The organism is Streptomyces sp. cmx-18-6, from assembly GCF_046548915.1.
GTDB lineage: Bacteria > Actinomycetota > Actinomycetes > Streptomycetales > Streptomycetaceae > Streptomyces.
Map to the genome: position 1 here is coordinate 286811 of NZ_JAEBEP010000005.1, position 56762 is coordinate 343572.

The 56762-nt window shown below is 72.2% G+C and carries 54 protein-coding genes and 2 pseudogenes (2 of these 56 running past the window's edge); 29 read left to right on the forward strand and 27 right to left on the reverse strand.

Going from position 1 to position 56762, the window contains the following annotated elements; all coding sequences use genetic code 11:
* Together treY and glgX are read right to left on the reverse strand one after the other, a co-directional pair.
* Positions 1-341, reverse strand: partial view of a malto-oligosyltrehalose synthase gene (treY, locus tag ACLJPL_RS14375; protein ID WP_411081201.1) — the 5' end (the start) only. 2059 nt of this gene lie to the left of the window's left edge; the window shows 341 of its 2400 coding nt (coding positions 1-341); it begins with the start codon at positions 339-341; the stop codon falls past the left edge of the window.
* 106 nt (positions 342-447) lie between these two features.
* Positions 448-2577, reverse strand: a complete 2130-nt coding sequence (gene glgX, locus ACLJPL_RS14380) for a glycogen debranching protein GlgX (protein ID WP_411081202.1) — start codon at positions 2575-2577, stop codon at positions 448-450.
* A gap of 395 nt (positions 2578-2972) precedes the next feature.
* Here glgX and ACLJPL_RS14385 point away from each other — a divergent pair, with 395 nt between their 5' ends.
* Both ACLJPL_RS14385 and ACLJPL_RS14390 read left to right on the forward strand, forming a co-directional pair.
* The gene (locus ACLJPL_RS14385; protein ID WP_411081203.1) at positions 2973-4208 is read left to right on the forward strand and encodes an SAV2148 family HEPN domain-containing protein; all 1236 of its coding nucleotides are present in this window, start codon (positions 2973-2975) and stop codon (positions 4206-4208) included.
* A gap of 216 nt (positions 4209-4424) precedes the next feature.
* Positions 4425-5138 (forward strand): 3'-5' exonuclease, encoded by a 714-nt coding sequence (locus tag ACLJPL_RS14390; RefSeq protein ID WP_411081204.1) that lies wholly within the window; start codon positions 4425-4427, stop codon positions 5136-5138.
* Positions 5139-5167: 29 nt separating this feature from the next.
* On the opposite strand, the gene ACLJPL_RS14395 is transcribed toward ACLJPL_RS14390, so the two are convergent.
* Together ACLJPL_RS14395 and ACLJPL_RS14400 are read right to left on the reverse strand one after the other, a co-directional pair.
* A complete protein-coding gene (locus ACLJPL_RS14395) occupies positions 5168-5521 on the reverse strand; it encodes a DUF4333 domain-containing protein (protein ID WP_411081205.1) in 354 nt (117 codons plus the stop codon).
* 99 nt (positions 5522-5620) lie between these two features.
* Positions 5621-6487 (reverse strand): phosphotransferase enzyme family protein, encoded by an 867-nt coding sequence (locus tag ACLJPL_RS14400; protein WP_411081206.1) that lies wholly within the window; start codon positions 6485-6487, stop codon positions 5621-5623.
* Between the two features lie 125 nt (positions 6488-6612).
* Here ACLJPL_RS14400 and ACLJPL_RS14405 point away from each other — a divergent pair, with 125 nt between their 5' ends.
* The 13 genes and pseudogenes from ACLJPL_RS14405 (at position 6613) to ACLJPL_RS14465 (ending at position 21957) form a co-directional block, all read left to right on the forward strand.
* Positions 6613-7611 carry a carbohydrate ABC transporter permease gene (locus ACLJPL_RS14405; RefSeq protein WP_411081207.1) on the forward strand — a complete coding sequence of 333 codons (999 nt, stop codon included), beginning with the start codon at positions 6613-6615 and terminating at the stop codon, positions 7609-7611.
* A 145-nt stretch (positions 7612-7756) separates the two neighbouring features.
* Positions 7757-8596, forward strand: coding sequence for a carbohydrate ABC transporter permease (locus tag ACLJPL_RS14410; protein ID WP_411081208.1), 840 nt, complete (start codon positions 7757-7759; stop codon positions 8594-8596).
* A complete protein-coding gene (locus ACLJPL_RS14415) occupies positions 8596-9894 on the forward strand; it encodes an ABC transporter substrate-binding protein (RefSeq protein WP_411081209.1) in 1299 nt (432 codons plus the stop codon). The genes ACLJPL_RS14410 and ACLJPL_RS14415 overlap by 1 nt, the downstream gene beginning before the upstream one ends.
* A 16-nt stretch (positions 9895-9910) precedes the next feature.
* Positions 9911-11147, forward strand: a pseudogene (gene mgt, locus ACLJPL_RS14420) (macrolide-inactivating glycosyltransferase); the annotation flags it as partial.
* Between the two features lie 537 nt (positions 11148-11684).
* Entirely contained in the window at positions 11685-12887 is a 1203-nt protein-coding gene (locus ACLJPL_RS14425) for a S8 family peptidase (RefSeq protein ID WP_411081210.1), read from the forward strand.
* 204 nt (positions 12888-13091) lie between these two features.
* Complete coding sequence (locus tag ACLJPL_RS14430) at positions 13092-13640, forward strand: DUF1697 domain-containing protein (RefSeq protein ID WP_411081211.1); 549 nt, start codon at positions 13092-13094, stop codon at positions 13638-13640.
* Positions 13633-14016, forward strand: coding sequence for a DUF4440 domain-containing protein (locus tag ACLJPL_RS14435; RefSeq protein ID WP_411081212.1), 384 nt, complete (start codon positions 13633-13635; stop codon positions 14014-14016). Before ACLJPL_RS14430 ends, ACLJPL_RS14435 begins: the two co-directional genes overlap by 8 nt.
* A gap of 156 nt (positions 14017-14172) precedes the next feature.
* The gene (locus ACLJPL_RS14440; RefSeq protein WP_411081213.1) at positions 14173-15864 is read left to right on the forward strand and encodes an ABC transporter ATP-binding protein; all 1692 of its coding nucleotides are present in this window, start codon (positions 14173-14175) and stop codon (positions 15862-15864) included.
* A complete protein-coding gene (locus ACLJPL_RS14445) occupies positions 15861-17693 on the forward strand; it encodes an ABC transporter ATP-binding protein (protein WP_411081214.1) in 1833 nt (610 codons plus the stop codon). Before ACLJPL_RS14440 ends, ACLJPL_RS14445 begins: the two co-directional genes overlap by 4 nt.
* A 172-nt stretch (positions 17694-17865) precedes the next feature.
* Positions 17866-18927 carry an iron-siderophore ABC transporter substrate-binding protein gene (locus ACLJPL_RS14450; RefSeq protein WP_411081215.1) on the forward strand — a complete coding sequence of 354 codons (1062 nt, stop codon included), beginning with the start codon at positions 17866-17868 and terminating at the stop codon, positions 18925-18927.
* Positions 18928-19024: 97 nt separating this feature from the next.
* Positions 19025-20050, forward strand: a complete 1026-nt coding sequence (locus tag ACLJPL_RS14455) for a FecCD family ABC transporter permease (RefSeq protein WP_411081216.1) — start codon at positions 19025-19027, stop codon at positions 20048-20050.
* Positions 20047-21120, forward strand: a complete 1074-nt coding sequence (locus ACLJPL_RS14460; RefSeq protein ID WP_411081217.1) for a FecCD family ABC transporter permease — start codon at positions 20047-20049, stop codon at positions 21118-21120. Before ACLJPL_RS14455 ends, ACLJPL_RS14460 begins: the two co-directional genes overlap by 4 nt.
* Before the next feature lie 3 nt (positions 21121-21123).
* Positions 21124-21957, forward strand: coding sequence for an ABC transporter ATP-binding protein (locus ACLJPL_RS14465; RefSeq protein WP_411081218.1), 834 nt, complete (start codon positions 21124-21126; stop codon positions 21955-21957).
* A 130-nt stretch (positions 21958-22087) separates the two neighbouring features.
* Here ACLJPL_RS14465 and ACLJPL_RS14470 read toward each other — a convergent pair whose 3' ends face one another.
* The 17 genes and pseudogenes from ACLJPL_RS14470 to ACLJPL_RS14550 all read right to left on the reverse strand — a co-directional run bounded on the left by ACLJPL_RS14470 (position 22088) and on the right by ACLJPL_RS14550 (position 38254).
* Positions 22088-22870: a class I SAM-dependent methyltransferase gene (locus ACLJPL_RS14470; protein WP_411081219.1), complete on the reverse strand. Its 783-nt coding sequence runs from the start codon at positions 22868-22870 to the stop codon at positions 22088-22090.
* A 13-nt stretch (positions 22871-22883) separates the two neighbouring features.
* Complete coding sequence (locus ACLJPL_RS14475) at positions 22884-23858, reverse strand: hypothetical protein (RefSeq protein ID WP_411081220.1); 975 nt, start codon at positions 23856-23858, stop codon at positions 22884-22886.
* 186 nt (positions 23859-24044) lie between these two features.
* Entirely contained in the window at positions 24045-24506 is a 462-nt protein-coding gene (locus tag ACLJPL_RS14480; RefSeq protein ID WP_411081221.1) for a hypothetical protein, read from the reverse strand.
* A gap of 192 nt (positions 24507-24698) precedes the next feature.
* A complete protein-coding gene (locus ACLJPL_RS14485) occupies positions 24699-25442 on the reverse strand; it encodes a sirohydrochlorin chelatase (RefSeq protein WP_411081222.1) in 744 nt (247 codons plus the stop codon).
* Positions 25443-25449: 7 nt separating this feature from the next.
* A complete protein-coding gene (locus ACLJPL_RS14490; protein ID WP_411081223.1) occupies positions 25450-26376 on the reverse strand; it encodes an ABC transporter permease in 927 nt (308 codons plus the stop codon).
* Positions 26363-27154 (reverse strand): ABC transporter ATP-binding protein, encoded by a 792-nt coding sequence (locus ACLJPL_RS14495; protein WP_164622018.1) that lies wholly within the window; start codon positions 27152-27154, stop codon positions 26363-26365. Before ACLJPL_RS14495 ends, ACLJPL_RS14490 begins: the two co-directional genes overlap by 14 nt.
* A gap of 57 nt (positions 27155-27211) precedes the next feature.
* Positions 27212-28327, reverse strand: coding sequence for an aliphatic sulfonate ABC transporter substrate-binding protein (locus tag ACLJPL_RS14500; RefSeq protein ID WP_411081224.1), 1116 nt, complete (start codon positions 28325-28327; stop codon positions 27212-27214).
* Positions 28328-28563: 236 nt separating this feature from the next.
* Positions 28564-29895 (reverse strand): sulfate adenylyltransferase subunit 1, encoded by a 1332-nt coding sequence (locus ACLJPL_RS14505; protein ID WP_411081225.1) that lies wholly within the window; start codon positions 29893-29895, stop codon positions 28564-28566.
* Entirely contained in the window at positions 29896-30831 is a 936-nt protein-coding gene (gene cysD / locus ACLJPL_RS14510) for a sulfate adenylyltransferase subunit CysD (protein ID WP_411081226.1), read from the reverse strand. It lies immediately after the preceding gene.
* The gene (gene cysC / locus ACLJPL_RS14515; RefSeq protein WP_411081227.1) at positions 30828-31397 is read right to left on the reverse strand and encodes an adenylyl-sulfate kinase; all 570 of its coding nucleotides are present in this window, start codon (positions 31395-31397) and stop codon (positions 30828-30830) included. The genes cysD and cysC overlap by 4 nt, the downstream gene beginning before the upstream one ends.
* Positions 31397-32113 (reverse strand): phosphoadenylyl-sulfate reductase, encoded by a 717-nt coding sequence (locus ACLJPL_RS14520; RefSeq protein WP_411081228.1) that lies wholly within the window; start codon positions 32111-32113, stop codon positions 31397-31399. Before ACLJPL_RS14520 ends, cysC begins: the two co-directional genes overlap by 1 nt.
* Positions 32110-32289, reverse strand: a complete 180-nt coding sequence (locus ACLJPL_RS14525; RefSeq protein WP_109162981.1) for a hypothetical protein — start codon at positions 32287-32289, stop codon at positions 32110-32112. The genes ACLJPL_RS14520 and ACLJPL_RS14525 overlap by 4 nt, the downstream gene beginning before the upstream one ends.
* Positions 32286-33983 (reverse strand): nitrite/sulfite reductase, encoded by a 1698-nt coding sequence (locus ACLJPL_RS14530; RefSeq protein ID WP_411081229.1) that lies wholly within the window; start codon positions 33981-33983, stop codon positions 32286-32288. The genes ACLJPL_RS14525 and ACLJPL_RS14530 overlap by 4 nt, the downstream gene beginning before the upstream one ends.
* A gap of 114 nt (positions 33984-34097) precedes the next feature.
* A pseudogene (locus tag ACLJPL_RS14535) lies at positions 34098-34169 on the reverse strand (putative leader peptide); the annotation flags it as partial.
* Between the two features lie 163 nt (positions 34170-34332).
* The gene (locus ACLJPL_RS14540; protein ID WP_411081230.1) at positions 34333-35001 is read right to left on the reverse strand and encodes a GNAT family N-acetyltransferase; all 669 of its coding nucleotides are present in this window, start codon (positions 34999-35001) and stop codon (positions 34333-34335) included.
* A 61-nt stretch (positions 35002-35062) separates the two neighbouring features.
* Positions 35063-36355, reverse strand: coding sequence for a GAF domain-containing protein (locus tag ACLJPL_RS14545; RefSeq protein ID WP_411081231.1), 1293 nt, complete (start codon positions 36353-36355; stop codon positions 35063-35065).
* 261 nt (positions 36356-36616) lie between these two features.
* Entirely contained in the window at positions 36617-38254 is a 1638-nt protein-coding gene (locus ACLJPL_RS14550; RefSeq protein WP_411081232.1) for an acyl-CoA dehydrogenase family protein, read from the reverse strand.
* Between the two features lie 17 nt (positions 38255-38271).
* Here ACLJPL_RS14550 and ACLJPL_RS14555 point away from each other — a divergent pair, with 17 nt between their 5' ends.
* Both ACLJPL_RS14555 and ACLJPL_RS14560 read left to right on the forward strand, forming a co-directional pair.
* Entirely contained in the window at positions 38272-39543 is a 1272-nt protein-coding gene (locus ACLJPL_RS14555; RefSeq protein ID WP_411081233.1) for a YihY/virulence factor BrkB family protein, read from the forward strand.
* Between the two features lie 31 nt (positions 39544-39574).
* A complete protein-coding gene (locus tag ACLJPL_RS14560; RefSeq protein ID WP_411081234.1) occupies positions 39575-40345 on the forward strand; it encodes a DUF6597 domain-containing transcriptional factor in 771 nt (256 codons plus the stop codon).
* On the opposite strand, the gene ACLJPL_RS14565 is transcribed toward ACLJPL_RS14560, so the two are convergent.
* Complete coding sequence (locus ACLJPL_RS14565) at positions 40273-40677, reverse strand: VOC family protein (protein WP_411081235.1); 405 nt, start codon at positions 40675-40677, stop codon at positions 40273-40275. The genes ACLJPL_RS14560 and ACLJPL_RS14565 overlap by 73 nt on opposite strands.
* 182 nt (positions 40678-40859) lie before the next feature.
* On the reverse strand, positions 40860-42407 hold the full coding sequence (locus ACLJPL_RS14570) for a 3-hydroxyacyl-CoA dehydrogenase (RefSeq protein WP_411081236.1): 1548 nt from the start codon (positions 42405-42407) through the stop codon (positions 40860-40862).
* A gap of 115 nt (positions 42408-42522) precedes the next feature.
* Between ACLJPL_RS14570 and ACLJPL_RS14575 the strand changes: the two genes are divergently transcribed.
* Positions 42523-43428, forward strand: coding sequence for a LysR substrate-binding domain-containing protein (locus tag ACLJPL_RS14575; RefSeq protein WP_411081237.1), 906 nt, complete (start codon positions 42523-42525; stop codon positions 43426-43428).
* Positions 43429-43596: 168 nt separating this feature from the next.
* Positions 43597-44817 carry an acetyl-CoA C-acetyltransferase gene (locus ACLJPL_RS14580; protein WP_411081238.1) on the forward strand — a complete coding sequence of 407 codons (1221 nt, stop codon included), beginning with the start codon at positions 43597-43599 and terminating at the stop codon, positions 44815-44817.
* Between the two features lie 119 nt (positions 44818-44936).
* On the opposite strand, the gene ACLJPL_RS14585 is transcribed toward ACLJPL_RS14580, so the two are convergent.
* On the reverse strand, positions 44937-45653 hold the full coding sequence (locus tag ACLJPL_RS14585; protein ID WP_411081239.1) for a chaplin family protein: 717 nt from the start codon (positions 45651-45653) through the stop codon (positions 44937-44939).
* Positions 45654-46239: 586 nt separating this feature from the next.
* On the opposite strand from ACLJPL_RS14585, the gene ACLJPL_RS14590 reads away from it, so the two are divergent.
* The 6 genes from ACLJPL_RS14590 (at position 46240) to ACLJPL_RS14615 (ending at position 49389) form a co-directional block, all read left to right on the forward strand.
* Complete coding sequence (locus ACLJPL_RS14590) at positions 46240-46641, forward strand: rodlin (RefSeq protein ID WP_411081240.1); 402 nt, start codon at positions 46240-46242, stop codon at positions 46639-46641.
* Positions 46642-46955: 314 nt separating this feature from the next.
* Complete coding sequence (locus ACLJPL_RS14595) at positions 46956-47189, forward strand: chaplin (RefSeq protein ID WP_411081241.1); 234 nt, start codon at positions 46956-46958, stop codon at positions 47187-47189.
* 249 nt (positions 47190-47438) lie between these two features.
* A complete protein-coding gene (locus tag ACLJPL_RS14600) occupies positions 47439-47729 on the forward strand; it encodes a hypothetical protein (RefSeq protein ID WP_411081418.1) in 291 nt (96 codons plus the stop codon).
* 238 nt (positions 47730-47967) lie between these two features.
* Positions 47968-48378: a rodlin gene (locus ACLJPL_RS14605; protein ID WP_411081242.1), complete on the forward strand. Its 411-nt coding sequence runs from the start codon at positions 47968-47970 to the stop codon at positions 48376-48378.
* Between the two features lie 249 nt (positions 48379-48627).
* Positions 48628-48834 carry a hypothetical protein gene (locus ACLJPL_RS14610; protein WP_411081243.1) on the forward strand — a complete coding sequence of 69 codons (207 nt, stop codon included), beginning with the start codon at positions 48628-48630 and terminating at the stop codon, positions 48832-48834.
* 147 nt (positions 48835-48981) lie between these two features.
* Positions 48982-49389 carry a rodlin gene (locus ACLJPL_RS14615; RefSeq protein ID WP_411081244.1) on the forward strand — a complete coding sequence of 136 codons (408 nt, stop codon included), beginning with the start codon at positions 48982-48984 and terminating at the stop codon, positions 49387-49389.
* 208 nt (positions 49390-49597) lie between these two features.
* Here ACLJPL_RS14615 and ACLJPL_RS14620 read toward each other — a convergent pair whose 3' ends face one another.
* Complete coding sequence (locus ACLJPL_RS14620; RefSeq protein ID WP_411081245.1) at positions 49598-50098, reverse strand: DUF5949 family protein; 501 nt, start codon at positions 50096-50098, stop codon at positions 49598-49600.
* A gap of 372 nt (positions 50099-50470) precedes the next feature.
* On the opposite strand from ACLJPL_RS14620, the gene rsgA reads away from it, so the two are divergent.
* Entirely contained in the window at positions 50471-51625 is a 1155-nt protein-coding gene (gene rsgA / locus ACLJPL_RS14625; RefSeq protein ID WP_411081246.1) for a ribosome small subunit-dependent GTPase A, read from the forward strand.
* A gap of 72 nt (positions 51626-51697) precedes the next feature.
* Positions 51698-53080 carry a DNA-3-methyladenine glycosylase 2 family protein gene (locus ACLJPL_RS14630; protein WP_411081247.1) on the forward strand — a complete coding sequence of 461 codons (1383 nt, stop codon included), beginning with the start codon at positions 51698-51700 and terminating at the stop codon, positions 53078-53080.
* Positions 53081-53121: 41 nt separating this feature from the next.
* Here ACLJPL_RS14630 and ACLJPL_RS14635 read toward each other — a convergent pair whose 3' ends face one another.
* Positions 53122-53604 carry a DUF456 domain-containing protein gene (locus tag ACLJPL_RS14635; protein ID WP_411081248.1) on the reverse strand — a complete coding sequence of 161 codons (483 nt, stop codon included), beginning with the start codon at positions 53602-53604 and terminating at the stop codon, positions 53122-53124.
* 71 nt (positions 53605-53675) lie between these two features.
* Entirely contained in the window at positions 53676-54668 is a 993-nt protein-coding gene (locus ACLJPL_RS14640) for a helix-turn-helix domain-containing protein (protein ID WP_411081249.1), read from the reverse strand.
* Between the two features lie 352 nt (positions 54669-55020).
* Between ACLJPL_RS14640 and ACLJPL_RS14645 the strand changes: the two genes are divergently transcribed.
* Entirely contained in the window at positions 55021-56625 is a 1605-nt protein-coding gene (locus ACLJPL_RS14645; RefSeq protein ID WP_411081250.1) for a protein phosphatase 2C domain-containing protein, read from the forward strand.
* A gap of 117 nt (positions 56626-56742) precedes the next feature.
* A protein-coding gene (locus tag ACLJPL_RS14650; RefSeq protein WP_411081251.1) for a pyruvate dehydrogenase crosses the window boundary here: on the forward strand, positions 56743-56762 show its 5' end (the start). The gene runs 1723 nt beyond the window's last position; only the first 20 of its 1743 coding nucleotides appear in the window; the start codon lies at positions 56743-56745; the stop codon falls past the right edge of the window.

Sequence of the window (56762 nt, forward strand, 5' to 3'; positions counted from 1 at the left end):
AACGGGGAGGCCCGGCCCTCGCGCAGCACCTCCCAGAGCTGCCGGTTGTGCCGGGGCACGGCGGCCATGTGGTTGGGCACGATGTCGAGGACCAGCCCGAGTCCGTGCTCCCGGGCCGTCGCGGCGAGGCTCCGCAGCCCCTCCTCACCGCCGAGCTCCTCCCGTACGCGGCTGTGGTCGACCACGTCGTAGCCGTGCCGGGAGCCGGGGACCGCCTCCAGGACGGGCGAGAGGTGCAGATGGGAGACGCCGAGCGCGGCCAGGTAGGGCACCGCCTTCTCGGCCGCCGGGAAGGGGAAGTCGGGCTGGAGCTGAAGCCGGTACGTGGCGGTGGGCGTCATGCAGTTCTACGTACCCCGCCCGGGGCGACCTGTGTCACCCCGGGCGGAACGCTCACCCTCGCCGAACCTGTGGGCAGGGCTTTACGCGGAACACTTCGGCACGCTGTCAGCCCGGCCGCTTCAGCACGGTCAGGCTGCGCCCGATCAGCGTCACCTGTTCGCCCTCGGCCACCTTCGGCCCCGAACCGGGCGGCACCCCCTCGGCGAGTGCGGTGTCCACGACGACCTGCCACTGCTCCCCGTGATCCACCGGGACGGCGAACTCCAGCGTCTCGGCGCTCGCGTTGAACATCAGCAGGAAGGAGTCGTCGCTGATGCGCTCCCCGCGCGGCCCCGGCTCGGAGATCGCCTGACCGTTCAGGAACACCGTCATCGCCTTGGCGTGGGCCGCCTGCCAGTCCTGCTGCGTCATCTCCTCGCCCTCGGGGGTGAACCAGGCGATGTCCGAGAGCTCGTCGTGCGTGCCCTCCACCGGCCGCCCGTGGAAGAAGCGGCGACGCCGGAAGACCGGGTGGTCGCGGCGCAGCCACACCATGGACCGGGTGAACTCCAGCAGGTTCCGGCGGAACTCGTCGTCCGGGGCGTCCGGATCGGGCCAGTGGATCCAGGACAGCTCGTTGTCCTGGCAGTAGGCGTTGTTGTTGCCCTTCTGCGTCCGGGCGAACTCGTCCCCGTGGCTCAGCATCGGCACGCCCTGCGACAGCATCAGCGTGGCGATGAAGTTGCGCATCTGCCGGGCCCGCAGTTCCAGGACGTCCGGATCGTCGGTCTCTCCCTCCGCACCGCAGTTCCAGGACCGGTTGTGGCTCTCGCCGTCCCGGTTGCCCTCGCCGTTGGCGTCGTTGCGCTTGTCGTTGTACGAGACCATGTCGTGCAGCGTGAAGCCGTCGTGGCAGGTGGTGAAGTTGATCGAGGCGAGCGGGCGGCGCCCGTCGTCCTGGTAGAGGTCGGACGAGCCCGTGAGCCGCCCGGCGAACTCCGCCAGGGTGCGCGGCTCGCCCCGCCACAGGTCGCGGACCGTGTCGCGGTACTTGCCGTTCCACTCGGTCCACAGCGGCGGGAAGTTCCCCACCTGGTAGCCGCCCTCGCCCACGTCCCACGGCTCCGCGATCAGCTTCACCTGGCTGACCACCGGGTCCTGCTGCACCAGGTCGAAGAAGGACGAGAGCCGGTCCACCTCGTGGAACTGCCGGGCGAGCGTCGCCGCCAGGTCGAAGCGGAAGCCGTCGACGTGCATCTCGGTCACCCAGTACCGCAGCGAGTCCATGATCATCTGGAGCACGTGCGGCGACCGCATGAGCAGGGAGTTCCCGGTGCCCGTGGTGTCCATGTAGTAGCGCTGATCGTCGGTCAGACGGTAGTAGGAGGCGTTGTCGAGGCCGCGGAAGGAGAGCGTCGGCCCGAGGTGGTTACCCTCGGCCGTGTGGTTGTAGACCACGTCGAGGATGACCTCGATGCCCGCCTGGTGCAGCGCCTTCACCGCCTGCTTGAACTCCAGCACCTGCTCCCCGCGCTGGCCCCAGGAGGCGTACGCGTTGTGCGGGGCGAAGAAGCCGATGGTGTTGTAGCCCCAGTAGTTGGCGAGCCCCATGTCCGCGAGGCGGTGGTCCTGGACGAACTGGTGGACGGGCATCAGCTCGATCGCGGTGACGCCCAGTTCGGTGAGGTGGGCGATCACCTCCGGGTGCGCCAGGCCCGCGTACGTACCGCGCAGCTCGGGCGGGAGCCCCGGATGGAGCATCGTCAGGCCCTTCACATGGGCCTCGTAGATCACGGTGCGGTGGTAGTCCGTACGGGGGCGTCGGTCGTCGCCCCAGTCGAAGTACGGGTTGACCACGACCGAGCTCATCGTGTGCGGGGCCGAGTCGAGGTCGTTGCGGGCGTCCGGCTTCCCGAAGGGGTAGCCGTACACCGCCTCGCCCCACTCGATCTCCCCGGCGACCGCGCGGGCGTAGGGGTCGAGCAGCAGCTTGGCGGAGTTGCACCGCTGCCCGTTCTGGGGTTCGTAGGGTCCGTGCACCCTAAAGCCGTACCGCTGACCCGGCATCACCCCGGGCAGATAGGCATGGCGCACGAAGGCATCGGTTTCGCGGAGCTCCACCGCCGTTTCTGAACCGTCGTCGTGCAAGAGGCACAACTCGATCCGGTGGGCGGCCTCGGAGAAGACCGCGAAGTTGGTACCGGCGCCGTCGTACGTGGCGCCGAGGGGATAAGCGTGTCCCGGCCAGACCTGCATAGACAGAACTCTTCCACTTCTGATCCGGGTGCGGTGGCTTTCCTCGGCCCGTCACCCCCCGAATACTCCCCGAAAGTGGGGCGCGCACCTAGGAGGTCGCGCGGTGCGGCCGGGTCCCGTCGCCCGCTCCCCGCCCGCACCGGTCAACTTCGGACACCGTGACCCCGCCCTGGACGCGCATCCGGAACGCCCCGCCCGGCCGGCGTCCGGATCACGGCCCCGGCCGGGGTGTCCAATCACTATGAATCGGCTCACTCCACCCGATCTCACCGCAAGGAACAGGACGTCGGCACAGCGGAGTTGAGAAAGCAGCCTGACCATCGGGCTGCACCGGATCGCGCTCCCGGAGTACCCTTCCTTGATCGTTGGGTGGGGGAGTGGAAGGCGGTACGCGGGTGAGCTCGGGAGGGTTCGAGCTACCCCCAGGTGACGCAGGTCACGAGGGGGAATCGACCGATGCGCCGCCCGGGGCGGTGTCCCTGGCGCAGCCCATGGAGATCGGCGCCGAGCTGGACTGGGGCTCCGAGGCGTGGAGCGAGGTGCGCACCCGCGCCCAGCGGGCCGGGCGCGCCTACATCTGGCTGAATCTGGTCGAACAGCGACTCCGTGCCGTGGTCGCCGCCGTGCTCCGGCCGATCTACGAACCGGTGCACGGCGAGGACTGGGTGGTGGCCGCGGCCGGACCCGCCGGGCAGGAGTGGGTGCAGCGCGCCGTCGCCGTACGCGAGGTCTCGCGCCGCAAGGGCTATCTGCTGGACCCGGCCGACGACAACGTCCTCAGTTTCCTCACGCTGCCGCAGCTGCGCGAGCTGATGGTCCAGCACTGGCCCTGTTTCGAGCCCTACTTCGACGACCGCCGGGACGTCGAGCTGGCTCTCGACGAGCTGGAGGTGGCCCGCAACGTCGTCTCCCGCAACCGTGCGCTGAACGAGGCGGTGCTCGCCCAGGCGGAGCGGGCCTCGGCCCGCCTGCTGGACATCCTGGGCAGCGGGGCGGGGGTGCCGTCCGCCGACCGGCTGCCGGTGGACGCGGTGGAGGAGCTGGTCGGCGACCGGTACGCGGACGTGGTCTCCGTCCACCCCGACCGGGTCCGGCTCCAGCGCCAGCTGCCCGCCGAGGACCTGTTCGGCGGGGCGCGGCGGCTGGACGCCATCGGCATAGGGCTCAACCTGCTCGTGCAGAACTTCTCCGGCCGCCGGCTGGTCCGGCTCGCCGAGTCGGGCTGCCGGGTCCGGCTGCTCTTCATCAACCCGGCCAGCAGCGCGGTGAAGCGCCGGGAGCGGGAACTGGGCTTCAAGAAGGGCGAGCTGAGCCGCTCGGTGGAGATGAACATCCTCCATATGCGCCGGGTCCGCTCCAAGCTCCGCGATCCGGGCGCCTTCGAGATCCAGGTCTTCGACGAGACCCCGCGCTTCACCGCGTACCTGGTCGACGGCGACGGGGCGGACGCGGTGGGCGTCGTCCAGCCCTATCTGCGGCGGGCCCGGGGCATGGAAGCGCCGGTGCTGGTGCTGCGCGGCGGCGGGCGGCGCACGGTGGTGCGGGCCGGGCAGGACAGCGAGCACGGCCTCTTCGAGACCTACCGCGAGGAGTTCGAGTCGGTCTGGACGGACTCGCGGCCGGTCTCCTGAGGGGCGCGCTCTCCGGCCCGGCGTCCTGAGGGGGCCGGGGCTCCCGGCCTCCAGCGGTCCGCCGCCTCCTTCACGGTCCGGCCCCGCCGCCTCCTTCGCGTACTCACTCCGCCGCCTTCTGACGGGCTGTACGGCACCGGGTGCGCCGGGCACTGTCAGTGGCTCGTGGGAAGGTGGTCAGCAGTTGGGGGAAAGCACCACGAAGGAGGCATCGGGATGAGCTGGCACCGGGGAACACTGGTCGGCTTCGACCTGGAGACGACGGGCACCGACGTCGAGACCGACCGCATCGTCACCGCCGCGCTCGTCCGGCTGGAGCCGGACGGGACGGTCGCCGAGCAGCGGACCTGGCTGCTCGACCCGGGAGTGGCGATACCCGAACAGGCGTCGGCCATCCACGGGATCGGCACCGACCACGCCCGCAAGCACGGCGCACGGGCCGCCTCCGCCGTCGAGGAGATCGCCCACGCGGTCGCCGAGGTGCTGCGATCCGGGGTCCCGCTGGTGGTGATGAACGCGCGCTACGACCTCTCGCTCCTGGACCGCGAGTGCCGCCGGTACGGGCTGCCGTCCGTCGACGAGCGGATCGGCGGCGTGCCCTCGCCCGTCATCGACCCCCTGGTGATCGACAAACACGTCGACAAGTACCGCAAGGGCAGGCGCGCGCTCCAAGCCCTGTGCGAGCACTACGGCGTGACCCTCGACGACGCCCACGACGCGACGGCGGACGCCGTGGCCGCCGTGCGCGTGGTCCGGCGGATGGGCGAGCGCCACCGGCCGGTCGGCACCCTGCCCCCGTCCGAGCTGCACGCCCTCCAGGTCCGGGCCGCCGCCGAGCAGTCCGCCTCGCTCCAGTCCTATCTGCGTCGCACCGCGAATCCGACAGCGGTGGTCGAGCAGGCGTGGCCGGTGATCCCGCGGAGCGGGTGACCGGCCGGGGGCCGCGGGAAGGTCCTGTGTCAGCTCGCGGCGGGGGAAGCGGTCTCGTCGGCCTTGATGTCGAAGTTGATCTCGCCTCTCCTGACCGAGGTGACGGTGACCGTCACGCCCAGGGTGCTGCCGTCGTTCGCCGTGAGCGTGCAGCGGGTGGTGGTGCCGGTCTTCCCGACGAGGTCCTCGGGGCAGGCGACGTCCGGCGTCGGCTGCCCCGTCGTGTCGGCGAGCTTCTGGGCGACGGTGGTGGCCAGCTTGTCCGAGGAGAGCTTCGGCTCGGAGTTCCCCACGGTGACCGAGCCCGAGCAGCCCACGATCAACAGGGCGGCGGCCACGGCCGAGAGGCTCCAGACGGCCGCGGAGGGGCGGGATATGGGCATGGGCGGGCTCCATGTGAGGTGATCGGGATGGGGAGGGGGTGGGAAGTCGCCGGAAGCATACGCGGGGGCTCACTCCGGCCCTTCACCCGGCAATGCGCCTCAGAACGGATACCACCGCACCTCGGGGTCGCCGTCGCGCAGGGACGCCACCCTGCGGCGGAACTCGGTGAGCGCCTTGGGGTTGCCGGGGGCGTGCTGGGAGACCCACGCGCAGCTCGCCGTCTCCCGTGCTCCGCGCAGGACCGCGCAGCCGTCCCACTCCCGTACGTCCCAGCCGTACGCGTCGGTGAAGGCGTCGTAGGAGGCGGCGGGCAGACCGTAGCGGTCGCGGGAGAGGGCGAGGACGACCAGGTCGTGTTCCCGCAGGTCGGCGGAGAAGGTCTCCAGGTCGACCAGGACCGGGCCCTCGGGCCCGATGTGGACGTTGCGGGGGAGTGCGTCGCCGTGGATCGGGCCGGGAGGCAGATGCGGGGTCAGTGCGGCGGCCGCCGCCGCGAAGCCGTCGCGGCGTTCGCGGAGGTAGTCGGCGTCGGCCGGGTCGATCGTGTCGCCCGCCAGGGTCAGCCAGCGCTCCACCCCGCCGAGCAGTTCGCGGCGCGGCAGCGTGAAGTCCCCGGGCGCGGGCAGCGCGTGGATCCGGGAGAGCAGGGGCGCGAGGTCGCGCGGTTCGGCGGGGCGTACGGGGGCGGGCAGCCGGCGCCACAGCGTCACCGGGTGGCCCTCGACCAGGCGTACGCGGTGTTCGGCGGCCCGGACGGCCGGGACGCCCGACGCGGCGAGCCAGCCGGCGACGGCCACCTCCCGTTCGGCCCGGGCCGCCAGCTCCGGGTGGCCGGTGGCGTCCCGGCCGACCTTGACCACCAGATCGCCGGCCGCGAAGACCGCGTTCTCGCCCAGCGCGAGCAGGTCCGGCACGCCGGAGATCCCGGCGGCGGACAGCACCTCACGCGCACGCTTCTCGTCCATGGGTGCGATTTTCGCATCCGCGCAGGCCACCTTGACGAACCGACGACCCGTCAGCACGATGGCGGAGGCCGACCGGGCGGCCAGAACGGGATGAAAGTTCCCTCAAGGGCGAAGGGGTCCTATTCGTGACATCGGTGACCGCGAAGAAGCGGTCCGGGCCGGACGGCGCGGCGAGCGGACCGCCCGGAGGGCGCGGGCGGCGCGGCGGTCGCGGCGCGGCGGGGGCCGGCGGGCGCTCACGGCCCGGGACGGCGGCCCGGGACCGGGCCGCCTGGTTCCTGGTCCTGCCCGCCCTCCTGCCGATCCTGATCCTGAGCGTCGGGCCGCTCCTCTACGGCATCGCGCTCGCGTTCACCGACGCGCAGTCCGGCCGCACCCGCTCCACCCAGTGGATCGGGGCCCTCAACTTCCAGGACCTGCTGCACGACACCCTGTTCTGGGACTCGTTCCGGATCGGGCTGGTCTGGGCGGTCGGCGTCACCGTCCCGCAGTTCCTCCTGGCCCTCGGCCTCGCCCTCCTGCTCAACCAGCGGCTGCGGATGCGCTGGCTGGCCCGGGCGCTGGCGATCATCCCGTGGGCGATGCCCGAGGTCGTCGTCGGCATCATGTGGCGGCTGGTCTACAACCCGGACGCGGGCATCCTCAACGAGACCATCCGCGACCTCGGCCTCGGCGACGGCCGCGACTGGCTGACCGGCCTCGCCACCGCGCTGCCCGCCGTGATCCTGGTCGGCATCTGGGCGGGCATGCCCCAGACCACCGTGGCCCTGCTCGCCGGACTCCAGAACACCCCGCACGAACTGCACGAGGCGGCGGCCCTGGACGGGGCGGGGGCCTGGCGCCGGTTCCGTACGGTCACCTGGCCCGCCATCAAGCCCATCGCGCTCGCCATCACCGCGCTCAACCTTATCTGGAACTTCAACTCGTTCGCCCTGGTCTACGTCCTGACCAGCGGCGGGCCCGGCGGCAGGACCCGGCTGCCGATGCTCTTCGCGTACGAGGAAGCCTTCCGCTACGGGCAGTTCGGCTACGCCGCCGCGATGGGCTGCGTGATGGTCGCGGTGATCTCCGTGATCCTCGCGTTCTATCTCGTCGGCCGGATCAGGGGAGGCGAGGACCGATGAGCAATCCGGGGAGGGGGCGAGGACCGATGAGCGTCTCCCGGAGGGGGCGAGGACCGATGAGCGATCCCGGGAGGGGGCCAGGACCGATGACCGTCTCCCGCAGGAGGCGGGACGCGATGAGCGTTCCCGGGAGAGGCGGGCCACGATGAGTCTGCCCACCAGCAGGGCCGCGCGCACCGGACAGTACCTCGCGCTCCTGGCGTATCTGGTGTTCCTGGCCTTCCCGTTCCTGTGGCTGCTCTCCACCGCCTTCAAGCCCGCCCGTGAACTGGGCTCGCTGCACCCCACCTGGATCCCCGAGCAGCCCACCCTGGACAACTTCCGCCAGGCGTTCGACGAACAGCCGCTGTTGCAGGCCGCGGCCAACTCGCTGACCGCCGCGCTCTCCGCCGCTCTGATCGCCGTCGTCATCGCGACGCCGATGGCCTACGTCATGGCCCGCACCCGGGGACGCCTCGCCGCCGCGGCGACCGGCTGGGTCGTGGTCAGCCAGGCGTTCCCGTTCGTCCTGGTGATCATTCCGCTCTTCCTGGTGCTGAAGAACCTGCATCTGATCAACACCCTGTGGGGGCTGATCCTGGTGTACGTCGTCTGGTCGCTGCCCTTCGCGCTGTGGATGCTCGCCGGTTACGTACGCGCCGTGCCGGCCGAGCTGGAGGAAGCGGCGGCCGTCGACGGGGCGGGCCGGGTGCGGACCCTCGTCTCGGTCGTCGCCCCGCTGCTCGCCCCCGGGATCGTCGCCACCGCCCTCTTCGCGTTCATCACCGCATGGAACGAGTTCTTCTTCGCGCTCGTCCTGCTCAAGACCCCGGAGAAGCAGACCTTGCCGGTCGTCCTCACCCACTTCCTCGGCGCGGAGGGCGTGGCCGACCTCGGGCCGCTGGCCGCCGCGGCCTTCCTCGCGACCCTGCCCTCCCTCGTCCTCTTCGCCTTCATCCAGCGGCGGATCACCGGCGGGATGACAGCCGGGGCGGTGAGGGGCTGATGCGCGCCCTGACCCGGCGGGCCGCCGCTGCCGCCACCGTCCTGGCCCTGCTGCTCACCGGCTGCTCCGGCGACCGCGACGACGGGAGGGACGCGGACGGCACGATCCGGCTCAGGTTCCAGTCGCTCGCCTGGCAGAAGGAGTCCGTCGACGCCAACAAGCAGCTGGTGAAGGAGTGGAACGCCGCCCACCCCGACGTACAGGTGGACTACGTCCAGGGCAGTTGGGACAACGTCCACGACCAGCTGCTCACCTCCTTCGAGGGCGGCGAGGCGCCCGACGTCATCCACGACGCCTCCGACGACCTCGCCGACTTCGCGTACGGCGGCTACCTCGCCGACCTGCGCCCCCTCCTCCCGGACCGGCTGAAGGCCGACATCCCCGCCCGGTCCTGGAGCACCGCCACCTTCGACGGCGGGATCTACGGAGTCCCCTTCCTCCAGGAACCCCGGGTCCTGATCGCCAACAGCAAGCTCCTGAGGGCGTCGGGCGTGCGGATCCCCACCCCGGAGCGCCCCTGGAGCTGGACGGAGTTCCGCGAGGCCGCGAAGAGGCTCACGGGCAAGGGCCGCTACGGGGTCGCCTGGCCGCTCAAGGAACCGGTCTCCGTCACCCTCAACCTGGGCCTGTCCGGCGGCGGGCGGCTCTTCCACCGCGACGCCGACGGCAAGACGGAGCTGCGCTTCGAGGCGGGCGACCGGGTGGTGACCGGCACCATCCACGACCAGGTCAACACCGACCGCAGCGCGGCCCGCACGGCGCTGGGGATGGGCGGCTCGGACAGCCTGCCCGGCTTCTTCGGCGGGCGGTACGCCATGCTCCCGCTCGGGTTCGCCTACCGCCAGCAGGTCGTCGAGCAGGCCCCGGAGGGATTCGAGTGGACGGTCCTGCCCGCCCCGGCGGGCAGCGGGGGACTGGCCCAGGGGGTCAGCCCGCAGACCCTCTCGGTCGCCGAGGACAGCCCGCACAAGAAGGAGGCCGTCGCCTTCATCGACTTCCTGCTGCGCCCGCCGAACATGGTGCGCCTGGCGCGGGGCGACTGGATGCTGCCCACCGGCGCCACCGCCCTCGCCCACCCCTCCCTGCACACGCGGGAGAACGGCTGGGCCACCGGGACGGCGCTCGCCCGTCACCTGCGTCCGGCCCCGGCGCAGACCGTGCGCGGCTACCCCGAGTGGAAGGACAAGGTGGCGACCCCGGCGCTCCAGGAGTTCTACAGCGGTGCGATCGGCATGGACGAGCTGCGTGAACGGCTGGTGGAGGACGGCAACCGGGTCCTGGCCCGCTACCAGCGTTGACGGAGCGCCGAAATAACTAGACGAGACGTGTCGTCTTGTTTATGGTCGAAGGCATGACGGAAACCCCGCGTGCCCACATCGCCATGTTCTCCATCGCCGCCCACGGACATGTGAACCCGAGCCTCGAAGTGATCCGCGAGCTCGTCAGCCGTGGGCACCGAGTCAGTTACGCCATCCCCGCGTCCTTCGCGGACAAGGTCGCGGCCACCGGCGCCGAGCCGGTGATCTACACCTCGACCCTGCCGACCGACGACGACCCCGAAGCCTGGGGCACCGAGATGATCGACAACGTCGAACCCTTCCTCGACGACGCCGTCCAGGCGCTCCCGCGGCTCGCCGCCGCCTTCGAGGGCGACGAACCCGATCTCGTCCTGCACGACATCACCTCCTATCCCGCCCGCGTCCTCGCCCACCGCTGGGGCGTCCCCGCCGTCTCCCTCTGGCCCAACCTGGTGCCCTGGGAGGGGTACGAGAAGGAGGTCGGCGAGCCGATGACCGCCGAGCTGAAACAGACCGAGCGCGGCAGGGCCTACTACGCCCGCTTCGAGAGCTGGCTCGCTGCCAACGGCCTCGGCCATGTCCCCAGCGACGACTTCGTGGCGCGCCCGCGTCGCGGCATCGTCCTGATCCCGGAGGCGCTCCAGCCGAACGCGGACCGGGTGGACCGCGCCACGTACACCTTCGTCGGCGCCTGCCAGGGCGACCGGACCGACCAGGGGGAGTGGGAGCGCCCGGCGGGGGCCGAGAAGGTGCTCCTGGTCTCGCTCGGCTCCTCGTTCACCAAGCAGCCCGCCTTCTACCGGGAGTGCGTCGCGGCCTTCGGCGGCCGGCCCGGCTGGCACGTGGTGCTCCAGATCGGCGCGCACGTCGACCCGGCCGAGCTCGGTGACGTACCGGAGAATGTCGAAGTGCGTTCGTGGGTGCCGCAGTTGGCGGTCTTGAAGCAGGCCGACGCGTTCATCACCCATGCCGGGGCCGGCGGCAGCCAGGAGGGGCTGGCGACCGGGACACCGATGGTGGCGGTACCGCAGGCCGTCGACCAGTTCGGCAACGCCGATATGCTCCAGGCGCTCGGGGTGGCCCGGCATCTGCCCATGGAGGAGGCCGACGCCGCGACGCTGCGCGCGGCCGTGTCCGCCCTGGTCGACGACCCGGAGGTGGCGGAGCGGTCCGCCCGGTTGCGCGAGCGGATGGCGAAGGAGGGCGGCACACCGCGAGCGGCCGATCTCATCGAGGCCGAACTGTCCCTCTGAGCGGATCGGTTGGACTGGTATCCGGACGTTCTCCGCCCCGCCCCGCACCGCCGCACCGGTGGCCGCGCGGGGCGGGGCGTTCGTATGCGCGGTCATGATGGTCGGCGCATCTGCACCTGACTCTGCGTGACTTCACACCACCTGCGGGAGGCTTCACCCTCCTCGTGGACATCTTCACGCACCTTCACGTGTCTTCACGCATGCCTACCTCCGGCCGATCGTGCCGGGGACGGGCCCCGGCCGTGCGGCGCGAGGGGGAGCGGCCGGCCCGGAAGCCTCCCCGAACAGGGAGTTCGCCCCGCACGGACCCGCTCCATCGGCCAAACCACCGGGCTTTGTCACGAACGCGTTGACCAGCGCTGTCCGTTGTGACCGGTCATGGCCGATTTCTTGTTACGAAACCTTGTTGAGTAAGTCACAGCAGCTGGGGGGTCTTGATCTGTGCTCGTCAATCGGTCAGGGTTTCGAGCCAACCCCCGGAGATCTTCCGGCCGAGGGTCAATCCCCCCACAAAGAATGACGAGGAGACCCCTCTCCATGGCCAAGCACCAGCGCCCCACTCGCCGGACCCAGCTGACCGCCGCGATCACCGCCGTGGCCGCCGCAGCCGGAGTCACCCTGTTCGGAACCTCGTTCGCCGGAGCCTCGCCGGCTCCCCTGGGCACGGTCTACGGCGCGGACGCCGAGACCGCCGTGTCCGGCAGCTACATCGTCATGCTGGGCGAGAAGGCGGACAAGTCCAAGCTCGCCGAGGAGTACGGCGGCAAGCTCAACCGCACCTACTCCTCCAGCATCAACGGCTTCTCGGCCAGCGGCCTTTCGGAGACCGAGGCCAAGCGCCTCGCCGCCGACCCGGCCGTCTCCAAGGTGGTGCAGAACAAGAAGTTCAGCATCAACGCCACCCAGGACAACCCGCCGTCGTGGGGCCTGGACCGCGTCGACCAGACCGAGACCGCGGGCGACAACGCGTACACCTACCCCGACTCCGCCGGCGAGGGCGTCACCGCGTACGTCATCGACACCGGAGTCCGCGTCACCCACAGCGACTTCGAGGGCCGGGCCGCCTCGGGCTTCGACGCCGTGGACAACGACGACGACGCCGACGACGGCAACGGACACGGCACCCATGTGGCGGGCACCATCGCCGGAGCCTCGCACGGAGTCGCCAAGAAGGCCAAGATCGTGGGCGTCCGCGTCCTGGACGACAACGGCTCGGGCACCACCGAGCAGGTCATCGCCGGGATCGACTGGGTCACCGCCAACGCGTCCGGCCCCTCCGTCGCCAACATGAGCCTCGGCGGCGGGGCCGACCCGGCTCTCGACGCGGCCGTCCAGAAGGCCATCGCCGCGGGCATCACCTTCGGCGTGGCCGCAGGCAACGAGTCCACGGACGCCGGCAAGGGGTCGCCCGCCCGGGTCCCCGAGGCGATCACCGTCGCCTCCTCCACCGAGGGCGACGAGCAGTCCTCCTTCTCCAACTACGGTTCCATCGTGGACATCTACGCTCCCGGCTCGGACATCACGTCGACCTGGAACGACAGCGACACCGGCACCAACACCATCTCCGGCACGTCCATGGCGACCCCCCACGTCGTCGGCGCGGCCGCCGTCTACCTGGCCGGCCACCAGGACGCCACCCCGCAGGACGTCGCCACGGCGCTCACCGAGGGCGCCACCCCGGACGCCATCTCCAACGCGACCGAGGGCACCGCGAACAAGCTCCTCAAGATCGTCGAGTGACACCCGGCGACGCCGAGTGACGCCGGCGCCGCAGAACGCCGAGTGACACCGGCGCCGTCGAGCAACGCCCGGCCCTGACGGGTCGCCGGGCGGCAGCGCCCCACCGCCGCCGCCCGGCACCGTGCGCACAGCCGCCGCCGCGCCCTCCCCCACGGGGCGCGGCGGCTGCGCGCTCAAGGAAAGATCGTTCTAATGTGTGGGCCCATGACGACGACGTACGCGGCGCTGCTGCGCGGGATCAACGTGAGCGGCCACAAGAAGGTCCCGATGCCGGAACTGCGCACCGTGCTCGGCGAGCTGGGGCACACCCGCATCGCCACCCACCTCCAGAGCGGCAACGCCGTCTTCCAAAGCGACGGCGAGGACGAGGGCGCGCTCGCCGCCGAGCTGGAGCGGGCCCTGCACGAGCGGTTCGGATTCCCCGTCGACTGCATCGTGCGCGGCGGAGACTATCTCGCGGCCGTCGCCGACGCCTGCCCCTACCCCGCCGCCGAACTGGAGGGCAAGCAGCTCCACGTCACCTACTACGACCGGCCCGTCGAGGAGGAACGCTTCGCCTCGCTCGACGCACAGGCGTTCCTGCCGGAAGCCTTCCGGATCGGTGACCGCTGCCTCTATCTGTACGCTCCCGAAGGACTCGGCCGCTCCAAGCTGGCCGAGGCACTGGCGCGCCCGCGCCTGTCCAAGGGCCTCACCGCCACCACCCGTAACTGGAACACCGTGGCCAAACTTGTGGAGATGACACGTGTCTGAACCGTCGCCCGCCGTGGCCGCAGCCATCGAAGGCGAACTCCGCCTGCTGGACCCGGAGGTACGCGTCTCCGCGGACCTCCTCGCCTCCCTGCTGCACCCCGGGTTCCGGGAGATCGGCACCAGCGGACGGCTCTGGACCCGGGAGACGATCATCGCGGCGTTCACCGCCGCCGACGCCCCGCGCCCCGGCCCGCTGACCGCGTCCCGGATGCGGGGCGAGCAGCTGTGCGCCGATCTGGTGCACCTCACCTTCGACACGGAGTCCAAGGGGCTGCGCTCGCACCGCAGCTCCCTGTGGCGGCTGACCGGGGCGGGCTGGCGGCTCTACTTCCACCAGGCGACCCCGTTCATCGACGACCCGTTCGCCGAGGTCTGAGGCCCGCCGGCGGGTACGGGGGCCGGGCGGGGCCACGCGTACGGGGGCGGGGGTCCCGGCCGCGGACGATCCAGGTTAGCCTTGCCTTCGTTCAACTGGAGACGGGTCGCCGGAAGTCGCCCCTACCTCGTCCGGGGACACGCTAAGGAGCAGTGAGTGGGGGCTGACACGTCCGGGCGCGGCATCATCCGCCGCGCCGTCGCAGGGCAGCGCCGCGACGTCGTCGTCGGCTCGGTGCTGAGCGCCGCCCACCAGACCGGCGAAGCGCTCATCCCGGTGCTCATCGGGCTGATCGTGGACCGTGCGGTGGTCCGGCCGGACGGGGGAGCGCTGACCGTCTGGCTCATCGTCCTCGCCGCCGTCTACACCGTGCTCTCGTACGGGTTCCGCCTCGGCGCCCGCGCCGGCGAGCGGGCCGCCGAGCAGGCCGCGCACCATCTGCGGCTCGACGTCGTGCGCCGGGTCCTCGCCCCGCACGGCGGCGCGGAGGCCGGGCGGCCCCCCGGGGCCCTGGTGAACGTGGCCACCGAGGACGCCCGCCGGGTGGGGGCCGTCAACATGGCCCTGACCCTCGGCATCGCCGCCGTCGTCGGGGTCGTCGCCGGCGCGGTCCTGCTGCTCCGCGCCTCCGTCCCCCTCGGCCTCCTCGTCCTGATCGGCGCCCCGGTCCTGATGGCCCTGGGCCACTACCTCGCCCGCCCCCTGGAACACCGCAGCGAGGCCGAACAGGAACGCGCCGCCCACGCCTCCGGGGTCGCCGCCGACCTGGTCGCCGGGGTCCGGGTGCTCAAGGGCCTGCGGGCCGAGAGCGCCGCCGTCGCCCGCTACCGGGCCACCAGCCAGGCGTCCCGCGAGGCCAACGTGCGCGCCGCCCGCGCCGCCGCCCTCCAGACCGGGCTGATGCTCACCCTGACCGGCGCGTTCATCGCCCTGGTCGCCCTCGTCGGCGGCCGCCTGGTGCTCAGCGGCTCCATCGGCCTCGGCGCGCTCGTCTCCGCGGTCGGCCTCGCCCTCTTCCTGCCCGGCCCGATCGCGGTCCTGGCCTACGTCGGCGCCGAACTCGCCAAGGCCCGCGCTTCCGCCGCCCGCATCGCCGACGTCCTGGCCGCCCCCGGCGAGACCACCGGCGGCGCCGCCGAGCCGGCCGACCCCGCCCGCGGCGAACTCAGCCTGCACGCCCTCGGCCACGCCGGGCTCGACGGCATCGACCTGACCGTGCGCCCCGGCGAACACCTCGGGATCGTCGTCACCGACACCGCCGACGCCGCCACCCTGCTGCACTGCCTCGCCCGCCGCTGCGACCCCGACCGGGGACGCATAGAGCTGGACGGCACCCCCCTCACCGAGCTCGCCCCCGCCGCCCTGCGCGCCACCCTGCTGGTGGCCGAGCACGACGCCCAGCTCTTCGACGGCACCCTCCTCGACAACGTGACGGCCGCCGCCCCCGCCGGAGCCGACCCGCACCCCGCCATGGACGCGGCCGCCGTCGACGAGGTCGCCTCCGCCCTGGCCGGCGGCATCGCGGGCCGGATCGGCGAGCGCGGCAGCTCCCTCTCCGGCGGCCAGCGCCAACGCGTCGCCCTGGCCCGCGCGCTCGCCGCCGACCGCTCCGTGCTCGTCGTGCACGACCCGACCACCGCGGTCGACGCCGCGACCGAGGCCCGGATCGCCGCCGGCATCCGCCGCGCCCGCACCGGCCGCACCACGATCCTGGTCACCAGCAGCCCCGCGCTGCTCGCCGCGACCGACCGCGTCGTCCTCATCGACGGCGGAACCATCACCGCCGAGGCCCCGCACGAGGACCTCGTACGCGACCATCCCGTCTACCGCACGGCGGTGCTCACATGACCACGGTCTCCGGCATACCGGACGCCCCCGGCGACGACCCCGCACCGGAGGTCCCCGCACCGGACGACGGCAGGGAACTGCTGCCCATCGCCACCGGCGCCCGCACCCGGGCCGCCCTGGGCGACCTCATCCGCCCCGACCGGGGCCGCGCGGTCCTGGGCCTCGGCGTCCTGGTCGGCGCCACGGCGGTCGGACTCCTCGTCCAGCCGCTGCTGGGCCGCGTCGTCGACATCGTCGCCGACGGCCGCTCCGTGAACGCGCTGACCCTGCCCGTCGTCCTGCTGCTCGTCGTCGCCGTCGTCCAGGGCGTCACCACGACGCTCGGGCTGACCCAGGTCGCCCGGCTCGGCGAGACCGTACTCGCCCGGCTGCGCGAGCAGTTCGTCGAACGCGCCCTCCAGCTACCCGCCGACCGCCTGGAGCGCGCCGGAGCCGGCGACCTCACCGCCCGGGTCACCGGAGACGTCGCCCGGGTCGCGGAGGCCGTCCGCTCCGCCCTGCCCGAAATGGCCCGCTCGGTCCTCGCGATCGTGCTGACCCTCGGGGCGATGGCCCTGCTGGACGTACGGTTCCTGCTCGCCGCGCTCCTCGCCGTACCCGTCCAGGCGCTCACCGCCCGCTGGTACGTACGCCGGGCCCTCACGGTCTACGCCGACCAGCGGGTCGCCAACGGGGCGCAGCAGCAACAGCTCCTGGAGACCATCGGCGGCGCGGCGACCGTACGCGGCCACCAGCTGGAGGAGGAGCACACCGAACGCAGCGCGAAGCGCTCCCGCAAGGCCGTCGACCTGACGATGCGCAGCGTCCACCTGGTGCTCGGCTTCTACGCGCGCCTGCACATCGCCGAGTACACGGGCCTGGCCGCCGTACTGATCACCGGCTTCGTCCTGGTGGGCGACGGTTCCGTCTCGATCGGCACGGCGACGGCCGCGGCCCTCTACTTCCACAGCCTCTTCGGGCCGGTGAACTCCGCCCTCGTCCTGCTCGACGACGCCCAGTCCGCGGCGGCCGGACTGGCGCGGCTGGTCGGGGTGACCGACCTGAAGGAGACCACGGAGCCGCCCGCCGGTGTGCCCCACCAGCGGACCGGACCCGGCGACGACGCGAAGGCGGCCGTCACCGTGGACGCGGTGAGCCACGCCTACGGACCCGGCCGCACCGTCCTGCACGAGGTCTCCCTCACCCTCGTCGCGGGCGAGCACGTGGCCCTGGTCGGGACCAGCGGGGCCGGGAAATCCACCCTCGCCCGCCTCGTCGCGGGCGTCCAGCAGCCCACCGGCGGCACGGTCTCGGTCGCGGAGAGCCCGGCCGGACCCCCGGTCGTCCTGGTCACCCAGGAGGTCCACGTCTTCACCGGAACCCTCGCCGAAGACCTCCGCCTCGCCCGCCCCGACGCCACCGACGCCGACCTGCGCGCCGCCCTGTCCACCGTGTACGCGCTGGAGTGGGCCGAGGCCCTGCCCGATGGCCTCGCCACCGTCGTGGGGGAGGGCGGCCACCGCCTCGACCCGGCCCGCGCCCAGCAACTCGCCCTCGCCCGGCTCGTCCTGGCCGACCCCCCGGTCGCCGTCCTCGACGAGGCGACCGCCGAGGCGGGCAGCGCCGGCGCCCGGGTCCTGGAACGCTCCGCCGAGGCCGCCCTCGCCGGCCGCACCGCCCTGGTCGTCGCCCACCGCCTCACCCAGGCCGTCGCCGCCGACCGGATCGTGGTGCTGGAGGCGGGCCGGGTCGTCGAGAGCGGCAGCCACGACGAACTGCGCGCGGCCGGCGGCCCGTACGCGGCGCTGTGGCGCGCCTGGTCCGGCAGCCGCACCGCACCCCACCTCTGACCCGCGACGCACCCCCCTCCGCGACGCCGCCGCCCCCACGGCCCGCCGCACACCACTCCCCGCACCGACTGCCACCGCCCCCGACGTCACCCCCGACGCACACCGCCCTCCCGCGTACGTCTTCCCCGCGTACGTCCTCCCCGTCGAACGCACCGCCCCCGAAGGAACCGCCATGTCCCCCATGTCCCAGCGCACCCGGCTGACCGCCCTGGCCGCGTCCGTCCTGCTGCTGTTCGGAGCCGCCGCCTGCGGGTCCGGCGAGAGCGGCGACTCCGGCGCCCCCGCCACCGACAGCGGCGCGCAGAAGGGGGCCTTCCCGGTCACCCTCGCGCACAAGTACGGCGACACCACCGTCAAGTCCGAGCCCCAGCGCATCGTCACGGTCGGCCTCTCCGACCAGGACGCGGTCCTCGCGCTCGGCAAGGCCCCGGTCGGCACCACCGAGTGGCTCGGCGGGTTCAAGGGCGCCATCGGCCCCTGGGCCGAGAAGGCCCTCGGCGACAAGCCCGTGCCCACCGTCCTCCACGACGACGGCACCGGCCCCCAGGTCGAGAAGATCGCCTCCCTGCGCCCCGACCTGATCCTCGCCCTGTACTCGGGCCTCACCAAGGACCAGTACCGCACCCTCTCCAAGATCGCCCCGGTCGTCGCCCAGCCCGAGGACGGGCCGGACTGGTCCATCTCCTGGCAGGACCAGACCGAGCAGGTCGGCAAGGCCCTCGGCAAGAGCGACGAGGCGAAGGCGCTGGTGGCGAAGACCGAGAAGCACATCACCGACGCCGCCGCCGCGCACCCCGAGTTCAAGGGCAAGAGCGCCGTCGTCGCCACCCCGTACGAGGGCATGTACGTCTACGGGCCGCAGGACAACCGCTCCCGGCTGCTGAACGGCCTCGGCCTCGCGCTCCCCACCGACCTGGGCAAGGTCGTCGGCGACGCGTTCGGCGCCAACATCAGCAAGGAGCGCACCGACCTGCTCGACGCCGACGCCGCCGTCTGGATCGTCGCCGACCCGGACAAGGACGCCGAGAAGCTCCACAGCGACCCGCTGTACGGCAAGCTCGACGTGGTCAAGGAGGGCCGCGAGGTGCTGGTGAAGGAAAGCAGCCACTTCGGCAGCGCCGTCTCCTTCGTGAGCCCGCTCAGCCTCCCGTACACCGTGGACCGCCTGGTTCCGATGCTCGCCGCCGCCGTCGACGGCAAGACGGACACGAAGGTCGTCCACCCCGCGTCCTGACGCCCCTTCCGGTCCGCCCCGCCGCGCCCCGGCGGGGCGGACCCACCCCCCTTACCGCTGAACCGCCCGTGAGGAACCGGACCGTGGAGCCATCCCCGTGACCCGCCGCGCCCGATGGCGCCCCGCCCTGCTCGTGGCCGGGCTCGGCACGGCGCTGGTCCTGCTGTGCCTGCTCTCGCTGGGTCTCGGCGCCCTCCAGATCCCGCCCGGCGACGTCCTGAAGGCGCTCACCGGGCAGCCGACCGGGCCGCGGATCGAGGACGTGATCTGGTCGGTGCGCGTTCCGCGTACAGCCCTGGGCCTGGCCGCCGGAGCCGCCCTCGGCCTCTCCGGCTGCGTGATGCAGGCGCTGACCCGCAACCCGCTGGCCGACCCCGGCATCCTCGGGGTGAGCGCCGGGGCCGCCTTCGCCATCGTGCTCGCCGCCGGCGTCGCCGGGATCGGCTCGCTGCTCGGCTACATCTGGTTCGCGTTCGCCGGGGCGATGGCGGCGAGCATCGTCGTCTACCTCCTGGGACGGATGGGGCGTTCGGGCTCGACGCCGGTCAAGCTGGCGCTCGCCGGAGTCGCGGTGACCGCCGTGCTGTCCTCGCTGACCAGCGCCGTCGTCCTCACCGACCCGGCCGCGCTGGACCGCTTCCGCTTCTGGTCGGCCGGATCCCTCGCCAACCAGGACGCCTCCACCGTGCTGCGGGTCCTGCCCTTCCTCGGCCTCGGGGCCCTCCTGGCGGTGGCGAGCGCCCCCGCCCTCAACAGCCTCGCCCTCGGCGACGACGTGGCCGCTTCGCTCGGCCGCAAACTCGGCCTCGTACGCCTCCAGGGCGTCGTCGCGGTCACCCTCCTCACCGGGGCGGCGGTCGCGGTGATCGGCCCCGTCGTCTTCATCGGCCTGGTCGTCCCGCACATCGCCCGGGTCCTCGCCCAGTACGCCGGACTCGGCCCCGACCACCGCTGGCTGCTGCCGCTCTCGGCCGCCCTGGCCGCCGGGCTGCTGCTCGGCGCGGACATCCTCGGCCGGGTGATCGCCCGGCCGATCGAGGTGCAGGCCGGCATCATCGTCGCCTTCATCGGCGGCCCCTTCTTCATCGCCCTGGTCCGCCGGCGCCGGCTCGCGGAGGTATGACCGTGACCACGCGATCCCTGAGCCCCAAGACCGCCGCCCGCCCCTTCCGCCTGGCCTTCCCGCCGGTCTCCGGCACCCTGCGCCCCCGTCAGCTCGCCGTCTGCGCGGGCCTCGTCGTCGCGGTCTTCGCAGCCCTGTGCTGGAACGTCTCCATCGGCGAGTACGGCATCCCCCTCCCCGACGTCGCCCGCGCCCTGACCGGCTCCGGCGACCCGGGCACCCTCCTGGTCGTCCAGGAGCTGCGGCTGCCCCGCGCCATGACGGGACTGCTCGCGGGCATCGCGTTCGGCATGTCCGGGGCCCTGTTCCAGACGATGACCCGCAACCCGCTCGCCAGCCCCGACATGATCGGCCTCACCCAGGGCGCCGGAACAGCCGTCGTCGCGGGCATCGTGCTCGGCTGGGACTTCGGCCTCGGCACCCAGGCCCTCGGCCTGCTGGGGGCCCTCGCCAGCGCCCTGCTGGTCTACGGGCTCGCCTGGCGGCGCGGCACCACCGGCTACCGCATCATCCTCGTCGGCATCGGCGTCTCCTGGGTCTGCCTCAGCGCCACCGACTTCCTGCTCGCCCGGGGCGGCCGCTTCCAGGCGCAGGCCGCGCTCGGCTGGCTCGTCGGCAACCTCAACGGCCGCGACTGGCAGCAGGCCGCACCGCTCGCGTACGCCCTGATCGCGCTGGTCCCGGCGGCCCTGCTGATCGGCCGCCTGATGCGTACGCTGCAACTCGGCGACGACGTCGCCAAGGGCCTCGGCACCCGCGTCCAGGCCGTCCGCCTCACCGTCCTGCTCACCGGCGTCGGCCTGGTCGCCTTCGCCACGGCGGCGGCCGGGCCCGTCGCGTTCGTGGCGCTGGCCGCCCCGCAGATCGCCCAGCGGCTCTGCCGCACGGCCTGGCCGCCGCCGCTCGCCGGCGGGCTCACCGGCGCCGCCATCGTCCTCGCGTCCGACGTCCTGGCACGCGAACTGATCCCCGGCACCGAACTGCCCGTGGGGATCGTCACCGGAGTGCTCGGCGCCCCGGTGCTGCTCTGGCTGCTCATCCGCGTCAACCGCGCGGGCTCAGGAGGCTGACCGATGTCCACCGCCGAACCCGACCTGAGGGCGAAGGGCCTGCACCTGGGGTACGACGACCGCGCCGTCGTCCTCGACCTCGACCTGGCCGTGCCGCCGGGCCGGATCACCGCCATCGTCGGCGCCAACGCCTGCGGGAAGTCGACCCTGTTGCGCGCCCTGGCCCGCCTGCTGTCCCCCCGCGAAGGCACGGTCAGCCTGGACGGCCGCGCTCTGCATGCCATCCCCACCCGGGAGTTGGCCCAGCGGCTCGGCATCCTCCCGCAGTCGCCCGTGGCCCCCGAGGGCCTCACCGTCATCGACCTGGTCAACCGGGGCCGCTCCCCGCACCAGACGTGGTGGCGGCAGTGGACCAAGGCCGACGAGCAGGCGGTGCACGACGCGCTCGCCGCGACCGGCACCACCGACCTCGCCGACCGCGCGGTGGACGAACTCTCCGGCGGACAGCGCCAGCGCGCCTGGATCGCCATGGCCGTCGCCCAGGGCACCCCGGTCCTCCTGCTGGACGAGCCGACGACGTACCTCGATCTCGCCCACCAGATCGACGTCCTGGACCTGGTCGTCGACCTCAACCGCCGCGAGGGGCGCACGGTCGTCATGGTCCTGCACGACCTCAACCAGGCATGCCGGTACGCCGATCACGTCATCGCCATGAAGAAGGGCCGCATCGTCGCCGAGGGCCCTCCCGCCGACGTCATCACCGCCGAGACGGTCGAGGACGTCTTCGGGCTCCGCTGCCAGGTGGCCACGGACCCGGTGAGCAGGACCCCGCTGGTGATCCCGGTCGGCCGGCACCACGCCCCGGATCCGGACCGGCCGGGGAAGACGCTCACCTGATCCGCCCGGGCCACCTTGAAGCGGGCCGTTCGGGCGGCCTGTCCCACGACTGAGCCGCACCCCTGCGCCGACCGTACGGAGGTGTGCCGGCGGGCCCCGGGGCGTGAGCCGTCCTCCGTACCGGCGCGGCCTAAGGAGTCCGGGGCCGCCGCGCGACGAAGACGAACTCCCGGCCCGGGCGGTCAGGGGCCTCGCGCACCTCGTCGACCACGAACCCCCGCGCGGTCAGGTCCGCCTCCACCTCCGCCCGCTCACGGAAACGCAGCGTGGAATCCGACGTCAGCACCCGCCGGTCGCCCGGAGCGACGGCCCGGTCCGCGGCGGCACCCCGGTCCGCGGGGAAGGTCCCGTCCGCGGCCACGACATAGGTCCACCGGAACGTCACCAACGGCCGGCTCACGTCGGTCACCTCGACCCAGCTCTCGACCACTCCCACGCCCGGGACCTCCGTCACACCGTGCGAGTCCTCCCGGTTCCACTCCTCCCACGCGCGCCTGGCCGGATCCCGGGTCTCGAACACCAGACGGCCGCCCGGCCGCAAGGACTCGTACGTCCTCCGCAGGGTCTCCCGCCAGACCTCCGGGTCCACGATCTCCTGCGCCACGTTCGCCGTCATGGTCGCCAGGTCCACCTCCAGCGCCGGCAGCACCGTCGCGTCGCCGTGGAGCCAGCGCACCCGGTCACTGCCCGGCTTGCCCCGCGCCACGTCGATGGAGGCCCCGGACGGGTCGATGCCGACGACCTCGACCCCGCGATCGGCGAGGAGGAGGGCGAACACCCCCGTACCGCAGCCGATGTCCAGCACCCGGCGGGCCCCGAACTCCTCCGCCACGCGCACATACGCGTCGAGGTCGCCGCGGTCGGGGTCGAGCGGGTCGTAGAGCGCCGCCAGCAGTGCATTCTTCCCGGTCATGGATGCATCCCGGTCACGGTTGGATGAGGCAGCCTTCGTCGGTCTTCCTGAGGTGGAATTTCTTCGGCTTCCCGTCATGAGCGACGGCGAGGACGGTTCCGTTGTCCACCACCACTGCGTCCTGCACCTTGTGGTCGGTGGGACGGGCGTCTGTTCCCAGCGTCAGGGAATTGAGTATCCCTCTCGACGTGAGTACGCCGCATTCCCGGTGGACGCTGATGCGCGACGAACCGAAGGCGGTCGCCCCGGCCTCGGCGTCGGTGGGGATGCTCCTCAGTTCGAGTTTTTGTCTGCCGCCTTCTTCGTCTGCCTCGTACTCTCCGGAGAATACGAGTTCATCGTTGGCGACGCATTCGCTGGAGAAGACGCCGAAAGCCTCCAGCCTCTTGCCCTCCGGGAGGCTCACTCGCTGCGAGTCGTTGCCCAGGGTGACTCCCCAGTCGCCTTCTCGGGAGAGGCACCCCACGGGACCCGGAAGTTTGCGTGAGAGCGGTACGGGTGAGCCCGGGCGGGCGTCGTCCATCCCGACCAGGAAGCCCTTCCACGCTGCTTCCATGGAGTCTCCCTCCGGGACGGACACCAGGAGCTTCTTGCCGTCCTGGGACGTCTTTCCCTGAGCCCCGGCCGGCCAGCCGGCAATTTTCTTGCTTCGCTGCTTCCCGTCGTTCCACACCATCCCCGCGGAGTCCGCGGCGACCCATCTGTCCGGACCGGCCGTCCAGAAGAGGTTGACGGCCGGGTCGTCGAAATTCCGCTCCGTGCGCGAAGTCTTCCCGGACCGCCAGACGATGCTTGATGTTTCGGCGGGGAACCCCTTCGGGCCCTGTACGGAGAATCCCGCGTCCGGGCAGGCTTCGGCGCAGTGGACCTCCCCCGGGCTCACGTCGTCCTCGGTCCAGCGGAGTACCCCGTCATGGGTGTATCCGCGCAGCTGATTCGCCGCGGAGTCGAAGGTCACGAAACCGTGGGGATCCGCGTCGGCGATCACTGTGTCCGAGGGTTGCTGTACTGGCTCTTCCTCGGGGGGGCCCGCACACGCTCCTATGAGCAATGAGGCGGCGCACAACGCAATCAGATGGGTAATGGATCTCATCGACTGCCTGTTCATGGGGAGCCCGTCCGGCGAGGCGCGGGTGAAGTGATGTCACCTTCACCCGCGCCGAGTGGTAAATGTCTAGAATGCGAAACTGACGGCCGTGGGGCACTTGATGGAGTATGCCTTCGAGCTCAGGTCGAACCACCCGTTGATGCTGACCCGGTTCTTCCCCTTGGGGAGGGTCTTCAGCTTCGAGAACGTGGGACCCCAGATGTCATTGACCGTGTGGGATCCCCTCTTCACTCCGTGCTCGTGAGTGGTCCCCTTGCCGACCGAGTAGATGGTCACGTGCAGGGTGAAGTCCGTACGGTTCTTGTTGATTCCCTGAGACTTGGTCTGGATGCCGAAGGAAGTGGGCTGAATCTTCGTGCTGGAGGGCTTCAGGTACTGGGCGAGAGCAGAAGCCTTGACCGTCTTGGTGGGGCCCATGACGGCCGTGCACGTCGCTTTGGGGCTCGCAGCGGCGGAAGCTGAGGGGGCTGCGGTGACGAGCACGGTGCAAGCGAGCGCGCTTGCAGCGACTGCGGTGATTCTGCGCATAAAAATCCCTTGGTTCCTGTCTCGGCTGGACGGGATCTTTCAGGATCCCATCTTTGACTGACAGGCACGACGCTATGGCAGCCCCTGGGGCGACTCAACTCAATTGAGGTTGATCTGAGCTAGGGTCCGGCGAGTTACGAGGAATGAAACATTCCGGAATTGTGGCCGCCGGCATTCCGGCGGAATCCTGTCTCAGGCGGCCTGACCGACGCGGGGAACCGAGCGGTCGACGGCCTCTTCGTAACGCAGGACGGCGAGCCGGGACATCTCGGGAGCAGCGCCCAGCGGCCCCGCGAGGCAGTCCGCCGCCTGGGAGTACCCGGCAATGCGGTCGAGGAAGAAACCGGGGGCGATGACATACGGCGCCACGGCCACACGCTCTGCCCCCCGGAGGCGGAGCGTGCGCACGGCTTCGTCGGGGCGGGGGAGCCCTGACGAGGCGAAAGCGGGCGTCACCTGGCCCCACCCCGCCCGGTGCAGCCCTCGTGCGACATCGGAGATCGCGGAGAGGGCCGCCACGTCCGTGGAGCCGGCCGCGGCGAGGACGAGACCCGTCGAGCCCTTGTCGGCAGGGGAGAGGCCCGCCTCGTACAACCGTCGCTCCAGCGTCCTGACGAGGAGCGGCGAGGGCCCCAGCACCTCCGCCGGATGGATGCGCAGTGTCGAGGGCGCACGCCGCAGAATCGCCGGTATGTCCACGGTGGCGTGGTAGGCGCGGGTCAGCAGAAGGGGGAGCGTGACCACCTCGCGCACTCCCTCGTCCGCCAGTTGTTCCAGCAGCGCGGGCACGGAAGGAGTGTTGAAGTCCAGGAAGCCGACCTCCACCCGCAGCCCCGGTCGTTCGGAACGGATCCTCGAAACGAGTGCGGAGGCGCAGGCGGCGTGCCGCGGGTCGCGGCTTCCATGGGCGATGACGAGAAGAACGGGAGAGTACATGGGGAGCTCAGCTCTTGACGAGGAGGCCGCGCGTGCGCAGCACCCACCTTTCCAGTGGGCTGAAGATCAGCAGATCGATGGCGATTCCGACGGTGAGGATGAGCAGGATGGCCAGGAAGACCATCGACATGCTGCTGGTCTCGCGGCCGTATTCCAGCAACTGCCCGAGTCCCACGCCGAGGTCGGGCGAGGAGGCGATGATCTCGGCGGCCATCAGCGACCGCCACGAGAACGCCCAGCCCTGTTTCAGACCGCCCACATAGCCGGGGAGGGCGGCGGGCAGGACGATGTGCCACGTGCCCCGGATGCCCTGGGCTCCCATCGTCTTGCCCGCGCGCAGGTAGAGCGGGGGGATCTGGTCCACTCCGGACACCAGGCCGTTGGCGATCGACGGCACGGCCCCGAGCAGGATCACGGCGAACATCATCGAGTCATTGAGCCCCAGCCACAGCACGGCGGCCGGCACCCACGCCACTGAGGGGAGCGACTGGAGGCCGGAGAGAATCGGACCGATGGCGGAGCGGATGAACTTCACCCGGGCGACGAGCATGCCCAGCGGAGTGCCGAGGGCGAGCGCGAAGAGGAAGCCCAGGAGCCCGCGCGAGACGCTCGTCCAGACGTAGTCGAGCAGGGTGCCCCGGGCCCAGGCGTCGGAGACCTCTCCCCAGACCTGCGAGGGCGACGGCAGCCGGTAGGCGTCGGTGACCTCCAGCCAGATGAGGATCTGCCAGATCGTGAGCACGAGCGCGATGGCGAGGAAGGGCGGGAAGACCTTCTTGACCAGCACCTCCCGCACGGGGGTGCGGCGGACCGGTACGGCGTCCAGGGCGTCGAGTCCGGCCTCCAGGCCGGCCAGATCGTCGGTCTTCACATCGGCGGGACCGGCCGGTTCATCCGGCCGCCTCCGGTCGGACGTGGTGTCAGTGCTGGCCATGTCGGCGGATCTCCCCACGCAGTTCTTCGGTGATCTCGACGGACAGCTCCGCCACGGCGGTGTCCTCGATGCGGCGCGGCTGCTCGATGTCGACCGTCCACTCGCGGGCGATCCGGCCCGGCCGGGACGACAGCAGGATGACGCGCTGCGCGAGCCGCACGGCCTCGCGCACGTTGTGCGTGACGAACAGGACCGAGGCGTTCGTCTCGCGCCAGATCCGGGTCAGCTCGTCGTGCAGGACATCGCGGGTGATGGCGTCCAGCGCCGCGAACGGCTCGTCCATCAGCAGCAGTTGGCTGTCCTGGGCGAGCGCGCGGGCCATCGCGACCCGCTGCCGCATACCGCCGGAGAGCTCATGCACCCGCTTGCCGTACGCGCCGCCGAGGCGGACGAGTTCGAGCAGCCGCTCGGCCTCGGTGCGGCGCTCCGACTTGGGAACCCCGCGCAGCCGCAGGGCCAGTTCGATGTTCTTGCCCGCGGTCAGCCACGGGAAGAGGGCGTGCTCCTGGAACATCAGGGCCGGCCGCCCGCCGGGGGTCTCGATGGACCCCGCGGACGGGCGGTCGAGTCCGGCCACGAGATTGAGCAGTGTCGACTTACCGCACCCGGAGGCCCCCAGGAGGGTGACGAACTCACCCGGAGCGACATCGAGGGTGATGTCGTCCAGGACGAGTTGCTGCCCCGTGGGTCCGGCGAAGGACTTCGAGACGTGCGCGAGACGTGCGGCGTGCTCGACCGTCGTACGGTCCTCGGCCTTGGTGAGGGTGGTGGTCGCCATGGTCGTCACCTCCTGGGAATCCTGGGAATCCGATGGATCCGGGTACGGGCGGGCGGGCTACTTGACGCCGAGACCGGCGTCGGACGCCTCCGGCCGGCCCTCAGCCTTGAGGACCTTGTTCAGCGGGCCCAGGTCGTAGATGCCCTTGAGGTCCGGGTCCTCCAGCAGACCGGCCTTGACCGCGTAACCCGCCTGCGTCTGGAGCGTGGAGGCCAGCGGGTCGTCGGTGATCTCGATGGACTCCCAGGCGGGGTCCAGGACCTCCTGGGGCAGCGGCTTGCCGGTCAGCGTCTCCAGGGCCTTGTTGGCGGACGCCTTGGCGTCCTCGGGGTTGGCGCTGATCCACTTGTTCGTCTTCACCGAGCCGCGGACGACCGCCTCGACGACGTCCGGGTGCTCCTTGAGGAACTTCTGCGACACGATGAGGTGCGTGATCACGAACTTGTTGTCCGGCCACAGGGTCGCCTCGTCGAGGAGCACCTTGGCCCCCTGGGAGACGAGCTTCGACGCGGTCGGCTCCGGAACCCACGCCCCGTCGAGCGAACCGGACCGGTAGGCGTCGGGAGTGGTCTTGTTGTCCGACCGGACCAGGGACACATCGCCCTTGCCGCTCTCGGGGTCGACCTTCCAGCCCTTTTCGGAGACCCAGTTGAGGAAGGCGACGTCCTGGGTGTTCCCCCGCTGCGGAGTCGCGATCCGCTTGCCCTTGAGGTCGTCCAGGGTCTTGATCTTCTTCGGGTTGACGACCAGCTTCACCCCGCCGGAGGCGGCGCCGGCCACGATGCGCAGGCCCTTGCCCTGGGACTTGACGTAGGCGTTGATGGCGGGGGAGGGACCGATGAAGCCGATGTCGATCGAGCCGGCGTTCAGGGCCTCGATCTCGGTGGGACCGGCGTTGAAGGTCGTGGACTGGACCTTGGTGCCGCCCAACTCCTTCTGGATGGTGCCTTCCTGGATGCCGACCAGGGCGGTGGCGTGCGTGAGGTTCGGGAAGTAGCCGATCTTCACGGTGTCCGCGGAGAGCTTCTTTCCTCCGGCGGAGACGTTCGTCTTCTTCGCGTCGTCGTCCTTGGCGTCGGAGCCGTAGCCGCAGGCGGTGGCGGCCAGGGCGAGCAGCGGCAGTGCGGCGACGGCGGCTATGCCGCGACGAACGGTGGTACGGGGGGCAGGCACGGGAGGCTTTCCTCTCGTTGGCCCGGTACTCGCGTCCCGCTGGTGGTCAGGGGGGCGCGGCCGGGAGATCGGCAGGTCTTCGGCGGTACGGACGGTGCTGGTGGTGCAGGTGGGCGCGCAGGCGGTGCGCGTACGTCATCACGCACATCGCCCCACGCCTCCCTGACCGCTGCCGAGGGCGCCGCTGCCCACACGGCCGCCCTCCTTCGCGAAGGTGGAGAAGAAGTCGTTGACCATCAGAAGTCCCATTCGGCGTCGTCGTCGGCCACGACCGGCTCCGGGGCCGTGGCGAACGCGGCCCCCGCCATGCCGGCGCTGAGCGTCGTACCGTCCGCCGGGTCGATCAGCAGGAACGATCCGGTGCGCCGGGAGTCGGCGTACGCGTCGAGCGCGAGCGGCTCGGCGGTCCGCACGAGGACCCGGCCGATGTCGTTGGCGACCAGCTGCCCGGGCGCCGGGTGCTGGGAGAGGTCGTCCAGGGTGAGCCGGGAGGGGATGTCCTTGACGATCGCCTTGACCGTACGGGTGGTGTGCTTGAGCAGCACCCGCTGCCCCACCGAGAGCGGCTGGTCGGCCACATGGCAGACGGTCGCCTCGACGTCCCTCGTGACCGGCGGGGTGTCGTCGGCGGGGGCGATCAGGTCGCCGCGCGAGATGTCGATGTCGTCGGCCAGCCGGAGCGTCACCGACTGCGGGGCCCAGGCGATGTCGACGCTCTCCCCGAGGGCGTCGATGCCGGTGATCGTGGTGGTGCGCCCCGAGGGGAGTACGGAGACGCGCTCGCCGACCCGCAGGGCGCCGGCGGCGATCTGACCGGCGTACCCCCGGTAGTCGGGGAGCTCGGCGGTCTGCGGGCGGATCACGTACTGCACGGGGAAGCGCGCGTGGCAGGCGGTGAGGTCGTGGCTGACCGGGACCGTCTCCAGGTGCTCCAGGACGGTCGGTCCGCCGTACCAGTCCATGTGCGCGGACGGCTCCACCACGTTGTCCCCGGCCAGCGCGGAGATGGGGATCGCGGTGATCTCCGGGACGCCGAGGGATGCGGCGTACGCGGTGAACTCCTCGGCTATCGCGGCGAACACGGGCTCCGCGTAGTCGACCAGGTCCATCTTGTTGACTGCCAGCACCACGTGCGGGACGCGCAGCAGCGCGGCGACGGCGGCGTGCCGGCGGGTCTGCTCGACGACCCCGTTGCGGGCGTCGACCAGGACCACGGCCAGCTCGGCGGTGGACGCGCCCGTCACCATATTGCGGGTGTACTGCACATGGCCCGGGGTGTCCGCGAGGATGAACCGGCGGCGGGTGGTGGCGAAGTAGCGGTAGGCGACGTCGATGGTGATGCCCTGCTCGCGCTCGGCCCGCAGCCCATCGGTCAGCAGCGCCAGGTCCGGGGCCTCCTGGCCACGGCTCAGCGACACCTGCTCGACGGCCTCCAACTGGTCGGTGAGGATCGACTTGGAGTCGTGCAGCAGGCGTCCCACGAGGGTGGACTTGCCGTCGTCGACCGACCCGGCGGTGGCGAACCGCAGCAGCGTGGTGGCCGACAACTGCCCAGCAATAGTGGTCATTTAGAAATACCCCTCGCGCTTGCGGTCTTCCATCGCGGCCTCGGACATCTTGTCGTCGGCGCGGGTCGCACCCCGCTCGGTGAGCCGGGAGGCGGCGATCTCGGTGATCACGGCGTCCAGCGTGGTGGCGTCGGAGTCGACGGCGCCGGTGCAGGACATGTCACCGACCGTGCGGTAGCGCACGAGGCGCGTCTCGGTGGACTCGTGCTCCTTGGGACCGCCCCAGCCGCCGGCCGTCAGCCACATGCCGTTGCGGGCGAAGACCTCGCGCTCATGGGCGAAGTAGATCTCCGGGAGCTCGATGCCCTCGCGCTCGATGTACTGCCAGACGTCCAGCTCGGTCCAGTTGGAGATCGGGAAGACGCGGACGTGCTCGCCGGGGGCGTGCCGCCCGTTGTACAGCTGCCACAGCTCGGGGCGCTGCCGGCGCGGGTCCCACTGCGAGAACTCGTCGCGCAGCGAGAACACCCGCTCCTTGGCGCGGGCCTTCTCCTCGTCGCGCCGCCCGCCGCCGAACACCGCGTCGAAGCGGTGCCGCTGGATCGCCTCGGTCAGCGGGATGGTCTGGAGCGGGTTGCGGGTGCCGTCCGGGCGCTCGCGGAGCGTTCCGGCGTCGATGTACTCCTGCACGGAGGCGACATGGAGCCGCAGCCCGTGCTTCTCGACCGTACGGTCGCGGTACTCCAGCACCTCGGGGAAGTTGTGCCCGGTGTCCACGTGCAGCAGCGTGAACGGCACCGGCGCGGGCGCGAACGCCTTGAGTGCCAGGTGCAGCATCACGATGGAGTCCTTGCCGCCGGAGAACAGGATCACCGGCCGCTCGAACTCGCCCGCCACCTCACGGAAGATGTGGACCGCCTCGGACTCCAGGGAGTCCAGATGGCTGAGCGCGTACGGGTGTGCGGTGCCCTCCGGCACGGTGGTGACGGCGCTCACGCCAAACCCCTCTCGGTGAGCAGCGCGTGGAGCGCCGCCGCTGACTCCTGCACGGTCTGCCGGTGCGACTCGATGCGCAGGTCGGGCGATTCGGGGGCCTCGTAGGGGTCGTCGACCCCGGTGAGCCCGCTGATCTCGCCCGCCGCCTGCTTGGCGTACAGCCCCTTCACATCCCGTACGGAGCACACCTCGACGGGCGTCGCCACGTGCACCTCCAGGTAGGTGGTGGACTCGGCGGCGTGCCGCTTGCGGACCGCCTCGCGGCTGTCGGCGAACGGGGCGATGACGGGGACCAGCACCTTCACGCCGTTGGCGGCGAGCAGTTCGGCGACGAAGCCGATCCGGGCCACGTTGGTGTGCCGGTCCTCGCGGGAGAAGCCGAGCCCCGCGGAGAGGAACTCCCGGATCTCGTCGCCGTCGAGCACCTCCACCCTGTGGCCCCCGGTCCGCAGCCGGCCCGCCAGCTCGTACGCGATGGTGGTCTTGCCCGCGCTCGGCAGACCGGTGAGCCAGATCGTGGCTCCCGTCTCCGTCACGCTCATCGAACTCTCCTGATCAGTCGTCATCAGCCGTGCAGCCCGCATTCGGTCTTGCCCCGCCCGGCCCAGCGGCCGGCCCGTGCGTCCTCGCCCTGAAGCACCCGGCGGGTGCAGGGTGCGCAGCCGACGGAGGCGTAACCGTCCATCAGCAGCGGGTTGGTGAGCACCCCGTGCTCGGCGACGTAGGCGTCCACGTCGTCCTGGGTCCAGCGGGCGATGGGGGAGACCTTCACCTTCCGGCGCTTGGCGTCCCAGCCCACCACCGGGGTGTTCGCCCGGGTCGGGGACTCGTCGCGGCGCAGCCCCGTCGCCCACGCGGCGTACGCGGTCAGGCCGTCCTCCAACGGCTTGACCTTGCGCAGCGCACAGCACAGGTCGGGGTCGCGGTCGTGCAGCTTCTCGCCGTGCTCCGCGTCCTGCTCGGCCACGGTCCGCCGGGGGGTGATCGTGATGACGTTGACGTCCATCACCGCGTCCACCGCGTCCCGGGTCCCGATGGTCTCGGGGAAGTGGTAGCCGGTGTCCAGGAAGACCACGTCCACGCCCGGCATCACCCGCGAGGCCAGATGCGCGACCACGGCGTCCTCCATGGAGGAGGTGACGCAGAAGCGCGGCCCGAAGGCGTCCGTCGCCCACTTCAGGATCTCGGCGGCGGAGGCGTCCTCCAGCTCCCGCCCGGCCCGCTCGGCCAGCTCCCGCAGCTCGCGGTCGGTGAGCTCTCCGCTGATCAGAGTGTCCGTCATATCCGGTCCCCTTCACCGTCGTTGCGCTGCACGCCCCGGGTCAGCAGACCCAGGAACTTCAGCTGGAACGCACGGTTGCAGGAGGCGCATTCCCAGGCGCCGTGGCCGCTCTCGTTGGGGCGCAGGTCCTCGTCGCCGCAGTACGGGCAGTAGAACGGGGCGGCTCGCTCGCTCATGACAGCGACTCCGCACTGGCGCGCGCCGCCCAGGCCGCGAAGCGCTCGCCGTCCTCGCGCTCCTCCTGGAACCGGCCGAGCACCCGCTCCACGTAGTCCGGCAGTTCGGCCGAAGTGACCTTCAGGCCGCGGACCTTGCGGCCGAACCCGGCCTCCAGGCCGAGCGCCCCGCCCAGGTGCACCTGGTAGCCCTCGACCTGCTCGCCCTTCTCGTCCAGCATCAACTGGCCCTTCAGGCCGATGTCCGCGACCTGGATGCGGGCGCAGGCGTTCGGGCAGCCGTTGATGTTGATGGTGATCGGCTCGTCGAACTCCGGGATGCGGCGCTCCAGTTCGTCGATGAGGGACGCGCCGCGCGCCTTCGTCTCGACGATCGCCAGCTTGCAGAACTCGATGCCGGTGCAGGCCATCGTGCCGCGCCGGAACGGGGAAGGCGTGACCTTGAGGTCCAGCGCCTCCAGTCCGGCGACCAGGGACTCCACCTGCTCCTCGGCCACGTCCAGCACGATCATCTTCTGCTCGGCGGTGGTCCGCACCCGGCCCGAGCCGTGCGCCTCCGCCACTTCCGCGATCTTGGTGAGGGTGGCGCCGTCGACGCGGCCCACCCGGGCGGCGAAGCCGACGTAGAAGCGGCCGTCCTTCTGCCGGTGCACTCCGAGGTGGTCGCGCCAGGTCTGGGCGGGCTGCTCGGGCGCGGGGCCGTCGGTCAGCTTGCGCTGGAGGTAGTCGTCCTCCAGGACCTGGCGGAACTTCTCCGCGCCCCAGTCCGCGACCAGGAACTTCAGCCGGGCGCGGGTGCGCAGCCGCCGGTAGCCGTAGTCGCGGAAGATCCCGATGACCCCGCCGTACACGTCGGCCACCTCGTCCAGCGGCACCCACGCGCCGAGCCGGACCCCGAGCTTGGGGTTGGTGGAGAGGCCGCCGCCGACCCAGAGGTCGAAGCCGGGGCCGTGCTCCGGGTGGTTCACGCCGACGAACGCGATGTCGTTGATCTCGTGCGCCACGTCCAGCTGCGGGGAGCCGGAGACCGCGGACTTGAACTTGCGGGGCAGGTTGGAGAAGTCGGGGTTGCCGATGAACCGGCGCTGGATCTCGTCGATCGCGGGGGTGCCGTCGATGATCTCGTTCTCCGCGATGCCCGCGACCGGGGAGCCGAGGATCACGCGGGGCGTGTCACCGCACGCCTCGGTGGTGGACAGGTCCACCTCTTCGAGCCGCCGCCAGATCTCCGGCACGTCCTCGATCCGGATCCAGTGGTATTGCACGTTCTGCCGGTCAGTGAGGTCGGCGGTGCCGCGTGCGAACTCCTGGGAGATCTCCCCGATCACCCGCAGCTGCCGCGTGGTCAGCCGGCCGCCGTCGATGCGGACGCGCAGCATGAAGAACTTGTCGTCCAGCTCCTCCGGCTCCAGAACGGCCGTCTTGCCGCCGTCGATGCCGGGCTTGCGCTGGGTGTACAGCCCCCACCAACGCATGCGTCCGCGCAGGTCGTTCGGGTCGATGGAGTCGAAACCGCGCTTGGAGTAGATCGTCTCAATACGTGTCCGTACGTTGAGACCGTCGTCGTCCTTCTTGAACTGCTCGTTCCCGTTCAGGGGTGTGTGGTGGCCCACGGCCCACTGACCCTCGCCACGGTGGCGTCCGGCCTTGCGGCGGGGCGTGGTGGTCGCAGGCTGTTCCGGGGTGGCGGCCATGACAGTACGTCCTTCGGGACTGCAGGAGGGCGGCTCTGAGCGGCACACTCGCGCTGAGGCGCGGCGGTGCGCAGGGGGTTCAGAGGTAAGAGAGGTGCGGCGGTGCTGGGACTCTCAGCCCGCCGGACAGATGGCGCTGGACATGCGGCAGAGGTCGACGTGGCGTCGACTCACCAAGGCGATTCCAGTTCCAGACATGACGGAAGCGTGTCACGCGGATCTCGGGGCAGTCCACCACTATCCATTATCTGGACGGCAGGGTCTCGGTGAATGAGACGCTGTGGTGTGGGCCACACCCTTGGCGGGTGGTGATGTCGATAAATCACCGGGGTGGTCCCGGTCGGGGGGATCAGGCCCCGTACGCCCCGGGCCACGGCCCCGGAGTCGCCACGTCCGGTTCCACCTCGATCTTCGTGTCGAAGAGCCGGAAGCCCCGCCGCAGGTAGTTGTCCATCGCGTGCGGCCCGTCCTGCGAGCAGGTGTGCAGCCACACCCGCTCCGTCCGGGGCCGCTGTGGCCACCGCTCCGCCAGGTCCCAGGCGCGCGCCGCCCCGTACGAGAGGAGGTGACCGCCGATCCGCCGCCCCCGGAAGGCCGGGATCAGCCCGAAGTACAGGATCTCGACGACCCCGTCGTCCTGCGCGTCCAGCTGGATGTATCCGGCCGGCGTCCCGTTCGCGTACGCCACCCAGGTCTCCGCCCCGGGCCGCTCCAGGAGCTCCCGCCACTGCTCGTACGTCATCCTCAGCCGGTCGGTCCACCGGATGTCGCCGCCCACGGCGGAGTAGAGGAACCGGCTGAACTCCGGCAGCGGCACCTCCGACCGCACGATCCGCAGATCACCCTCCGGTACGGCGGCGGGCCGCAGATCGGCGGGCGAGGTCTGCTCCAGCGACCACACGGTCACCTCGACGGTCGCCGCGGGGGTCGCCTCGACGGTCGCCGCAGTGGTCGCTTCGGAGGCCGCCGCGGTGGTCGCGTCGGCGGTCGGCGCGGGGGGCTGCACGGGGTTGCTCATGGCGGCCAGAAAACCATGCCCCCGCCCGCCACCGCACACCGGGCCCGCCCATCGCGCCCGGTCAGGACGGTGCGACCGGCCGCCGCGCCCCCGTCACCACCGGCGCCTTCGAGTGCGGGAGCAGGTCGGCCGGGTGCTCCGGGTGGACCACCTCCACCTCCACCCCGTCCCCGAAGCGGTACGGGCGGTGCGCCAGCACCTCCGCCAGATGGCGGCGGAGCCGGGAGACCTCGGCCCGTACCGTCACCGTCCGGGTCGCGTCCCCGAAGATGTCCCGCGCCAGCTCCGAGGCCGTACGCCCCTGGCGGTGCACCGCCAGCGCGAACAGCAGCTCCGCGTGGCGCGGCGAGAGCCGCTGCGTCGAGGTGCCCAGCGGCCCCACCAGATGCACGGCCAGCGCCCGGGGCCGGCTCAGGTCGAGCACCACCCGGCGCGGCGCGCCCTCCGCCGTACCGTCCGACACCTGCACCAGCCACCCGCCCGGCAACGGCTCCACCCGGCACATCCCCAGCGACGGCAGCCACACCCGGCCCGCCCGCAGCGACTTCGGCAGCGGCAGCCGGTCCACCGGCGGCATCCCCGTCACCGCCGCCAGCCAGCCGTGGGCGTCCACCGCCAGCGCCCGGCCCTCCAGACGGCACAGGATCGGCGCGGCCACCGCCCGCAGCCGCTCGATCGCCACCAGGTGCCGGGTGCGGATCTCGGCCTCCGCGAGCCGCGCCACCGAGTCGACCAGGGCCACCGTCGCCGGGTGGAACGTGGTCGCCGGCCCGCTGATGTCGACGATCCCCACCAGCCGCCCGTCGCGCGGATCGCGTACCGGCGCGGCCGCGCAGGTCCAGCCGTGCAGCGCCCGGATGAAGTGCTCGGCCGAGTGGACCTGGATCGGCGCGCGGGCCGCCAGCGCGGTGCCGATCGCGTTCGTGCCCGTCGCCGCCTCCGCCCAGGCGGCCCCTTCTTCCAGGCAGATGTCGTGGGCCCGGTGGAGCACCCCGGTATCGCCCTGCCGCCACAGCACCCGGCCCTCCGCGTCGGTGACCACCATGATCTGCCGCGCGGCGTCCGCGATCGACGCGAGCCCCGCCCGCAGCACCGGCATCACCTCGCCGAGCGCCGTGCTGTGCCGCCGGTGCTCGATCTCCTCCGCCGCCAGCAGCCGGCTCTCCGGCGACTGCCCGGGGTCGATGCCGCTGCGCACCACCCGGTTCCAGGAGGCGTCGATCTCCGCGCGCGGGGCGATCGTGGTCCGCTCGCCCGCCAGCCGCGCCTCCCTGGCCCGGTGGAGCAGCCGGGTCGCACGGTCGGCCTCCTGGCCGATCACCCGCACCACCCCGGCAGAACCCGTCTGACTCATGGTCCCCCCTGTCCCCCGCGTGCTCCGGGCCCGCCGGACCCCATCCTGCCGCCGCGCGGACGCGGCCACCGGGCAGTCCACACAATCGTTGCAACCCTTTGCAACTCTGGCGAGGCTCCACCGGCGCGTTGGAGAGTGGCAGGGTGCCGTACGCCGGGCCCGTGCCCGGCGAGCGGCACGGTTCAAGCATGGAGGGTGGTGCCGTGTCGGCGCAGCACCACCCTCCGTCGCTTTCCCCGGGCCCGCTGGAAACGAGAGGCCCTACTCCGCGACCGGCCGGGCCCGCGCCACCACCGAGGCCAGGTCCAGACTGTGCGGCAGCGTCCCGAACGCCGTGCCCCAGTCCCCGCCGAGCCGTGAGGCGCAGAACGCGTCGGAGACCTCCGGCGGAGCCCAGCGCACCAGCAAAGACCCCTGGAGCACCAGCGCCATCCGCTCCACCAGCCGCCGCGCCCGCGCCTCGATCCCCTCCAGGTCCGCCAGCTCGGTCAGCAGGTCCTTGATCGCCGCGTCCAGCCGGTGATCGGCCCCGCGCGCCTTCCCGACCTCCCGCAGGAACGCGTCCAGCGCCTGCGGCTCCCGCTGGAGCGCCCGCAGGACATCCAGCGCCTGTACGTTGCCCGAGCCCTCCCAGATCGAGTTGAGCGGGGCCTCCCGCAGCAGCCGGGGCATGCCCGACTCCTCCACGTACCCGTTGCCGCCCAGGCACTCCAGCGCCTCGCCCACGACCGGGGTGCAGCGCTTGGTCACCCAGTACTTCGCGGCCGGCACCGCGATCCGCAGGAAGGCGCGCTCCTCCTCGGTGTCCGTGTCGTACGCCGAGGCCAGCCGCATCGCCAGCACGGTTGCCGCCTCCGACTCCAGCGCCAGATCGGCCAGCACGTTGCGCATCAGCGGCTTGTCGATCAGCAGCCCGCCGAACGCGCTGCGGTAGGTGCTGTGGTGGATCGCCTGCGCCACCGCCTGCCGCATCAGCGCCGCCGAACCGACCACGCAGTCCAGCCGGGTGGCCGCCACCATCTCGATGATGGTGCGCACCCCGCGCCCCTCCTCACCGACCCGGCGGGCCCAGGTCCCGTCGAACTCGACCTCGCTGGAGGCGTTCGACTTGTTGCCCAGCTTGTCCTTCAGCCGCTGGATCGCGAACACGTTGCGCGAACCGTCGGGCAGGACGCGCGGCACCAGGAAGCACGTCAGCCCGCCCGGCGCCTGCGCCAGCACCAGGAAACCGTCCGACATCGGGGCCGAACAGAACCACTTGTGCCCGGTGAGCAGATACTCGCCCTCCCCGGAGACCGGCTCCGCCCGCGTCGTATTGGACCGCACGTCGGTGCCGCCCTGCTTCTCCGTCATGCCCATCCCGAAGAGCACTCCGGCCTTCCGCGTCGGGGTGCGGAGCCCCTCCTCGTACACGTACGAGGTCAGCAGCGGCTCCCACTCGGCCGCCAGCACCGGGTCGGTCCGCAGCGCGGGCACCGCCGCGTGCGTCATCGACAGCGGGCAGCCGTGCCCCGCCTCGGCCTGCGTCCAGACCAGGAACCCGGCCGCACGCCGCACATGACCTGCCGGGCGGCCCCAGGCGTCGGTCAGCCCGGCCGCGACCGCGTGGCCCAGCAGCCGGTGCCAGGACGGATGGAACTCCACTTCGTCGATCCGGTTCCCATACCGGTCATGGGTGCGCAGAACGGGCGGATGCTCGTTCGCCTGCGCGCCCCACGTCTGGGCCTGCTCCGAACCGGCGGACTCCCCGAGCGTCGAGAGTTCCTCCCGCGCCTCGGGCAGGACGCCGGGTTCGATGTGCCGTTCGACGGCCTCGGACAGGGCGCGATCGGCGGTGAACACGTCATAGCCGACCAGCGGCGGAACCTGATTGGTCACTGTGTGGGTGGTGGCTGCCATGCCGATACGGTAAGGAGGTGCAGGCAGCAAATGAAACACCCGAGCGGTCACCGGGCCGGCTCCACCGGGCCCGGGCCCTCTACCGCAACGTCTCGAAGCGGCGGATGGCGTGGCAGTTGCTCAAGGACACCGTCAACTCGTGCATCGAGTACCGGATCCTCGGGCTCGCGGCCGAGGCGGCGTTCTTCACCCTGCTCTCCCTGCCGCCGCTGCTGCTCGGACTGATCGGGCTGCTCGGTTACGTCGACGAGTGGACGACCACCGAGACGGTCGCCTCCATCGAGCGCAACATCCTCTCCGCCTCGCAGACCGTGCTCTCCGAGCGCGGGGTCAACGAGTTCGCCAAACCGCTGCTGGCCGACGTCACCACCGGCGCCCGCCCCGACGTCATCTCCATCGGCTTCGCCATCGCCCTGTGGTCCGGCTCCCGCGCGGTGAACGTCTTCATCGACACCATCACCGTGATGTACGGGCTCGACGGCCACCGCGGCATCGTCAAGACCCGGCTGCTCGCCTTCCTGTTGTACGTCGTCGCCCTGCTGCTGGGCGCGGTGGTGCTGCCGCTGCTGGTCGTCGGCCCCGACCGGGTCGTCGAGTTCGTGCCCTGGGGCACCGAGGTCATCGCCGTCCTCTACTGGCCGCTGGTCATCGTGCTGACGATCGCGTTCCTCACGACGCTCTACCACGTGTCCGTCCCCGTCCGTTCGCCCTGGATCGAGGACATGCCCGGGGCGCTCGTGGCGCTGGGGATGTGGGTGCTCGGCAGCTTCCTGCTGCGGATCTACCTCACCAACACGGTCGAAGGCCCCACGATCTACGGCTCCTTGGCCGCGCCGATCGCCGTCCTGCTCTGGATCGGCATCTCGGCCTTCGCCGTCCTGGTCGGCGCGGCCGTCAACGCGGCCATCGACCGGGTATGGCCCTCGCTGGCCACCGCCGCCGCCCGCCAGGCCACCGAGCGCGTCCGGGCCGCGCAGGCCGCCGAGTTCGTCGCCCGGACCCGCCCGGCCGCGTGGAACGGCGGGGACGGCATCGACGACGACGAGGACGACGACGGCCCGGCCTACATGCCCTCGGAGTTCCCGGAACGCTGGTCCCGCTTCCTGCCGCCCGACGACGTGAAGTCCCGGTTCCAGTCGACCTGGGAGAAGGAACCCAAGGAAGCGAAGGAGCCGAAAGGGCCCAAGGAGGGCAAGGAGCCCGGGGAAAGCGGGGGCGGCAGGGAGAACAGCAGGCCGGGCAAGGACTCCGGGCAGCGCCGGGACGACTCCGGACCGCCGTCCGCCTGAGCCCGCGCCGACCCCGCGCCAGCGTGGAGACATGCCCCAGGAACCCCCGCGCTACCAGGAACGGTCCTCCCGGCTGCCCGGAGCCGTCGTCTGGACCTGGGACGCCCCCGACCGCTCGGTACCAGAAGCCCGCTCCGTCCTGCCGGACGGCTGCATGGACCTGATCTGGACCGGCGGCCGTCTCGTCGTCGCCGGACCGGACACCCGCGCCTTCCAGGTGGCCCCGGCGGACCGGGACTCCTGCGCCGCGATCCGGTTCGCCCCCGGCACCGCGCCCGTACTCCTCGGCGTACCGGCGCACGAACTGCGCGACCACCGGGCCGAGCTCACCGACCTGTGGCCCGCCTCAGCCGTACGCCGGCTCACCGACCGGATCGACCGGGCCCCCGACCCGGCCGAGGCCCTGGAACGCTTCGCCCTGGACCGGATCGCCGACACCGGGCCGCCGGATCCGCTCACGGTCGCCGTCGCGGAGAGCCTGCGCCGGGGCGCGTCCGTCGCCGCGACGGCGGCGGAGGCCGGGATCGGAGCCCGCCGGCTCCACCGCCGCTCCCTGGCCGCCTTCGGCTACGGCCCCAAGACGCTGGCCCGGATCCTCCGTCTGCAACGCGCCCTGGCACTCGTCCGCACCGGCCTCCCGTACGCCGAGGCGGCCTGCGCGGCGGGCTGCACCGACCAGGCGCACCTGTCCCGCGAGATGCGCGACCTGGCGGGCACGACCCTCGGGTCCTACTTCGCGGCAGCGGACGCGGACGCGAACAGCGAAACGCCACTGCCGTCCGGGTCCAGCACCACCGCGTAACGCTGCCCCCACACCGCGTCCCACGGCTTGAGATGCCCGGTGAAACCGGCGTCGGTGAGCTCCGCGTACAGGGCGTCCACCTCCGCCGGACTGTCACAGGCGAACGCCAGCCCCAGCCGTTCACCGCCCGCCGGGCGCTCCCAGCTCGGGTCGAACGAGAGGATGACCTCCTCGGTGTCCCACAGCACCCGCTGCCCGCCCGGCAGGGTCACTTCGACGTGCGGGGCGGACTCCGCCCCGGCCGGGATGTCGAGGCCGAGCCGGCGGTAGAAGGCGAGGGAGGCGGCCAGGTCCGCCGTGATGATGCTGATCGCGTCGAGTCGTGGAGTCATGGAACGACCGTAGGCGCACGGCCGCCCGCCGGTCTTGTACGAATCGGACGCGCGCGCCCGTACGCACCGAACGCGCGCACATGAACACACCGGACATGCGCGCCCCCCGGCACTGGACACACGCGCTCGCACGCACCGGTACGCGCCCGTACGCACCGAACGCGCGCCCCGGCCGGGCGAGATCACCCCCAGCAGTCGCCCACCGAAGTCCCCGCCTCGGTCAACGCCAGCCCCAGGTCCGCCCGTTCGGTCACCCAGCGGGTCGGGCGGTGGCGCGGGTCGCCCGTCGCCGCGTGCAGCGCCCGCTGGAGCTCCAGCAGCCGCGCCGCCCCGATCCGCTCGCCCCAGGCCAGCGGTCCGGCCGGATAGCCGAGCCCGGTCGTCACCGCCAGGTCGATGTCGGCGGGGGTGGCGAGGCGGCGTTCCGCGATCGAGGCCCCGACCGCGACGATCGACGACAGCAGCCGCTGCGCGACCGAGCCCGCCGTGTCCCGCACCACCGTCACGGCGTGCGGATCCTCGCCCGCCGCCCGGGCCAGCACCGCGCGGGCGTCCCGGGCCGCCGCCGGATCGGTGGCGGCCGTCACCGCGAGGACCCGCCGCCGCCCCACCGAGGGCAGCACCTCCACGCCCACCGTGCGCTCCGCCGGCAGCCCGCCCGCCCCGATCGCACCGGACACCGTCGTCCCCCACCCCGGCACCAGCACCAACGCCTCGGGCGACGGCCCCGCGCCCCGCTCGATCCGGACCCCCGCCGCCTCCAGCGCACCGGCGAGGGCTTCGGCGTACGACGTCGTCTCCACGGACCCGCTCGGGGCCAGGAACACCGGCCGGTCGCCGTTCCCGTCCACCGCCGGCTCCGGAGCGGGTCCGCCCGCGCCCTCGCCGTACGCGTACCAGCCCTGCCCGGTCTTGCGGCCGTGCAGCCCGGCCACTACCCGGTTCGGGGTGAGGTAGGAGGGGCGCAGCCGGTCCTCGTACCGGAAGCCCTGCCAGATCGAGTCGATCACCGCGGCCGTGACGTCGAGCCCGGTGAGGTCCATCAGCTCGAACGGGCCCATCCGCAGCCCCAGCACGTCCCGCGCGATCCGGTCGATGTCCGCCGGCCCCGCCACCGACTCCTCCAGCAGCGCCAGCGCCTCCGTCACCAGCCCGCGCCCCGCGTGGTTGACCAGGAAGCCGGGGGTGTCGGCCACGGTCACCGCCCGGTGCCCGCACCCCTCCACCAGCGCGGTCAGCACGGCCGGGATCTCCGGCCGGGTCGCCGCACCCGGCACCACCTCCACGATCCGCATCAGCGGCACCGGGTTGAAGAAGTGCAGCCCGGCCAGACGCGAGGGGTCCTGGAGGGTCGCGGCGATCCGGGTCACCGACAGGGACGAGGTGTTGGTCGCGAAGATCGCGGAGGAGGGCAGCGCCCGCTCCAGCTTCGCGAACACCTCGGCCTTGGTCTCCAGATCCTCCCGTACGGCCTCGATGACCAGCTCCACGTCCGGCCCCGCCGCCCACGGGTCGGGGAGCGGCGCCAGCCGCGCCACGGCCGCGTCCCGGTCGGCGGCGGTCGTCCGGCCCTTGGCCACCGCCCGGTCCAGCATCGAGACGACGAAGCCCATGGCGTCCGTCACCGCCTCGGCCCGTACGTCGCCCAGCTCCACGGTGTGTCCCGCGCTCGCCGCCCACTGGGCGATGCCGCGGCCCATGGCCCCGGCTCCGACGATCCTGATACGCATGGCGGTGGGCCCCTTCGGCATGATCAGCACAGCAAATCCGCCCCACGGTGTCAGGGGCCATTGATGACTGTCCAATACCGAATTAAGGTCGGACAAAGACGCCAGGAGTATCAATATGGAGCTGCGCCACCTCAACGCGTTCCTCGCGGTGGCCGAGGAACTGCACTTCGGCCGGGCCGCCAAGCGGCTCCAGATGGCCCAGCCGCCCCTCAGCCAGCAGATCCGGCAGCTGGAGAAGGAGCTCGGCGTCCAGCTCTTCCGCCGCAACACCCGCTCGGTCCGGCTCACCAGCGCGGGGGAGTCCTTCCTCGAACCGGTACGGACCGTCCTCGACGACCTCGACACCGCCGTCCGGGCCGCCAGGTCGGCCGGCCGGGGCGAGTACGGCCGGGTCACCATCGGCTTCGCCGGAGCCTCCAGCCACGAGACGCTGCCCCGGCTGACCCGGGCCGTGCGCGCCGCGCATCCCGGGCTCGAACTCGTCATGACCGGCCAGACGTACGCCAACGTCGCGCTGTCCCGCGTCGCGGACGGCTCGCTCGACCTCGGCTTCGTCCGGCTCCCGGTGAACCGGCCGGGCGTGGTCCACCGGGTGATCGACGAGGAGGAGCTGCTGTGCGCCCTGCCCTTCGACCACCCGCTCGCCCGGGGCGAAGCCGTGCCGCTGTCCGCGCTGGCCGAGGAACCGTTCGTCTCCTTCCCCGCCAACTCCGGCTCCACGGTCCGCGACGCCCTGACCGAAACCTGCGAGAGCGCCGGGTTCACCCCGCGCGTCGTCCAGGAGGCCCCCGACTCGTACACGATCCTCGCCCTGGTCGCCGCCGGGGTCGGGGTCACCCTCACGGTCACCTCCGTCCAGCACATCCAGCAGAACGGCCTGGTCTACCGACCCATCGCCGGCCCGCCCATCCGCCGCCAGGCGGCCCTGGCCTGGCGCGCGGACAACCCCTCCGCCGCCCTGCGCGCGGTGCTCGCCGTGGCGGAGGAAGCCCTGCCGACGCCCGTACGACGCCCTGATTGAGACGCGGGGCCTCTCAACCCGGGGCACATTCGATATTGGACCGACTCAGTGCCGCGATGCGAAGGTCGACCCGGATCCGAAGGCCGACCGGACAGTGACGCTCACCCCGCCGCCCGCACCCCCGCGTACCGCCACCGCTCCCGCTCCCGCCCCCAGGAAAGGCCCGCCGTGCCGCTCGAAGTCGTCATCTGCGAACCGCTGCGCACCCCCATCGGCCGCTTCGGCGGAGCGTTCGCCCAGCAGACACCGGCCTCGCTCGCCGCACACGTCATCGCCGAGGTGGTGGCCCGCACGGGTATCGACCCGGACCGGGTCGACGAGGTGATCCTCGGCCACGCCTACCCCTCCGCCGAAGCACCCGCCATCGGCCGGGTCGCCGCGCTGGACGCCGGGCTCCCGGCCACGGTCACCGGCTCCCAGATCGACCGCCGCTGCGGCTCCGGACTCCAGGCGGTCCTGGACGCGGCGATGCAGATCCGCACCGGCTTCAGCGACGTCGTGATCGCCGGCGGCGTCGACGTCATGAGCGCCGCGCCCTACTACACCCACGACGGCCGCTGGGGCATCAAGGGCCCCGGCCTCCAGCTCCACGACGCCCTCGCCCGGGGCCGGGTCACCGCCGGCGGCATCCACCACCCCGTCCCCGGCGGCATGATCGAGACAGCGGAGAACCTGCGCCGGGAGTACGGGATCGGCCGCGCCGACCAGGACGCCCTGGCCCTGCGCTCGCAGCAGCGGGCGGCCCGCGCCGCCGCCGAGGGGCGGTACGGGGCGGAGATCGTTCCCGTCACCGTACGCACCCGCAAGGGCGAGATCACCGTCACCGCCGACGAGCACCCCCGCCCCGACACCACCGCCGAGCAACTCGCCGCCCTGCGGCCGGTGATGGCGAAGTCCGACCCGGAGGCCACCGTCACGGCGGGCAACGCCAGCGGGCAGAACGACGCGGCCGCCGCCTGCCTCGTCACCAGCGCCGTGACCGCCGAACGCCTCGGCCTCACCCCGCTCGTCCGCCTCGTCTCCTGCGCCCGCGCGGGCGTCCCCGCCGCCACCATGGGCATCGCCCCCGTCGCCGCCACCCGCACCGCACTGGACCGGGCCGGGCTCACCCTCGCCGACCTCGATCTGATCGAGCTGAACGAGGCGTTCGCCGCACAGGTCCTCGCCTGCACGAGGGAGCTGGGCCTCGGCGAGGCCGACCACGAACAGCGGATCAACGTCAACGGATCGGGCATCTCGCTGGGCCACCCGGTCGGCGCCACCGGAGCCCGCATCCTCGCCACGCTCACCCGCGAACTGGACCGCCGGGAAGGCCGGTTCGGCCTGGAGACGATGTGCATCGGCGGCGGCCAGGCCCTCGCCGCGGTCTTCGAGCGCGTCACCTCCTGATCGGCCCCGGCCCGCCCGGCCCGCCCGGGATGCGGTGCCGGCTCCCGGGCATGCGAAAGGTCCGGCCGGACAGTCCCCGCTGTCCGGCCGGACCTCGTTCGTGCGGGCGGGGCCGCTGATCAGTCCCGCGCGTTACGGGTGCGGCGCATCAGCACCGCCCCGCCGAGCAGCAGCGCGGCGCTCGCGCCCGCCGCCAGACCGAGATCGGCCGCACCGGTGTCGGCCAGGCTCGGGGTGTCGGATCCGGGGGTGTTCGTACCAGGGGTGTTCGACCCGGGGGTGTCGGTGGGCGGCGTCCAGGCCGGGGGCTCGTCGACCGGCGGCTGGTCGACCGGGGGCTGGTCGACGGGCGGCTCCTCGGTGGGCGGCTGGTCGACGGGGGGCTCCTCGGTGGGCGGCTCGTCCACCGGCGGCTCCTCGGTCGGCGGCTCCTCGACCGGGGGCTCCTCGGTCGGAGGCTCGTCCACGGGGGGCTCCTCCGTGGGCGGCTCCTCGACCGGCGGCTCCTCGGTCGGGGGCTCGTTGACCGGGGGCTCCTCGGTGGGCGGCTCCTCGACCGGCGGCTTGGTGGGCGGGTGGTCGTCCTTCGGGCCGTCCACGTTCTTGCACGCGTTGCCGAACGCGGGGTTCAGCAGGGCGATCACATTCACGGTGTTGCCGCACACGTTGACCGGAATGTGCACCGGCACCTGCACGGCGTTGCCCGAGCCGACCCCCGGCGAACCGACGGCCGCCCCCTCGGCCGACGCGTCGGCGTACGCCGAACCGCCGGCCACGGCCAGGAGGCCCGAGGCCGCCGCCATGACGATCAAGCTCTTGTTCAAGGTCTGTCGCATTACTTGCCCTTCCTTAGGACATTCGCGAGGACATTCGCGTGGGTGCTTCGCGCGCGGAGCCGTACGGGTGGTGCCGCTGCTGTGCCGGACCTCCGGTATCCCGCGGGAAGCCATGGTGAAAGCCGATACACATGCGCGCTGGACGACTGCCATAACGATCGAGGGCTGGGCCGGAAACTCGGACGGCCGTGGAAATTGTGTAATCACCCGAACGGATGGATTAGGCGGAATCCGTTCTTCCCGGTCCACGGTTGAAGGGAAACGATTCCGCCCCAACTTTCCCGTCCGTGGCTGACGTTGACCTCCGAAGAGATGTCAAGGGGACGGGGGCGTGAAGCGGGACCGCCTCGAGCCCGCCCGACCCGTTCGGGCGAACGCGACGGACGGTGTGCGCGCAATTCCTTCACGAACAGACAGTCGTGCGAACAGAGGCAGTGCTAAAGGCGCACGCGGACGCGCACCGGTCACGCCCCGCGCCGTGCGCCCCCCGTGCCCGGCATTCGGGTGAACGCGCGCAACCAAACACCCCTCGGCGAGTTGGTCAGGACGCTCCGCCACGGGGCAACCGGTACAAGAAGGGTTAATCGTGATCAAGAAGGTTCTGGCTACGGGTGCTGTCGCCGCCTCCGTGCTCGGTCTCGGATCGACGCAGGCCATGGCGATCAGCAACGACGGAGGCACGACCTCGGTCAACGGCAACGGCGCTTCGCAGTCGTACGGCAACGCCGAGACCCACGGTGACTGGAGCCCGCAGTTCGGCCTGATCCAGGGCTCGCTCAACAAGCCCTGCATCGCCCTGCCGGCCAAGGCGAACCTCGGTTCGCTCGTCGGCCTCGTGCCGATCTCGGTCCAGGACATCAACGTCCTGTCCTCCCCGCAGAACCAGCAGTGCACCGAGAACTCCACCCAGGCCAAGGGCGACGAGGCTCTGTCGCACATCCTGGAGGACATCCCGATCCTCTCCGGCAACGGCGTCGGCAACGGCTGATCCACGGCCGCTCTACTCGGGCCCGGGCCATCGGCGTTCCTCCACCGAGCGGCCCGGGTCCGTCGCTCCACCCGGCCCCACCCGGCTCCATCCGGGGCGCGGCAGCCGGTCCTCCGTCGCATTCCCCGTCGCACGACCTCACGGGCATTGCGTCATTCGGGCGGACAATCCGGGAATCCGCCCGTCGAAGAGTTTCGAATCCGGGCGTTCATCGTTACGAAAGACAGCGCCGGAGTCCCGAGCGATCAGGATCTGGCTCGGGCGGTCACGACAGTCGTGACCGCACCGGACTCCGCCGAGGAAAGGGACGAAAAGTGAAGTACACCAAGGTTGCCGCAGTCGCCGCCGGAACCCTCATGGCGATGGGCGCCGCCACGCCGGCCATGGCCGACGCGGGCGCCGAGGCCATCGCCGCGCACTCCCCGGGCGTGCTGTCCGGCAACATCGTGCAGGTTCCGATCCACATTCCGGTCAACGTCTGCGGCAACACCGTCAACGTGATCGGCCTGCTGAACCCGGCCTTCGGCAACACCTGCGTCAACGCGTGAACAACTGACCGGTCCGGGCCGCTCGGTCCGGACCGGTCCGGCCCCGGGCGGCATCGGCCGCCCGGGGCCTTCGCGTTGCCCCGCGCATTCCCTTCCGCCGCCGCCCGGAGAAAGTGACGCGGGCGCAGTTTCCCGTGGGCAGCCGGATCGTTATCCCCACGAAAGCGGCAGAAGTCACAGGCAAAGAAGGCTTGTGCGCGGCACGGAGACGTGACCGAAGCGGATGCCGCGCAGAAGGGAACCAGAAAAGTGAAGTACGCGAAGACCGCCGCGCTCGTCGCCGGTTCCGTGGTCGCCCTCGGAACGGCGGCCCCCGCCTTCGCCGTCACTGACGTCACGGCCCCCACCTTCAGTCTCGACACCGGCCTCAACCAGGTGATGGCCAGCACCCCGCTGGTCGTGAACCCGCTGGTGGACCTGGCCGCCGAGGCGACCGAGACGGTCTCGAAGGACGGCGCGGTCGGCAAGCTGGCGGGCCGGGCCACCGGTGCGGCCGATGGCGCGGCTCCGCTGCTCGGTGGAGTTCCGCTCGGCCGCTGACAGCCATGGGGCACTCGTTCACCCGGTAGTTCCCCCTAGGCAGTCCCCTCGGTCTTCTTCACCGATTCCATTCGATTCGATTCACTTCGCATTCCTCCGATGCCCGCTCCGCCCGCACGGCGGATGTGCCGAAGGAAAGCATCGTTCGAGTGAATGGGCATAACCACCACCCGCCGCGCCGAGTTGGGCAGAACGCTCCGGACAGGCGGGCACCAGAACATCCCAGAAGGGCTCTTTCATGATTAAGAAGATTATGGCCTCGGCAGCCGTCGCTGCCTCGGTCGTCGGTGTTTCCGCCGCGACCGCCCCGTCCGCCATGGCCATCGCCAACGACGGCGGCACCACCACGGTCAACGGCAACGGCGCTTCGCAGGCGTACGGCAACTCCGCCACCCACGGCGACTGGAGCCCGCAGTTCGCGCTCATCCAGGGCTCGCTCAACAAGCCCTGCATCGCCCTGCCGGCCAAGGCCAACCTCGGTTCGCTCGTCGGCCTCGTGCCGATCACGGTCCAGGACATCAACGTCCTGTCCTCGCCGCAGAACCAGCAGTGCACCGAGAACTCCACCCAGGCCAAGGGTGACGAGGCTCTGTCGCACCTCCTGAACGACATCCCGATCCTCTCCGGCAACGGCGCCGGCAACAACTGAGACCGGGCGGCTCCGGGTCCCCGCCGCTGAATCCCCCGAACTCCCCGGGGGCGGCCCGGAATCCGCCTGTCCGCAGTGAGTGATCCGCGTGGGGCCAGTCCATCCGTACGGCGACCGTTCTTCGCCGGTACGGACGGACTGGCCCTTCGTCGTGCCCCGACGCCCCGTGACCGGGTGAGGGTGCACCCGGTTGGGCCGGATGCCGTAACCCCGGCTGACGATCCGGGCCGGGCCGGGTAGGGCCTCCGCATGGATCCGTACGACAGTCAGACTCCGCAGAGCGCGCAGGGGCGGCCCGCACCGGGCGGCACCCCGATCTACGACCGGCTCGTCGCCGAGTGGCGGGCCGCCGGGCACGGCCACCCGCTGTCCGAACCCCAGCAGGAGCCCGCCCCCCGCCGCAGCGGCGGCTTCGTACCCGCGGCACGCGCCTCGGGCGGGACCCCCGGTGGCTGAGGGCCGGGGCACCGCCTCCGGAAGCTGAGCAACGGCGTCGACCTTGCGCCGGAACAAACCCATTTGAGTGGTACTGCGCAACCGATCGCGACTACCGACTGTTGATCAGTGTGTTCCACAACGGGACGCTCCGAAAGGTGAAGCTTGATGAAGAAGATGATGGCCGGCGCTGCAGTGGCCGTGTCCCTGCTCGGTCTGTCCGCAGTCGCGGCTCCCACGGCCATGGCGATCGGCAACGACGGTGGCACCACCACGGTCAACGGCAACGGCGCCGAGTCGGAGATCGGCAACGCCGAGACCAAGGGCGACTGGAGCCCGCAGAACCAGCTCGTCCAGGGCACCCTGAACAAGCTCTGCATCGGCCTGCCGGCCAAGGTCAACGTCGGTTCGCTCGTCGGCCTCGTGCCGGTCACGGTCCAGGACATCAACGTCCTGTCCAACCCGCAGAACCAGCAGTGCACCGACAACTCGACCCAGGCCAAGGGCGACGAGCCGCTGTCGCACATCCTGGACGACATCCCGGTCCTGTCGGGCAACGGCGTCGGCAACAACTGACGCACCACCGCCTGATGTATCGAGCGCGGGCGGCCCGGAGGTCAACCTCCGGGCCGCCCGCCCTCGTTGGCGCTGCCGCCGCGCATCTCGCGGCCGTCGCGCCCGCCGTCCCGCCGTGACACGGCCACGGCGTCCTGACGCGGCGATGCCCACCACTCCACGGGGGGTGGTGGGCATCGCCGCGTCCGCGTGGCCGGGGACCGGAGCGTCAGCCGAGGGACCGGACCGGGAGCAGGCAGTGGGCTGCGGTGCGGACGACCTCCTCGTTCGCCGCGAAGGCCCGCAGCTGGTCCTCGCTGACCGGCTGCCCCGGAACGGCCTCCGGCCACGGGGCGGTGGCGAACATCCCGTACACCTGGCCCTGTGCGCGGGCGGCGGCCAGCCACTCCGCGGGCGCCGGGTACTGCGCCTTGAGGTGAGGGAGCGTCAGGACGGCCTGGCCCGCCTGGACGAGAAGCTTCGCCTGGATGCCCGGGGCCTCGGCCGCGTCCTGGATCGAGCCGCCGACCTGGAGGCCCGCACGCTCCAGCGCGATGCGCAGCGCGTTCCGGCCGACCTCCGGGCCGTCCTGCCCGTCACCCAGCGAATAGGCGAGCAGATAGGCGGTGTCCTCGTCGGCGCCGGGCTGCCGGCCGCTCCAGCCGATCAGGATCTGGGTGCCCAACTGGGCTTGTGTGAACGTGCTGGTGGAGGTCTGGGGTGTCGTCATGCTCGGCACCCTAACGGCCCCGGACCGGCCGCTATGCATGCGTATCACCCGATCGAGGGAGATCACGGGGTAACTCCGGCGAAGGCGTCGACACGGGCCTCCGTCAGGGCCGGTGGAAAACCAGTTGCCCTCGCTCCCGGGGGCCGGGCTAGGGTGAGCGACGTCTCCGTGCACCGACGTGGCGTACGGAGGAGGAGACCAGAGGAATCAGGAGGTGAGGACATTGATGACTGTCGACGTGACGGGCACTGCCCGCAGCCAGAAGTGCATCGTTCTCCCCCCCCCGTGGCCACCGGCTGACCCACTTCGCGTACGTCACGCACCTCCCGCGCCGAGCGCGCGGCGCCGGGGCCACCCTGTGAAGGGTTTCCCTTGTCTTCCTCGTTTCCTCCGGTTCCGTCCTCCTCGCACCCGCTGACTCCGTACGGCTGGGACGACGACTGGGCGGTCGCCTTCTCCCCCTACGCCGAACAGGGCCTCGTTCCGGGGCGTGTGGTGCGGGTGGACCGCGGTCAGTGCGACGTGATCACCGCGGACGGCCCGGTGCGGGCCGACACCGCGTTCGTCGTGCCGCGCGACCCGATGCGGATCGTCTGCACCGGCGACTGGGCGGCGCTCGACGCGGACGGCGACCCGCGGTTCGTCCGTACGCTGCTGCCGCGCCGTACCGCCTTCGTCCGCTCGACCTCCTCCAAGCGGTCGGACGGCCAGGTCCTCGCCACCAACATCGACCACATCGTCGTCTGCGTCTCGCTCGCCGTCGAACTCGACCTCGGACGCCTGGAGCGCTTTCTCGCGCTCGCCCTGTCCAGCGCCGATGGCGCGGCGCTGCTGGGGGAGGGCCAGAGCCCCGGGGCACACCGGTCCGAGCCGGTCGTGCTGCTCACGAAGGCCGATCTGGTGCCCGACGCCGTCACCCTGTCCCACCTGGTCCGGGACGTCGAGGCCATCGCCCCCGGGGTCCAGGTGCTGCCCGTCAGCTCCACCACGGGCGAGGGGCTCGACGTGTTCGGGGCCGTCGTCCGTGGCGGCACGAGCGTCCTGCTCGGCATCTCCGGCGCGGGCAAGTCCACCCTCGCCAACACCCTGCTGGGCCGGGACGCGATGGAGGTGCGGGCCGCCCGGGACGTCGACGGCAAGGGCCGGCACACCACCACGACCCGCAACCTCCTTCTCCTGCCGCACGGGGGCGTCCTCATCGACACCCCCGGGCTGCGCGGGGTGGGCCTCTTCGACGCCGGGACCGGGGTCGAAGAGCTCTTCTCGGAGATCGAGGAGCTGGCGGCCCGGTGCCGGTTCCACGACTGCGCCCACGAGAGGGAGCCCGGGTGCGCGGTCCTCGCCGCGCTCGCGGACGGCGACCTGCCCGACCGGCGGCTGGAGAGCTACCGCAAGCTGCTGCGCGAGAACCAGCGGATCGTCGCCAAGACCGACGCCCGCGTCCGCTCGGAGATCCTGCGGGACTTCAAGCGCAAGGGCGCCGAGGGGAGGGCGGCCATGCAGGCCAAGCGCGGCCGGGCGCGATAGCGGCGGGCCCCGGCCCTGACGTCCGAAATCCGCGAGTGCGGCAGCGGGGGCTGCCGCACACTGGACGGTGTGATGGACGAACGGACCAGGTACGAGGCGGTGAGCAGCCGCGACGCACGGTTCGACGGCGCGTTCTTCTTCGCCGTCGTGACCACCGGCATCTACTGCCGGCCGAGCTGCCCCGCCGTCACCCCCAAACGCGCCAACGTGCGCTTCTACCCCACCGCTGCCGCCGCCCAGGCGGGCGGCTTCCGGGCCTGCCGGCGCTGCCGCCCCGACGCCGTGCCCGGCTCGGCCGAGTGGAACGTCCGCGCCGACGTCGTCGGCCGTGCCATGCGGCTGATCGGCGACGGTGTGGTGGACCGCGAAGGCGTCCCCGGACTCGCCGGGCGGCTCGGCTACAGCGCCCGGCAGGTCCAGCGCCAGCTCAACGCCGAGCTGGGCGCGGGCCCCGTCGCGCTCGCCCGCGCCCAGCGCTCCCACACCGCCCGGGTGCTCCTCCAGACCACCGGCCTGCCGGTCACCGAGATCGTCTTCGCGGCCGGGTTCAACAGCGTGCGCCAGTTCAACGACACCATCCGCCGGATCTACGCCCGCACCCCCAGCGCCCTGCGCGCCGAGGCCGGGACCGGGCTCGGCGGGGGCCGGAGCGAGGGGCTGCGGGCCGGGATCCCGCTGCGGCTCGCCCATCGGGGCCCGTACGCCGCCGGAGCCCTGTTCGACCTGCTCGCGGAGCGGGCCGTGGCCCGGGTGGAGGAGAGCGTCGGGCCGCCGGGTCGCCGCACCCACCGGCGTACCCTGCGGCTGCCGTACGGGACCGGGATCGCCGCCGTCGACGAAGCCTCGCCCGGCCCGTGGCTGGAGGCCCGGATCCACCTCACCGATCTGCGCGACCTGACCACCGCCGTACAGCGGCTGCGGCGGCTGTTCGACCTGGACGCCGATCCGTACGCCGTCGACGAGGCCCTGTCCGCCGACCCCCGGCTCGCCCCGCTGGTCGCCGCCCGCCCCGGGCTGCGCTCGCCGGGAGCGGCGGACCCGGAGGAGGAGGCCGTACGGACGCTGGTGGGGCGGGAGCGCGCCGGGGAGCTGGTCGAGCGGTACGGGAAGGTGCTGGACGTGCCGTGCGGGGCGCTCACGCACGTGTTCCCCGAGCCGGGCGTGCTGGCCGGGGCCGTCACGGAGCCGGACCTGCGCGCCCTGGCCGCCGCGCTCGTGGACGGGGAGCTGCGGCTGGACGCCGGGGCCGACCGGGACGCGGCCGAACGGACGCTGGCGACCCTGCCCGGGGTGGACCCGCGGACCGCCGCGCTGATCCGGATGCGGGCGCTGGGAGACCCCGATGTGGACCCGTACGGGACGCCGGGGGCCGAGCGGTGGCGGCCGTGGCGCTCGTACGCCGTACGGCACCTGGAGTGCGCCGACCGCACCGCGCGGCCCGCCGTCCGGCGCTGAGCACCGGCCGGGCGGGCAGTGCGGCCGGCCCCGGATCGCGGTCAGCCCCAGATCAGCGCGCCCAGCCACGCCCCCGCCACCAGCAGGCACGCGAACAGCCGCACCAGCACCGCGTACCCCGTCGCCCGCATCACCGAGCGCACCGACGTCCAGCCCGCCCCGCGGCTCCCCAGCCGCAGCCGCTCCGCCCCGTAGATCGCCCCCACGAACCCGGCGATCCCGCCCACCACGGGCACCACGAAGAACCCCACGATGCCCGCGACCCCGCCGATCAGCACCGTCCGGCGGGGCGCACCCGACTCACCCGGGCGGCGCGGCGGCAGCAGCGGTTTCAGGGCCTGGTTCACCAGCATCAGGGCCGTTGCGCCGATCAGTACGCCCCAGGCGGTCGGGGTCATGTCCGTCAGCGCCCACCACAGCACCGCCGCCCAGACGATCGCCTGCCCCGGCACGCCCGGCACCAGGACCCCGACCAGGCCCAGCAGCATGACCAGGCCCACGGCGACGAGCTGCCACACACTCATCCGACCAGCCTGCCGGAGAGCACCCGTCTCCGCCCGTCAGCGCACCCCGGCGACCTGCGGCCGACGAGGTCTCACGCAGGCGCGGTGCGGGCCACCCAGCCGCGCTCGTAGGCGTGCCAGCCCAGCTGGAGCCGGGTGGAGACCCCGGTCAGTTCCATCAGCCCCTTGACCCGGCGCTGCACGGTCCGCAGCCCCAGGTCCAGTTGCCTGGCCACACTGGCGTCCGTCAGCCCGGCCAGCAGCAGCGACAGGATCTCCAGGTCCGTCGTATCGGGCCCGGGCCCGTCCTCGCGCACCTCGCCGCCGCATCCGCCGAGCCGCAGCGGCACGGCCTTCTGCCACACCGCCTCGAAGAGCCCCGTCAGCGACTCCAGCAGCCCGCTGGCGTGCACGACCAGGGCGGCGGGCTCCACGCCGCGCCCAGTCAGCGGCACCATCGCCAGGCTCCGGTCGGCGACCACCAGTTTCGTCGGCACCCGGTCCACCACCCGGCACTGCTCGTCCCGGCCCAGCGCCGCGGACAGCTCCACGATCCCGGACGGCAGCGACAGCGCCTCGCGCTCGACGACCACCCGGCAGGCGACCCCGCGCGCGGCCGCCCGCTCCTCGGGCCCGCTCTCCGTCCCGTTCACCGCGACCGGCTTCCCGGTGACCAGGGCGCACACCTCGAACACCGCCCCCAGCTGCAACTGGTGGAAGCGCCGGGCGACCGCGGCCGCTCCCGTCACCACCTCCACCAGGTCGTGCGCCTCCGGCTCGCTCGCCTCCGCGCGGTACTCCTCGGCCAGCAGCGCGGACGCCTGCTCCGCCTGCTCCAGCTCGTGCCGCTGCCGGCTCAGCAGCGCACCCAGCGCGACCCCGGGCGGAGCCGCCACCCAGCGTCCCGGGCGGGCCGAGGACTGTGCGGCCAGCCCCTGCTGCCCCAGCCGCCGCAGCACCCGCTCGGTGTCCGCCTCGGGGAGAGCCAGCCGGTGGGCGAGATCGGGGAGTTCGGCCGCTCCCGCTGCTACGAGCGCCCGGTACGCGGCTTCCTGTCGCTCGTCCAGACCTATGGCGCCCAGCATCCTCCGACCCTCCCCGGGTGTGGTGATCGCGCGTCGCGGCGCCCGTTCCGGCCGGTCCGGCGTGGCGAGAACGAGCCACGGCGCAAACCCGCCGCGCACATCATCCCCCGTACTCACCCCTCGTACCCCTGGCCTCACCACCCCTATGGCGTCACAGGGATACCGACAACCGCCGGAATACGCCCTCTTCGGCTGTTTCGTTCAGGACCGATTCCGTCGCAGCGGAGTACCGGCCTCATCGCGCCGGTCCGTGGCGCGAACCAGACGGCCATGACGTGTCGGTCAACTCCGTGCGGGCCTCTTTTTCCGGATGCCCCGTTTTCGGGCGGGCTCCGCGGTGGACAATAAGGGCATGAGTCAGCAGGGGGAGAAGCCCGCCGCCCACGAGGACGACTGGTGGCGGAAGCTGTACGACGAGAGCGCGCCGGACCTCGGCCCGAGCCGCGCGCCCGACAGCCTCGACGACCGCTTCGACTCGGTGTCGGACACGGTGGGCGGGGCGGTGGACCGACAGCGGGACACCGCGCGGGAGGCCGGGCGGGACGCGTTCCCGGACGCGGTGCCGGAACCGGAACCGGCATACGAACGCGAACCGGAGTGGACGTCGCAGGTCGAGCCGGAACCGGAATCCGAACCGGAGCGGGCGTGGGGCGGTGTGCCGGAGCCGGACGTCGGCGCGGAGCCGATACGGGATCCGCGTGCGGCCCAGGGCCCGTACCCGCGCCAGGAGCGGGAGCAATCCCCGTACGGGGAGCGGTCGTCGAAGCCCGCCCCGGCCCCCGCCGCCGTTCCCGGCCCCCGGAACACCGTCTTCCCCGCCCCCTGGGAGACCACCGCCCATCCGCCCGGCCCCCGCACCTTCGCCGCGCCGAAACCGCCCGAACCCGAGCCGCCCGCCCCCGTGGAGCCGGCCGTCGCGCCCGACCCCAGCGCCCTGCACCCCTTCCCCCCGGACTGGGCCGCGAGCGACGCCCCGGCCGATGACGCCGGCGGGGCACGGCGGCCCCTCGTCGGCCACCTCGGGGACCGGCCGCCCACCTATGACGCCGAGCCCGCCGCCCTGCCCGCCGCCACCTCGGAGAACCTGGACGCCCTGGTCCCCGACACCGTGCTGGACGGCGCGCGGTACGGGACGTACACCCTGCGCGCCGCCTCCGTACGGGGCGACTCCGCCCGGTTCCGGGGCGAACCCCGGCGCGACGCGCTGTTCACCGCCCGGTTCGGGGCGGCCGAGAGCGCACTCGTCCTCGTCGCGGTGGCCGGGGGCGCACGGGTCGGCGAGGGGGCGCACCTCGCCGCGGCCGACGCCTGCCGGTGGATCGCCGGGGCCGTCGCCCGCAGCCACGCCCGGCTCTCCGACGACATAAGGGCCGGCCGCCGGGGCGACCTGAAGTCGGGGCTGCACCGGCTCACCGACCGTACGTACGGAAAGCTCCGGGCCCGCGCCGCCGAACTCGGCCTCGAACCGGGGGAGTACACCGCCGGTCTGCGCTGTCTGCTGCTCCCCGCCGACCCCGACTGCCGCACCCGGGTCTTCTTCGGCGTCGGCGGCGGCGGCCTGTTCCGGCTCCGCGACGGGCTCTGGCAGGACCTGGAGCCGGTGATCGCGCAGCTGCCGTCGCCGGGGAGCGCGAGCGAGGAGGGGCCGGACGGCGACCGGCTGACCATGGACCTCCAGATCACCACGCCCCCCTCCCCGTACAGCGACGGCCCCGCCCCGCCGCCCGCCGAACTCTTCCGCTTCCGGGCCTCCGTGGCCCGCCCGGGCGACACGCTGCTGCTCTGCAGCAACGGGCTGGCCGAGCCGATGCGCGACGAACCGGAGCTCCCGGCCGAGCTCGCCGAGCGCTGGGGCCCGCCGGGGCCGCCCGGACTGCCCGCGTTCCTCGCCGACGCCCAGCTCCGTATCAAGGGGTACGCCGACGACCGCACCTGCGCGGCCGTCTGGGAGGCGTAACCGCGCACGCCGTGGGTTGATGGACTCCGGAGGCCGTACGTCCGGCCGACGTTTCGGCCTCCGGAGTCCGGACAACCGACAGTGCACGGAGCACGGGCAAGGGAAGGGCACGCACCCATGGCCAAGCAGAACGTGGC

Bases quoted from the DNA above. Each gene is read 5' to 3' on its own strand.
- ACLJPL_RS14540 (WP_411081230.1), bottom strand. From the start codon at position 35,001: ATGAGCAACCCCGTGCAGCCCCCCGCGCCGACCGCCGACGCGACCACC.
- ACLJPL_RS14450 (WP_411081215.1), top strand. From the start codon at position 17,866: ATGTCCCCCATGTCCCAGCGCACCCGGCTGACCGCCCTGGCCGCGTCC.
- ACLJPL_RS14445 (WP_411081214.1), top strand. From the start codon at position 15,861: ATGACCACGGTCTCCGGCATACCGGACGCCCCCGGCGACGACCCCGCA.
- ACLJPL_RS14460 (WP_411081217.1), top strand. From the start codon at position 20,047: ATGACCGTGACCACGCGATCCCTGAGCCCCAAGACCGCCGCCCGCCCC.
- ACLJPL_RS14570 (WP_411081236.1), bottom strand. From the start codon at position 42,407: ATGCGTATCAGGATCGTCGGAGCCGGGGCCATGGGCCGCGGCATCGCC.
- ACLJPL_RS14645 (WP_411081250.1), top strand. From the start codon at position 55,021: ATGAGTCAGCAGGGGGAGAAGCCCGCCGCCCACGAGGACGACTGGTGG.
- ACLJPL_RS14430 (WP_411081211.1), top strand. From the start codon at position 13,092: ATGACGACGACGTACGCGGCGCTGCTGCGCGGGATCAACGTGAGCGGC.
- ACLJPL_RS14400 (WP_411081206.1), bottom strand. From the start codon at position 6,487: ATGGACGAGAAGCGTGCGCGTGAGGTGCTGTCCGCCGCCGGGATCTCC.
- ACLJPL_RS14530 (WP_411081229.1), bottom strand. From the start codon at position 33,983: ATGGCCGCCACCCCGGAACAGCCTGCGACCACCACGCCCCGCCGCAAG.
- cysC (WP_411081227.1), bottom strand. From the start codon at position 31,397: ATGACGACTGATCAGGAGAGTTCGATGAGCGTGACGGAGACGGGAGCC.
- ACLJPL_RS14415 (WP_411081209.1), top strand. From the start codon at position 8,596: ATGCGCGCCCTGACCCGGCGGGCCGCCGCTGCCGCCACCGTCCTGGCC.
- ACLJPL_RS14525 (WP_109162981.1), bottom strand. From the start codon at position 32,289: ATGAGCGAGCGAGCCGCCCCGTTCTACTGCCCGTACTGCGGCGACGAG.
- ACLJPL_RS14585 (WP_411081239.1), bottom strand. From the start codon at position 45,653: ATGCGACAGACCTTGAACAAGAGCTTGATCGTCATGGCGGCGGCCTCG.
- ACLJPL_RS14620 (WP_411081245.1), bottom strand. From the start codon at position 50,098: ATGACGACACCCCAGACCTCCACCAGCACGTTCACACAAGCCCAGTTG.
- ACLJPL_RS14485 (WP_411081222.1), bottom strand. From the start codon at position 25,442: ATGTACTCTCCCGTTCTTCTCGTCATCGCCCATGGAAGCCGCGACCCG.
- ACLJPL_RS14565 (WP_411081235.1), bottom strand. From the start codon at position 40,677: ATGACTCCACGACTCGACGCGATCAGCATCATCACGGCGGACCTGGCC.
- ACLJPL_RS14615 (WP_411081244.1), top strand. From the start codon at position 48,982: ATGAAGAAGATGATGGCCGGCGCTGCAGTGGCCGTGTCCCTGCTCGGT.
- ACLJPL_RS14605 (WP_411081242.1), top strand. From the start codon at position 47,968: ATGATTAAGAAGATTATGGCCTCGGCAGCCGTCGCTGCCTCGGTCGTC.
- ACLJPL_RS14425 (WP_411081210.1), top strand. From the start codon at position 11,685: ATGGCCAAGCACCAGCGCCCCACTCGCCGGACCCAGCTGACCGCCGCG.
- ACLJPL_RS14395 (WP_411081205.1), bottom strand. From the start codon at position 5,521: ATGCCCATATCCCGCCCCTCCGCGGCCGTCTGGAGCCTCTCGGCCGTG.
- ACLJPL_RS14575 (WP_411081237.1), top strand. From the start codon at position 42,523: ATGGAGCTGCGCCACCTCAACGCGTTCCTCGCGGTGGCCGAGGAACTG.
- ACLJPL_RS14505 (WP_411081225.1), bottom strand. From the start codon at position 29,895: ATGACCACTATTGCTGGGCAGTTGTCGGCCACCACGCTGCTGCGGTTC.
- ACLJPL_RS14560 (WP_411081234.1), top strand. From the start codon at position 39,575: ATGCCCCAGGAACCCCCGCGCTACCAGGAACGGTCCTCCCGGCTGCCC.
- ACLJPL_RS14390 (WP_411081204.1), top strand. From the start codon at position 4,425: ATGAGCTGGCACCGGGGAACACTGGTCGGCTTCGACCTGGAGACGACG.
- ACLJPL_RS14610 (WP_411081243.1), top strand. From the start codon at position 48,628: ATGGATCCGTACGACAGTCAGACTCCGCAGAGCGCGCAGGGGCGGCCC.
- ACLJPL_RS14545 (WP_411081231.1), bottom strand. From the start codon at position 36,355: ATGAGTCAGACGGGTTCTGCCGGGGTGGTGCGGGTGATCGGCCAGGAG.
- ACLJPL_RS14465 (WP_411081218.1), top strand. From the start codon at position 21,124: ATGTCCACCGCCGAACCCGACCTGAGGGCGAAGGGCCTGCACCTGGGG.
- ACLJPL_RS14550 (WP_411081232.1), bottom strand. From the start codon at position 38,254: ATGGCAGCCACCACCCACACAGTGACCAATCAGGTTCCGCCGCTGGTC.
- ACLJPL_RS14630 (WP_411081247.1), top strand. From the start codon at position 51,698: ATGGACGAACGGACCAGGTACGAGGCGGTGAGCAGCCGCGACGCACGG.
- ACLJPL_RS14635 (WP_411081248.1), bottom strand. From the start codon at position 53,604: ATGAGTGTGTGGCAGCTCGTCGCCGTGGGCCTGGTCATGCTGCTGGGC.
- ACLJPL_RS14410 (WP_411081208.1), top strand. From the start codon at position 7,757: ATGAGTCTGCCCACCAGCAGGGCCGCGCGCACCGGACAGTACCTCGCG.
- ACLJPL_RS14495 (WP_164622018.1), bottom strand. From the start codon at position 27,154: ATGGCGACCACCACCCTCACCAAGGCCGAGGACCGTACGACGGTCGAG.
- ACLJPL_RS14520 (WP_411081228.1), bottom strand. From the start codon at position 32,113: ATGACGGACACTCTGATCAGCGGAGAGCTCACCGACCGCGAGCTGCGG.
- ACLJPL_RS14480 (WP_411081221.1), bottom strand. From the start codon at position 24,506: ATGCGCAGAATCACCGCAGTCGCTGCAAGCGCGCTCGCTTGCACCGTG.
- ACLJPL_RS14640 (WP_411081249.1), bottom strand. From the start codon at position 54,668: ATGCTGGGCGCCATAGGTCTGGACGAGCGACAGGAAGCCGCGTACCGG.
- ACLJPL_RS14490 (WP_411081223.1), bottom strand. From the start codon at position 26,376: ATGGCCAGCACTGACACCACGTCCGACCGGAGGCGGCCGGATGAACCG.
- glgX (WP_411081202.1), bottom strand. From the start codon at position 2,577: ATGCAGGTCTGGCCGGGACACGCTTATCCCCTCGGCGCCACGTACGAC.
- ACLJPL_RS14470 (WP_411081219.1), bottom strand. From the start codon at position 22,870: ATGACCGGGAAGAATGCACTGCTGGCGGCGCTCTACGACCCGCTCGAC.